This window comes from Candidatus Omnitrophota bacterium (assembly GCA_026387175.1).
Lineage (GTDB): Bacteria > Omnitrophota > Gorgyraeia > 2-01-FULL-45-10 > 2-01-FULL-45-10 > CAIMPC01.
In genome coordinates this window covers 173,015-230,685 of record JAPLME010000006.1, presented here as the reverse complement: position 1 = coordinate 230,685, position 57,671 = coordinate 173,015, and the positions used below count along the sequence as shown (strand labels likewise).

Below are 57,671 nucleotides of genomic sequence, written 5' to 3'. Positions count from 1 at the left end.
CAATATCGTCGTTGTCGGAGGCGTTATGACGCTGAAGAGCGGGTCGTATGTCGGCGGCAGCGCTGTGGTGGTCGGAGAGATATCGAAGGACCCTGCCGCGCAGGTTCTCGGCAAGATCACTCAAGTTTATATGCCGCATTTTATTCCGTCCGTCATCGATTTTTTTAAAGGAGGATGGATGGCCTTCTGGGCGACCATAAGTCTCCTGGCGCTCCTCGGATTTCTAGGGCTTTCGGTCCTTGTGATAGCGCTCGTTCCCGAACATATGAGCGCGATAGTGCTTTCTATCGAGCGTTCGTTCCTGGGCATGTTCTTATGGGGCGTCTTATGGACGATGCTTATCGTCCCCATAGCCGTGCTGCTGGCTATAAGCATAGTGGGCATAGTATTAATACCTCTTGAAGTGCTTCTGGTGGCGCTGGCCCTGTTAATAGGGTACATTGCGTCGGCGATATTTATCGGCAATAAGATATTTTTAACGATAAATAAGCCGGCCATATCTTTTCTTAGCGCAATTCTCGGCATGGTGGTCTTATTTTTAATAGGATTCGTACCGATAGCCGGCGCCATAGTAAAATCGGTATTTCTGATAGCCGGTTTCGGCGCCGTAGTCACATCGAAGCTCGGAACGGTAAGAGATATAACTTGACAAAGAACCGCATGGCGGTATAATCACATTAAAGAAAGGAGCAGGGGATGAATAAAAAGTTTTTGGCGGTATTTTTGGTTGCAATAATAGTACTACCGATCGCTTTATTCGGGTGCAAAGGCAAGGTTGAGAAGCCTGCCGAGGAAGCTAAGTTAGAGACGACCGAGACGACGACACCATTGCCTCCGGAGGGTATGATGAGCGCGCAGCAGGCCGCGCAGAATGTGATAGTAGAGCCGGCACAAAGCCTGGCGTCCGAGCCGATTCCTGCTACGGCAGCTCTTCCCGAGGTTGCGGAGAAATCCGCCGCCACGGTTACAAAGGTAGCGCAGGACAGGAATAAGGATATACAGAAGGCCCTTAAGGCGGCGGGTTTCTATACCGGAATAATCGACGGTAAAATAGGCCCGAGGACCAAAAAGGCCATAATAGATTTCCAGAAGGCCAATGGCTTGAAGGCAGACGGTAAATGCGGCCCGAAGACGCTGGCGGCTCTTGATAAATATTTGGTGAAGCAATAGCGCGATTTTTACGGAGGTAATGACGAAATGAAAGCTCTTAAGGTGGTCGGGTTATGCGGTATGGCGCTTTCTCTGGCGGGTTTATTGATAGGTTGCGGAGTGCCCAGGGATAAATATGAGGCATTACAAAACGAGAAGATAATCCTCGAAGAGAAGGTGGCCGTCATGATGAAGGCTAAAGACGCTCTGAAGAACGAGTATGACGCGCTCTTGAATGAAAAGATGGACCAGGCGACTAAACTCGAAACAGCTATTAACGAAAAGGCCGCGCTCAAGGCCGAATACGATAAGCTTCTCGACGAAAAAATATCCCTTAAGGCATCTTACGATAAGCTTTTGGCTGAGTCCAGGGCCGCGCAGGGAAGTCCGGCTACACAGGAGAGCCCGGCCAAACAGTAAAGGGGCTTTCACGCGGTTACCTTACAGCTATTATATGACCGAATCATCGAGGGGCACGTTTTCGTAAAAAGAGCGTGCCCCTTATATTATAGGGGCTGACAGATGCTGAACGGTAAAAAGATAGTGGTCGTGATGCCCGCTTATAACGCCGAGAAGACACTGAAGCGGACATACGATGAGATCCCGAAAGATATAGTAGACGATATAATGCTCATCGACGATAAGTCCGGCGATAATACGGTGGGCCTCGCGCATTCGCTCGGGATCAAAGTCTTTGTTCACGATAAAAATCTCGGTTACGGCGGCAACCAGAAGACCTGTTACAGCCAGGCCCTTAAGGCCGGAGCCGATGTAGTGGTCATGCTGCATCCGGATTACCAATATCCTCCCAAACTCATAACGCCGATGGCGGCGCTTATAACCAGCGGCATGTTCGATGTTGTGCTGGGCTCAAGGATATTAGGTAATAGGGCCATTAAAGGCGGGATGCCGGTATATAAATATATCGCGAACAGGATCCTGACGTTCCTGGAGAATAACATGATAATGGAGAAACTCTCCGAATATCATACCGGATATCGGGCTTTTTCGCGCGAAGTGCTCGCCGGCCTGCCTTTACTCGAGAATTCAGACGATTTTGTTTTTGATAACCAGATGCTGCTGCAGGCATTCTATTTTGGATACCGCGTGGGAGAGATAACATGCCCCGCGAGCTATACAAAGGAATCCTCATCCATTAATTTTTCGAGAAGCGTAATTTATGGCTTTCAGGTGCTTGGGACGGCATGGAAATATATGGTGGGGAAGTGCGGGCTTAAAACCCCGCGTATATTCAGTAAGCTCGGCAACAAGCTCTCTTATTGAACACCTTGCGCTTGACTTTTAACGGTATATTTGGTATAAGTGCGTATAGAAGGTGTTCTAACCAAAAAGGCCGATGTCAGGGACATCGGCAGTTGGCTTGCGATACGGCTTAATAAACTAGGCCGATATCAGAGATATCGGCACTTAGCCTACAATAGGGCTGAATAAACTAGGAGGATCGGATTATGAAATTGTCTCACCTTAAGGTTTACCTTACTGTCTGCATGCTTGTCTCGATGGTCGTGATTCCCGCGTTTTCTCAAGATGCCGGCAACGCACCGGCGCAAGAGGCCCAAGCGGCGCCTGCGCCGATTACCGATGTCACGCCTCAGACAAAAGAGATAGCTATATATGGAGAGGTCCAGGCCGTTGACGCGTCGGCAAATACGTTGTCGGTCCAGTATTACGATTATGACAGCGATAGTGAAAAGACAGCGGCAATCGCTATTAACCCTGATACAAAATTGGAGAATGCTTCCGCTATCGGAGATATTAAAAAAGGCGATTGGGTCGACGTGACCTATGTCGTAAAAGACGGGAAGAATACGGCAAAGGTAGTGACGGTGGAGAAAGAAGAGACCCCCGCACCCGATGAGGCTTCATCGCAGGCGGCCCTCCCCGCAAATGTACCGCCGGAGCAATAATGCCTAAGAAACGCGAGAAATCGGAAAAGATATCCGGAATCGCAGCCGCGGCAACTCGGCCGGAGAAAACCAGGCCAGCCGATACGTTCGGGCTTGATCAGGGAGCCCTCCCTATGCCGGCGGGGAAGACCGAAGAAACGACAAATCCTCTAAGAATCAGGGAGCGAAAAGAGTTCCGTTTTCCGCACGGCTACGGTGATAACAGGATAGTTATTCTCGTCAGGGACCCATGGTGGATATTTTCTTATTGGGAGATCCGTCGGGATAAAGAGGAAGAAGTGCTGCGCAGGATAGAATCTGCCGGCGACCAGAGGCAAAAGTCGGTCCTGAGAGTTTACGATGTGACCGATATTCATTTCAATGGCAGAAACGCCCATACCTATTTTGATATAGACCTCAACGGTCTGGCCAACAGCTGGTATATCAACGTAGGCAAGCCCGACCGCGCATGGGTCGTAGATATAGGCATCGTTACAAAGAAGGGTGATTTCTATGTGCTCGCCCGCTCCAATGTTATAAAGACGCCCAGGTTCGGTATGTCGGATCAGCTGGATGCCGAATGGATGATGCCGGAAGAGGAATACTGGAAGCTCTTCGCGCTCTCCGGGGGATTCGGCCTTGGTAAAGGATCGATTGAGGTCAGAGAGCAGGTCAGGAGACAACTGGAGGAGCAGATCACCTCAGGCGCTTTGTCCAGCGGAGCCTCGGTCTTCAAGAAACGTTTCGAGAGAAAGTTCTGGCTTGTCGTTAACTGCGAGCTTATTGTATATGGTGCCACAGAACCCGATGCGAAGGTAACTATGCAGGGTAAGCCGATAAAGCTTCGTCCGGACGGCACCTTCTCCGCGAGATTCGCGCTGCCCGATGGCATGCAGACGATCCCTGTGGAGGCGACCTCCAATGATGGGATCGACACCCGCCGTATAACCCCGATAGTCACACGAAAGACAGAATAATATTTTATGGCGAAAGGTTATCTTGCGATAGTATTGCACGCGCACCTTCCTTTTGTACGTCACCCCGAGTTCACCGATTTCCTGGAAGAGGACTGGCTGTTTGAGGCCATTACCGAAACCTATATCCCTCTCATAAAGATGCTGCAGGGCCTGGAAAGGGACGGGATCGGTTACAAGCTCACAATATCGCTCTCTCCTACGCTGATGGCGATGCTGATGGACGGCCATCTGCAGGAGAAGTATCTAAAACACATCGAGAAGCTGATAGAGCTTTCCGAAAAAGAGGTAGAGAGGACCAGGTGGGAGGAGCAGTTTAACAGGCTCGCCCATATGTATCATCAGCTCTTTCTCGACGCGCGTCGTATATTTGTTGATCAGTATGGCCGCAACCTTGTCAATGCCTTCAAGCATTTCCAGGAGACGGGCAATCTGGAAGTCATAACCTGCTGCGCTACGCACGGCTATCTGCCTCTCATGGAAGCAGATAGGGCCGCTTCGGTGAGGGCCCAGGTGAAGACCGCCACGGATATGTATCAGAAGGTGTTTGGCAGAAAGACGGCCGGCATATGGCTTCCCGAGTGTGGATATGTGCCCGGCGATGAAGAGGCGCTGAAGAGGGAGGGTGTAAAATATTTTCTCGTCGATAACCACGGAATATTGTTCGGTACTCCCAGACCGAGGTTTGGAGTATTCAGCGGCTATCTCACAAAGAGCGGCGTGGGTGTGTACGGTAGGGATATCGAATCGTCGAAGTCCGTATGGAGCGCGGTGGAAGGTTATCCGGGCGATTATAATTACAGGGAATTCTACAGGGATATAGGTTTCGATCTCGACTACAATTACATAAGGCCCTATATAAACGCTGACGGAGTCAGGATAAACACCGGCATTAAGTACTACAAGATCACCGGCACCACAAACCATAAGCATCCTTACAATCCCGACGCGGCACGCGATACAGCATCCTCTCACGCCGCCAATTTCATGTTTAACCGCGAGAAACAGATAGAACATCTGGTGCATTCCATGGGCGACAGGAAGCCGATAGTGGTCGCGCCTTATGACGCGGAGCTATACGGCCACTGGTGGTATGAGGGCCCTATGTGGCTCGATTTCCTTATCAGGAAGATACGGTATGACCAGAATACGGTGGCGCTTACCACTCCCGGAGAATATATGAAGATGTATAAGAGTTATCAGGTGCTGCAGCCGGCATTCTCCAGCTGGGGATATAAAGGTTACAGCGAATTTTGGCTTGAGGGTTCCAATGACTGGATATACAGGCATCTTAACAAGATGGTTGAGCGTATGGTCGAAATCGCGAATGCCAACAGGCACGCTAAGGGTCTGGCCGCAAGAGCCCTGAACCAGATGGCTAGAGAGCTTCTCCTGGCGCAGTCGAGCGATTGGGCGTTTATCATAAAGACGGGTTCGCACTCCTCGTATGCCGTTGAGCGCTTCAGGGGCCATGCCGAGAATTTTACCAATCTATATGACGATGTGAAATCAGGCTCCCTCGATGAAGAGTATTTAAAGCGCCTCGAGTGGAAGAATAATATATTTCCGAATGTGGACTATACGGTTTATTGCACTTAGAATATATCAGGGCCGGCAATGAGCATTAATAAGACCTTAGGGGTCGCGTTCCTTTGGCACATGCATCAGCCCTTCTATAAGGACCCCCTTACCGATAAATACCTTATGCCGTGGGTCAGGCTTCACGGCATCAAAGATTACTTTCCGATGGCCCGGCTCGTCGAGAATTTTGACGATATCAAGGTGACATTCAATCTTGTCCCATCGCTTATAGAACAGATAAACGACTATGTGCAAAACGACGTCTCGGACACATATCTCGACCTGACCATAAAGAAGGCGAGCCTCCTCACATTTGAAGACAAAGTATATATCCTGAACAATTTCTTCAAGGTCAACTTCAAACAGTTTATCGAACCAAATCAGAGATACTCCGAACTTTTAATAAAAAAGGGAGTCAAGCCTCTCACCGGAACGATCCTTAAGAGGATGGTAAGGACATTTTCAAAACAAGACTTCCTGGACCTGCAGGTGCTCTTTAATCTGGCATGGTTCCATTCCATATCTATCGATGACGATATGCAGCTTAATGATCTCATTAGGAAAGGCCGGGACTATACCGAGAGCGATAAAGAATATGTAACGGTGAAGCAGAAAGAGATAATGGCCCAGATCCTGCCGCTATATAAAAGATTACAGGACGAAGGCCGCATAGAGATCACGACCACGCCTTTCTATCATCCGATATTGCCGCTCATATGCGATACTTCGGTCGCGAAAGTTTCGCTTCCTCATAACCCTCTTCCGAAGAAGTATTCGCACCCGGAAGACGCCGAATGGCAGGTGGAAGAAGCGATAAAATATCACACGGAACAGTTTGGCGCTCCTCCCCGAGGTATGTGGCCGTCCGAAGGCAGCGTGTCGGACCAGATGCTGAATATCCTTATAAAAAAAGGCATAGACTGGGTGGCTACCGACGAGGATATACTCTTTAAAAGCCTCTCTATGTATGATAAAAAATGTAAGGGATTATCAGGATTTGATCGCCGGATGATATACCGTCCGTATAATTACAAGGTCGGCTCGCGCAATATCGCGATGATCTTCAGGGACAAGAACCTCTCCGATATGATAAGTTTCAACTATAACTCATGGAACCAGGATGAGGCGGCCTGGGACCTGATAAACCACTGCAACAATATAGGCCACGAGATGCGCCGCGATACCGACAGGGGGTTGTTGACCATAGTTATGGACGGTGAGAACGCATGGGAGTATTTTGATGACAATGGCAGGCTGTTCTTTGAGACGCTCTATGCCAACCTTGATAAACAGGAACTGGTCGGGTCTACTACAGTGAGCGGTTTCCTGGATATAGAAAGCCCTAAGAGGTCAATCAATAAGATATTTCCCGGATCGTGGATAAACCATAACTTTGATGTCTGGATAGGGCAGGAACAGGATAATCTGTCGTGGGACTACCTTAATAAAGTGAGAAGGGATCTTATGAAATTCACAAAAGAGGCTGAAAATAACTCCAAATTGGACGGCGCCAGTATAGTGGATGCCTGGCGCGAGCTGTATATAGCCGAAGGAAGCGACTGGAACTGGTGGTACGCCGGTAAGGCCCATGCCGGCAATGACAATCCGTTCGATAAACTGTATAGGACCCATCTGAAGAATATATATAAGCTTCTGAAAAAACCCATCCCGGATTTTTTGAAAATTTCTATTGCATAAGGGCCGCTGAATAGGTATAATAACCTCGACAAATTATATGAAAGGGGGGAACAGATCATGGCAAAAACGACTTTCAAGCTCGGGAAGTCTTCCAATCCGACGATGTCGAAGGAAGATATAAGTTCGCTGATAGCGAAAAAAGCCTATGAGCTTTACGAGAAGAGAGGCCGCAAGAGCGGTCATTCGTTAGAGGACTGGCTGGAGGCAGAGAGAATCATAAAGGGGAAGCTCTCCAGATAATCTGACGGGGATCTTAACAGTTTTACAAAATTTAGTAAGGCCGGACTATAAAAGCCCGGCCTTATTGTTTTATAAATACCAATTTCCTTGTCTTTATGTCGCTATATGATATAATTTGATATAATTATTATATAAAGGGCCCTGATATGCGGTTATTTCTTCTGTCATTTATACCTATATTCGTCGCGATGGACGCTCTCGGTATACTTCCGATGTATATCGGGTTTACCGAGCACCTGAAGAATAAAGACAAGCGGAATATCATCAATCAGTCCATTATAACCGCGTTCGCGATAGGTATAGTATTTCTGTTTTTAGGCAAGTGGATATTCATGATACTCGGGGTCATGGTATTCGATTTTAAGATCGCCGGCGGGCTTGTTCTCCTGGCCATAGCGCTCCGCGACCTACTCCAGCATGAGAAATTTCGCCGGCTGTCAACGGATACCATGGGCGCGGTCCCGATAGGCACCCCTTTAATTACCGGCCCGGCGGTGCTTACCACGATGGTTATCATGCTCGACTCGTACGGTATGCTCTTTACCATTTCATCTTTTGTTGTGAACCTGATCATAGTGTGGATCGTATTTACCTATGCCTCCGCTATATCAAAAGTCCTGGGGAAAGCTGGTTCCAAGGCCGTGTCAAAGATCGCGCATCTTTTACTTGCCGCGATAGCGGTGATGATGATGCGCAAAGGTATCCTGGATGCTATACTGTATTTCTCTTCCCAAAAAACCGGTTAAATAATGAATGACGTTACGCTGACATCGGCATTCATCATAGGCCTGCTGCATGTGCTTGAACCATGCGAAGACAAGGCTGTCGCGAGTATTTATGCGACAATAATAGGCAGGAACACGAGAAAAATAGTATTTCTTGTGATGTTATACGGCTTTGGGATGATGATAGCGGATACGACGCTCGGAGTGATAGCGGGATACGTAGGCTCCCAGTACCTTGCCAGGTTTTCGAAGCAGCTGGAGATAGTGTCTGCTTCATTCACCGTAGCGTTCGGCCTGTTGGTCTTCAGCCATACGCATAAGCTTGAATCGCACTGCTATGCCAAAGGTTTAAACGCCGCTAAAGGTGATCTTTCAATGCTCGTATTCGGGATAATAAGAGGGCTGCCCCCGTGCCCGATAGAGATGGCAATACTCGTTATGGCCGCGTCGACGAAGAGCGCGCTTGCCGGCGGGCTTCTTGTGGCGTCATTCAGTTTTGGGACGATGATATCGCTTCTGCCGTTCGCTTTCGCGATAGGCGGCATATTGACATTCGTAAAACACAAGTTCGGCGAGAAAGTCGAGCATCTCATGCCCAAAGTAAGCGGAATAGTAATATCGCTGATAGGATTGGTAATGCTTGTCCAGGCGATATTCGATAAGGGGACTAAATGATCTGGATAATAAAAGGCGGGCCGGTTATGATACCGATAATATTCGGCTCGATACTCGGCCTTGCGATAATAATATATAAGCTCTGGCAGCTGTTTGCGATCAGGATGGACGCCGGAAAGTTCACGGAGGATGTTATCGCTAAAGTCCGCGCCGGACGTTTCGATGACGCGGCTAGATTCTGTTCGGACAATATACGGTATCCGTTAGCCGTTACCCTGAAGGCCGGCATCGAAAAGAGGGGCCTCGCCTCCCATGAGATCGAGAAAACGCTTGAAAGGGCTGGGAATGCTCAGGTGAACGGCCTCGAAAAATATATAGGCGGGCTGATATCGATAATAGGGATTGAGCCGCTTCTCGGATTTCTGGGCACGATAACGGGCCTCATAAAAGCGTTCGTGAGCTGGGAGAAGGCCGGCTCCAACATAACCGTATCCCAGCTGGCCGCGGGCATATATGAAGCTATGATAACGACGGCGGCCGGGCTCATCATAGCCGTGCCGTTTTACCTCATATGCAATTTCATAATCTCAAGAATAAAATATATCTCATACGAGCTGAGTGATTCCTCGATGCGGCTGGTTGAGGCGATCGCCGAAGCGAAGCGCCCGACATGATCGCGATAAAAGGCAAAAAAGATTATCTTGTAGCGCTCGAGTCCGTCGCGATGACGGACATTGTTATGAATATGTTCATCTTTTTCTTTATCTCCTTCAGCCTGATCTACACGTTCAATCCCGTAAAGATGTCGAAAATAGAGGTGAAACTGCCGAAAGCATCCACCGCAGTAGCGCTGGAGGGATTCGAAAAGGTCATGCTCACTATCACTAAAGATGGTGATTATTTTATAAATGAAGATAAGGTTAAAGATTCCGATATTAAATCGGCTCTTGAGGCAAAATTGAAAGAGAATAACAGCATTGGCGTTGTTTTGAAGGTGGACGGTTCTGCCAGGTTCAATAATGTGGTAAAGGCGCTTGATGTGATAAATGAGCTGAATATACAGAAAGTCAGTGTAGCGGCAGTCAAGAATTAGGTAATATATGATAAATGACCTGAACGAAGCGAAGATACGGGCCGCGGAGATGTTCGTGAATTTTTCAGACCTTCTGAAAAAGGATGTCACGGCATTTGACGGCTCATACATAGGCAGAGTGTGGGACATCAGCTCAAAGATTGGGGAGATCTACCCTAAAGCCGAAGAGCTTATAGTATATAGAGGTACGGTGAACCGGCTCTATGGGTGCATACCATGGGCAAATATAGGATCGGTGGCGAAAGAGATAACGCTCAGCGTAAAAAAAGATGATGTGAAATTCTCGCCGGAGATAAAAGATTACGAGTTCCTGTTAAAGCGCGATATTCTGGACCAGCAAGTGGTCGATACGTTTAACCATAAGGTGCGCCGCGTCAATGATATTCACCTCCTGAAGGTTGAGCATGATCTGGTAATAGCGCATGTCGATATAGGTGTTAGGGGGTTATTTAGAAGGCTGGGTTGGGACAGGCTTATAGATTTTTTTGTGAAACTGGCGAATAAAAACTCCAGATATCTTAAGGAGACAGACTTGATCTCCTGGAAATACGTGCAGCCGGTATCGATAAATCCCGCCAGCATGACCATGAAGCTGTCCGTGTCGGAAAAGCAGATCCTCTCTATACCGGCGGTCGATCTCGGAGATATAATATTCGACCTTAACCCGAACCAGAGGATGGCGCTTTTCAGAATGCTCGATGTCAGGACCAAGGCGAAGATATTTGAAAATCTTGAATTTGAAGAGCAGAATATCATGCTTAAAGAACTCGATAAAAAAGAAGCGGCCCAGATAGTGAGCAATATGTCCACCGATGAGGCTACGGATATGTTGGAGCGGTTGTCTCCCAGGATTGTGAATAATCTATTGCCTCTAGTCGAATCGTCGCGCGCCAAGAAACTCTCGACCCTATTGGGTTATTCCGGCGATTCTGCGGGCGGCCTGATGACGACAGAATTTGTATCTCTTCCGGAGACTACGCCGGTCGAGAGCGCCATTGAACACATAAGGGTGAATACAAAAGATTACGATACGGTGCCGTACATATATATTGTAGACGAGAAGAACCACTTGAAAGGCGTCACAACTATCAGAAGGCTCTTATTTGCCGACCCAAAGGATCAAATCTCGAAAACGGCTTTTCAGCAGACTCTCCATGTATATCTGAATAACAGCGCAAAAGAGATAGCGTATTTTATGGACAAGTACAAGGTATCGGCTATACCTGTGATAGATGAAAATAAGATTATGCACGGCATTATTACGATCGATGATATATTGAGCCAGGTCATATCTATAGCATGGCGAAAACGGCCTGCCAAACCAAAAGGGTTATGAAGTGAACGGTAACGGAAAACTGATCAAGCGAAGTTTTTGGCAAAATATGGCGCTATTCGCCGCCATACTGGGCCCCGGCATAATAACGGGCAGTGTCGATAACGACGCCGGCGGTATAACGACATATTCGGTTGCGGGTGCCATGTATGGGTATAATCTTCTATGGACACTGATACCGTCGTTCATAGCGTTGATGGTCGTGCAGGAGATGAACGCCAGGATGGGTATTGTCACAGGAAAGGGCCTGGCCGACCTGATAAGAGAAAACTTCGGGGTCAAGATCACATTTTTTATATTCGTAGGCCTGATAATTGCCGATATAGGAAATACGGCTACGGAGTTTGCCGGCGTGGCAGGCAGCATGATGGTATTCGGCGTGAGCAAATATATCTCCGTTCCTTTAGTCGCGATAGGAGTGTGGATACTTGTAGTTAAGGGAAATTATAAGATATCCGAAAGAATATTTTTATTCTTCAGTTTCTGCCTCTTATCATATATCATATCCGCCGTTCTTGCTAAGCCGAATTGGGGGCAGATAGCCACAAGCTTTGCGAGGCCCACCGTAAGCTTCAATAAGGAATATTTAAGTCTGGTACTGGGCGTGATAGGCACGACGATAGCTCCATGGATGCAATTTTATATGCAGTCCGCCGTCATGGAGAAAGGCCTCAAGATAGAGGAATACAAATTTGTCGTATGGGATGTCATAATAGGCTGTACCGCCACTGTGGTTGTGGCATTTTTTATAATAGTCGCTTGCGCCGCCACGCTGCATGTGAACGGCGTGGTGATAAATGAGGCAAAGGACGCCGCTATTTCGCTTAAACCTTTTGCCGGGGCGTTCGCTTCGGAGTTATTCGCGTTCGGGCTCTTTGTGGCGTCGGTCTTTTCGGCGACCATCCTTCCGCTCGCTACCGCATTCTATGTCTGCGAAGCATTCGGTTTCGAAGCAGGCATAAATAAGAGCCTGAAGGAAGCACCGCAATTCTATACTCTTTTCGCTTTTATCATAGTGATCTCATGCCTGATCATATTGATGCCCAACGCGCCGCTTATAGCTATCACAATATGGTCGCAGGTATTAAACGCGATGTTATTGCCGGTGGTGCTTATATCCATGATACTCATGGTAAATAATAAGAGGCTGATGGGTGAATACACGAACAATAAGTTTCAAAACGTGATTGGGTGGGGAACTACCGTAATACTTATAACGCTTACCGCTTTGCTTCTGATCCCGATGATAGTATCTCCATTGGTTAAATTATTTAAATAAAAGAAAGGTCATTATGAGGATAAGGCATTATCTCGCGACAGGGTTTCTGATAACATTGCCGGTATTCATCACGCTCTATTTCCTTTTCATAATCTTCCGTTTTATAGACGGAATATTCGGTAAGGTGGTTAATTTTTACATAAAACAGTATCTGGGCTTCGCCATACCCGGAGTAGGTATCATAATAAGCATCCTGATAGTCTTCGCCGTGGGCTTTACCGCGGCCAACTTCTTCGGCAAAAGGATAATACGCGCGCTCGAAAGCTGGTTCTTGAAGTTTCCGTTCATTCGCAACATTTACCCCGCGGCAAAGCAGATAGTAGACTCTTTCATCTCGAAGGACAGTCCGGCGTTTAAAAAAGTGGTATTGGTGCAGTATCCGTCGAAAGGGATCTGGTCGGTAGGTTTTATAACGAATGAGAGTTTTAAGGAGGCCAATGATAAGACCGGGCGCGATCTGCTGCATGTATTTATAGCCACCACGCCGAGTCCGTTGACGGGTTTTCTCATACTGGCGCCCAGAGAAGACGTAACGGAGCTGAATATATCCGTCGAAGACGGCGTGAAACTTATTATTTCAGGAGGGATAGTGAAGCCCGCCATGTAAGGCGCAGGGACACTGATAACTATGAAAGCACTCCTGCAAAGTATAATAATACTTTTTCTGCTTATACTGACCGCTGTTACGTCCGCATTAGAGATTTCTATAATATCTATGAGCCGCCTTAGGCTTAGACGGCTGGCATCGGAAGGCTCAAGACGCGCCGCGATCATTCTGAAGATACTGGAGACCCCGGAACGTTTCTTCAGCACGATTCTGGTGTCAAGCAGTGTCGTTGGTACACTGATAGCGGTGCTTATGACCGCCATAGTGATACGTTTCATGGGTGAGGGCGGATGGGAAATAGTGGTCTCTACGGCCGTAGTCGCGTTTCTTATAATAGTATTCGAAGTTACCGCGAAGACTATAGCGGCTAATTATTCCGAAAGAATGTCGCTATTTTTCGCCCGGCCCATGCGGCTATTGATAAGAATATTCTCACCGCTTGTTATCGGCTTCGAGGTGATCATAAATGCTATATTAAAGGCCATAAGAGCTAAAACGCTTTCTAAGGCGTCCCTGGTTACGGATGAAGAGATAAGGGCTATGATAAAGATAGGCCAGGAAGAGGGAAGCCTGCAAAAAGAGAAGTACAGCATGATCACGAAAGTTTTTGCTCTTCATGAAGCCGTGGTCAAGAATGTGATGACGCCGAAGAAAGATATATTTTCGATCAGCGCAAGCTCTAATATCGATGATATATTGAACAAGGTCCTCGAGTCGGGCTACTCAAGGATACCGGTCTACAGCGGCAGCCCGGATAATATATCCGGCATAATCAATATGAAAGACCTGCTGATGCTCTCGTCTAACAAGGATCTTGTTGTTCTTCAGGATATAGTATATCCCCCCACGATCGTCAACGAATCGAAGAAGGTCGTCGAGCTCTTAAAAGAGTTTCAAAAAGGACATACGCATATAGCCATTGTAGTCGACAGCCAGGACAAGGTCCAAGGCATAGTCACTCTAGAAGATCTCGTAGAGGAGATCATCGGCGAGATAGAAGACGAATATGACGTAAGAGTGAATACTTACAAGACCAAACATATAAAATGAAACCTGCACGCGCTTTCACCGGCATAAAGAAAAATGTAGTTGTCCTCAGCGTAACAAGCCTGCTCACAGATATCTCAAGCGAGATGTTATATCCGATAATCCCGATATTCCTCACTTCAGTTCTAGGCGCGCCGATGTCGATACTGGGCCTGATCGAGGGCGCCGCGGAAGCCGTGGCAAGTGTGTTGAAAGCGTTCTCCGGCTACATTTCGGACCTCTTTGAAAAGAGGAAGCCGTTTGTTATATGGGGATATTCTCTATCGGCGCTGGGGAAATTACTGTTCTTTTTGGCATATTCATGGCCTTTTATCTTTCTGGCGAGAGTAGTGGACCGCATAGGCAAGGGGGTTCGTACTTCGCCGAGAGATGCGATGATAGCGGACTCCTGCGAAGCCAAATACAGAGGCAAGGTCTTCGGGTTTCATCGCGCCATGGATACCATCGGTGCGTGTCTCGGCCCCCTGCTCGCGTTCTGGCTTCTCTATGTTTGCAAAGATGACCTGAGATCGATTTTTCTGATAGCTCTTGTGCCGGCTCTCGCCGGCGTGGGCATATTGATATTCTGGCTTAAGGAGGGCCCTCATTCAGCGCATGGTGAAGGTATCCCTTTGAAGATAAATATCAGGAAATTCTCCCCGACATTCTGGAAATTTATTTTTATATCTACCATATTCGCCATAGGAAATTCGAGCGACGCCTTTCTGATAATGCGCGCCAAAGATATCGGGCTGACCACGGGCGTTATAATTCTCGCGTATGTGGTTTATAATATCTCATACTCGGCGCTCTCGCTTCCCGCGGGGGTCATTTCAGACCGTCTTTCTAGGAAGACGGTGATGGTGGCCGGTTATCTGATATTTGCGTTTGTCTATACAGGGTTCGGCGCATACGTTACCAAGGTTACGATCTGGCCGCTATTCTTTATATATGGTTTCTACATAGCCATGACGGACGGTATCAGTAAGGCTTTCGTAGCAGATGTTGTCGGCAAAGAGGTAATGGGCACCGCAATAGGGCTCTATTACTGCATTACAGGATTTGCCGCGTTCTTCGCCAGCCTCATAGCCGGCCTCCTATGGACACATATCGGTTCATCCGCGCCCTTCATCTACGGCGCCGCCATGGCGGTCATCTCATCAGTTGCATTCCTCATATTACTCTAATTCGAGTCCTGTCGTTTTTCGGCCTTCATAGTCTGTCCCTTGCGGGGTGGGTGCATCGCGGGGACGCAAAATTTCCCCTGCGAGGAAATTTCGCTCGGAAAGATCGCTCGCTCTTTTTGGCATACAGGAATACCAGGGCCAAAAATCCGTGCCCGCTCGCGACTTTCGACGCCCCGCTCAACACCCACCCCGCAAGGGACTACTAAGCTGGCCGAAAAATCTCCTGGGGAGCGAAGGATGTTTTCACCATATTATAATTGGATAATAAATATGGTATAATATATGCTATATGGCCCAAGCGAAGCGATACAGAATAGTTTATGAGGATGACCAGCTAATGGTTATCGATAAGCCTTCCGGAATGCTCGTAATCCCCACCCCAAAGAAAGAGACCAATACGCTTACGGACCTGATAAATCAAGAACTGGATGAGCGCGGTATTAAGGTGAATGCTTATCCGTGCCACAGGCTCGACAGAGAGACCTCCGGGCTCATCATCTACGCGAAAGGCAAGGCCATCCAGCAGGCCGTGATGGAAGAATTCCGCAAAAGATCCGTGAAGAAGGTATATATCGCTTTCGTTAACGGCATAGTGAAAAAAAGGTTTGATACTATAACAAGTTGTATCTATAATAGGAATAAGGGCAGGGCCGAAGACGCTGTAACGAAATATACGGTCCTGGAAAAACGGAACGCTTTCACAGTAATCGAAGCCCAGCCGATTACGGGAAGGACCAACCAGATACGGATACATATGAAGTCGATAGGTCATCCGCTTGTGGGCGAGACGGTGTACGCGTTCAGGAAAGATTACAAATTGCGCTTCAAGAGGGCGGCGCTGCACGCTAAACGCATAGAATTTATTCATCCGGCCAGCGGCAGGAAGATGATTTTCGAATCGCCGCTTGCCGCCGATATGGCGAATTTTCTGAAAAGTTCATCATAATAAGAAGAGGAAGAGTGATATGGGATCCGGTTCGCACCTTACAAAAGCAGGTTACGAAAAATTAAGCAAAGAGCTGGAGCATCTTAAGACGGTAAAGCGCCGGGCGCTTTCAAAAGCCATCGGCGAAGCGAGAGCCCATGGAGATATCAGCGAGAACGCTGAATATGACGCGGCGAAAGAGGCTCAAGGGCTGAATGAGAAAAGGATCGCGGAACTTGAAAACAAGCTGGCGACCTCCCAGATAATCGACGAGGAACAGATGGCGTCCGATCAGATACTGGTAGGAGCTACCGTGAAGCTTGTGGATGTCAAATCGGGCCGTGAGATCACATATACCTTGGTGGCCGAAGAAGAGGCGGACTATTCGCAGGGCAAGATATCGGTATCTTCTCCTGTAGGCAGCGGCCTATTAGACCATAAGGAAGGCGACATAGTAGAGATAAAGGTGCCCGCCGGAACTCTAAAATATAAGGTAGCGAAGATATCGAGATGAGCTTAAGCGCGATAAAGATCCTCGAGAAAGATTTTGAGTTATCCGGGGAAGAGATGAGAGATATGATCAAGGATTTTCATCTCGAAATGGATAAAGGCCTATCAGAGCGCTTCAGTTCCCTGAAGATGATCCCCACTTACGCCGATAAACCCACCGGTAAAGAAAAAGGTAAATACATCGCCCTGGATCTCGGCGGCACGAACTTCAGAATCGTGAGCTTGACGCTTAAAGGCCGCGGTATTTCCTCCGGCCATCATGTAATGAAATTTAAGCTTAGAAATAAAGATATAACCTCCACTGGGAAAAAACTCTTCGGGTTCCTCGCAAGGTCGGTTAAAAAATTTATTGAAGAAAACAGGATCAGCCCGTTACAGCATATAGATCTTGGATTTACATTTTCTTTTCCGGTTAGGCAGACCGGTATAGACAGTGGTACGCTTGTCACATGGACCAAAGGTTTCGGCGCAAGCGGAGTCGAAGGCCGCGATGTCGTGGCGCTGCTTAAAAAGTCTTTTGAGGAAGAGGGCATCGGCAATATATCGGTAAGGGCGCTTACCAACGACACTGTGGGCACGCTTGTGGCCAGGAGCTACAGTGACAGAGATTGCGATGTCGGCGTCATAATAGGAACGGGCACAAATGCCTGCTATGTCGAAGCCCTCCATAAGATAAAGAAGCTGGGAGGCGGATGCCGAAATTCGGGCACCATGATAATCAATATTGAGTGGGGTAATTTTAATAAACTGAAAGCAACGCGCTATGATGAGCAATTAGATAAAGAATCGGATAACCCCCGCGCGCAGATGCTGGAGAAGATGGTCTCCGGGATGTATCTGGGTGAAGTGTGCAGGCTTATAATAAAGGGCCTCATATCTAAAAAGATCTTGTTTGAAGGCGCGGCCCCGGCCGGGTTTAATAAAAAGATGTTACTCAAGGGAGAATTTGTGTCGCAGGTTCTGGCAGACAGAACTTCCGATTTGGCCGATACCAAAGTTCTGCTGCGAAGATTGGGTGTTAAAGATCCGTCCTTCGAAGACTTAAAGGTCGTGAGAAGGGCCTGCGAGCTTATCTCTACAAGGGCCGCGCGTATCAGCGCCGCGGCAATAGTTGCGGTAGTTACTAAGATAGATCCGCATGTGATAAGGAAACATACCATCGCTATAGACGGCAGTGTATATGAAAAGCTTCCCGGATTCTCCGAGAAGATAAAAGAAGTTATCGGGGAGCTGTCCGGACGCTCATCCGGAAAGATAAAGATTACGTTGACTAAAGACGGTTCGGGTTACGGCGCGGCCATTATAGCGGCCATTTCCACCGGCAAGATAGGCGCATCAGATGAAGAATAATATATTGAAGATCGATAGCTTAAACCTGCTGAAGCAGATCGAGCTTGTCCTTGGGGCCGCGAGGATAGGCCTCGATGTGATCGATTCGAAGCTCAATATAGTATATATCGACCCCTACTGGCAGAAGACGTTGGGAGACCCCACCGGCAAAAAATGTTACTCTTACTTCATGGGCCGAAAAAAGAGATGTCCGCTGTGCGGCGTCAGAGAGGCGTTCAAGACAAAGAAGAAGATTGTGACCGAAGAGGCGCTCGTCAAAGAGGGTAACAGGCCGATAGAGGTTGTGACGGTACCGTTCAAGAATGAGAAAGGTGAATGGCTCGTCGCCGAAGTCAACATAGATATTTCGGAGCGTAAGCGCATCGATGAGGCGCTGCGCAGAAGCGAAGAGCGTTACAGGGCTCTTACCGAGATGGCCGAAGACCCCATATACGTGGTAGATAAAGCGGAAATCATCACTTATATAAATACCTTCGGCGCGGCATATTTCAATAAGAAGCCGCGCGAGATGATAGGCAAACACCTTCCCGGCCTATTTCCGCCCAAAACAGCGTCACGCCTGACGAGGGATATAGGAAAAGTTTTCAGAACCGGTAAGTCGGTCTTCGCTTTTGGCGAATTCGAATTTCACGGCAGTAAGTTCTGGCTGGATACCCGCTTCAGCCCTATGACCGATAATAAAGGCAAAGTTTTGCATGTAATGGGTATATCCCGTGACATGACCAGCCATAGACGGGCAGAGGAAGTGCTGGAGAGGGATAAGGAGGAGCTTGAGAACCTGGTCAGGATGAGCAGTCAAAAACTTTTAGTCGCCCAGCAGAGGCTCGACAGGGCCAGCAGACTGGCCGATATAGGTACTATCGCCGCCACTATCGCGCACGAGCTTCGAAGCCCGCTGGCGGCTATAGGCATAGCGGCCTATAATATCAGGATGAAGAGCAGGGATCCTCAGCTTAACAGCAATATCCGCAATATAGAGATAAAGGTGCTGGAATCAGACCAGATAATAAAGAATTTGCTCATTTATTCGAGCATAAAATCACCGATACATGAGAACGTAAAAGTGTGCGACCTGTTGAATGAATGCATTGATTTCGCGCAGTCGATATTTCCCGGTTATGATGTCACCATACGCAAAATATTCAAATGTCCGCATGATCTGATGCTAAAAGCGGATCCCGTACAGATGCAGGAGGTATTCAATAATATATTGAATAACTCATACGAGTCATTTAAAAATAAGACGGGTGGCATAGCGGTATCTGCATCGGCGCATAGAAGCGGTCAGCTTAAGATCGTATTTAAAGATGACGGCCCCGGGATAAGGCCCGAGGTGCTTGGCCATATTTATGAGCCTTTTCATAGCACGAAAGCCAACGGTACAGGCTTGGGCCTGCCTGTCTGTAAACAGATAATAAATCTTCATAACGGTAAAATGGATCTCTCAAGCTCGCCGGGCAAAGGGACAATAGCCACTCTTTACCTTCCGTTTATAAAAAATCATTCTATTGTAGAAAAAAAGCAAAAAAAAGGAGGAATGCGACAAAATGACTAAGAAGAAAATATTGATCGTGGATGATGATAAAGAATACCTGGAAGAGTTAAACGAGATGTTGACTACCGCGGGGTATGATGTAACCGCTATAAGCGATGGCTCTGCCGCGATTAAGGCGGCTCAGGTCACATCGCCGAATCTGGTATTAATGGACTTGCGCATGCCGGTTATGAGCGGATTTGAAGTCGCCGACCGCCTTAAGGCCCTTACTCAGACGAGCAAGATACCCGTAATAGCGATAACAGGGTACTATACGATGAAAGAACATGTATGGCTCATGAAATTCTGCGGCATCAGGAGATGCATAAAGAAGCCGGCTAACCCGCTCGATATAATAGCGGAGATAGAGAGCGTTTTAAAAGAGGAAGAGGCTTAAGGGTAATAAAAATGCCGGACACCAGAAAGCCTCGGCAGCATCATGCCGGAGAAGAGCGACTAGGAAGAAAATCTTATATAAAGGAGAGGCTGGAAGAAGCTGTAATAGAACTCTCTACGGTGATCGAACGTATCGATGAAGGTATAACTTTAAGCGACTCGAAAGGCCATTTTGTTATATTCAATTCAAAGATAGAGGAGATCACAGGGTATAAGATGGAGGAGGCCAATGCCCAAAAAGATTTCTTGAGCCTGCTTCATCCGGGTGCCGACGAGAGACGTAAGGCTTTCGAGAGGCTGGGCGAGGTTGCAAAAAAGGGCAGAATATATGAGGCCGAATCGACCATAACCGCAAAAGACGGGACGGTAAAGACGCTTCTTATCTCTACGTCGCTGATACATCATATGGGCCGGGAGATGTTTCTGAGCGTTTACCGCGATATAAGCAAGTATAAGAAGTTCAACGAGCTTAAGGATGACTTCATCGATATGGTATCGCACGAACTGCGCACGCCGCTTTCCATCATCAGGGAAGGTATAAATATTATCCTGGATGAGATCCCCGGCAAAATAAACGATCAACAGGCCAAGATTTTGATAAGCGCCAAGGATAGCATAGAAAGGCTTAAGAGGATATTAAATAATCTCCTGGATCTCTCTAAAATAGAATCCGATAAGACGGCGATAAAAAAAGAGGTGATGGATATCGCGGCCCTGATGAAAAATGTTTTATTGTCGTTTGGGCCCAGGATGAGAGAAAAGGGCCTTGAGGCGAAGATGGACCTGCCGGAAAGCGAAATAAAGATATATGCGGACAAAGATATGATGACACAGGTCATGACCAACCTTATAGATAACGCGATCAAATTTACCAATAACGGTTTCATAAAAGTATCGGCCAAAGAGCTTAAGGAGGGCTTCGAATGTTCGGTTTCAGACAGCGGCATCGGCATAGCCGACGAGAACCTGCCTAAGATCTTTGGGAAGTTCCAGCAGTTTGGGCATGGCAATATCGTTACCAGGGAAAAAGGCACCGGGCTGGGGCTATTGATAGCGAAAAAATTTGTAGATATGCAGGGCGGTAATATACGGGTCGAGAGCAGGCTGGGCAAAGGGACGGAAGTTATCTTTGCGTTGCCAAAATATGTTAAGGCTAAGCAAGAAAGGGGCTGCCATGGATAAGAAGAAGGCCATACTGGTAGTGGATGATGAGCTTGAATTTTTAAAGATGATAAGGGTCAGGCTGGAAGCGAATAATTACGAGGTCGTCACTGCGGTAAATGGAGAAGAGGCTATGGAGAAGCTCAAACACTATAAGATCGACGCAGTCCTTTTAGATATAATGCTGCCCGATATAAACGGCCTCGATATACTAAAGGATATCAGGAAAAAAGATAAGAACCTGCCGGTATTCATGATTACGGCATTCTCCAGCGCCAAACGCTTTGCCCTTGCCAACAAGCTTAACGCTTCGGGTTTCATCGCTAAGACGGAAGACCTCCAGAAAGAGATCGATAACATAACCAGCGCTATAAGGCTTGCGGATAAGTTCAAGGGATAGGTTTTAACGCGGCATAAGTTTAATGGAGCTGAATGCAGGCGTTTATCGCGTCGTTCATATTTGTGGTCCTGGCGGAGATGGGGGATAAGACCCAGCTTTTGGCGATGGCGTTCGCGGCCAGATACAGCGCTTATAAAGTGCTTATAGCGGTTTTCCTTGCCACTATCCTTAACCATGCGCTTGCGGTTGCGACGGGCCATTTCCTGACCACTATAGTGCCGATGGATATTATCTCTTTTATAGCGGCGCTCTCTTTTATAGCTTTCGGGATATGGACCCTTCACGGCGATAAACTCAATCTTAAGAATAAGAAGGAGTCCCGGTTCGGCCCGGTGGCGACAGTGGGTATCGCGTTCTTCCTCGCCGAGATGGGAGACAAGACACAGCTTGCCACCATAAGCCTGGCTGTGGAATACCGGAATATGTTTAACGTCCTTATGGGGACTACTCTCGGTATGGTCGTAGCGGATGCCATAGGGATCATCGTCGGTATAGTGATGCGTAAGCATATACCGGAAAAGTCCGTTAAATGGATATCGGCTTCCATATTTATCCTATTCGGGCTTAACGGTATTTACAGGGTTTTAGCCAGATAAAAAATGCGAGGTTATAATTATGGCAAAGAGAGTGATATTGATAGTTGATGATGAGGCCGAGTTCGTCGAGCTGATGCAGATGAGGCTCGAAGCGAACGGTTACGAGGTGATAACCGCCAATAACGGAAAGGCTGCTATCGAGCGGGTGGAAAAGGATAAGCCCGATGCCATCCTATTGGATATAATGATGCCGGAGATCGACGGCCTCAGCGTCCTGAAAGAGGTGCGCTCAAAGGACGCGAAACTGCCGGTATTCATTATCACGGCTTTTTCTAATGAAGAAAAAGTGAAGACTGCAAGTAAGCTCAATGCCTCGGGGTTTATCGTCAAAACCCAGGACCTTGGCAGAGAAGTAAAGAATATAACCGCAGCTATAGAAATATATGAAAAATTCAAAGGGAAACACCGCTAAAATAATTTTTTCCAGGAAGAAGATAGCATTGGCGGTATTTTTGATAATAACGCCTGTCTTTTCCTGTGCCGCTGAACAGGCATCTATCGATAGATTGGTGCAAAAGATCACTCCTCCGCTTGTCGTGATGGAAGAAAAAGCGGCGGAAAAGGACCGTTGGTACCTGGACGCTTTCTATGAACCAAGCGATATACTTCAGGGGACGAGAACCGGCCACTGGAACGAGCTCATTCAGACCTTCGGATACACGCATAAAAATATCACAGGGTACGCGTCGTTCTCGGAGCTGGAACGATTTGACGTAAAAGACCAGACAGCGAATGTAGGGGCATATCTGAATTTCACGGACCAATACGTGCATATTGAGATGGGTTATGGATGGGATTGCCACTTTATATACCAATGGCAGACCATCGCGGAATACGGCCATAAGATTTATAAGGACCTGTTCGCCCAGATAAGTTATACCTACCGCGCTTACAGGGGCGACGATACCCACCTGGTGGTTCCCGGCCTTATATACTATTTCGGAGACAGCTACATCAGCGCAAATTACGGCGCCAGCTATATGGAGGCCCATGATACGGCTAATATCGGGGTATTCAAGGGAGATTTCGCCATTACGGAATTTTTGCGCTGGAACTGCGGAGCGGCTGTAGGCGGGAGGCTCTACGATATAAATGGTCTCGATGCCGGCGATGAATTCGGTTATATATTATTTACCGGCGTAAATATAAAGTTATACAAAGGGATAAATTTAAGATTCGGCTACTCTTACGGTACCGAAGAACCCAAGTTCATAAAGCGGAGCGTGAATTTCGCCGCATCGGCCAAATTCTAAATGTTTAACTACCATGCCGATATAGTCTGGGTGATCAATAAGGTATTATTCGGCGCTCTCATATTAACGAGCGCCGTTATATTTTTTTGCGCGGTCATTAAAAATTATATCTGGGAAAAACGCCGCCAGGGGTTGTTAAAGATAAAGAATGATATCTACGAAATGGTCCTATCCGGGAAATCCTTTACCGAGGGTGTACGTCACCCGCTTTTTACCGGCATCACTCCGCAGCAATTTATAGATATAGAGACGAATAGGAGCATCGATGCGGCATTCTTCAATGACTCCGAACAGCAGCTGTTAAAAGGCTGTTTCCGGGAACCCGAAAAGATCGCCGAATTAAATAAGATCGTCGAAAGGTCAAATGATAAATGGCACAGGATAGAGGCCATGCTGTGTCTCGGTTATTCGGAGGCAGAAACGGCAATAGACGTTCTTAGTGAGTCGCTCTCAAGTCGTGATGAGGATATAGCGTATTTCGCTATGATCTCTTTGGCGCAGATAAAGACGATGAGGTCTGCGAAAGCCCTTTTGGGATTTTTGCGGAAGAAGCCTTCCAATGGTTACAAGATAGCCTCGATACTCGGCAATTTTCCAAAAGAGATAGCGGATGAGGCTGTTAAATTAACCGATGATAAAGATCCGAGGATCCGGATATGCGGGGTCACTATTCTTTCGAAACTCGCTTCCCGCCAGCATATTGCAAAACTGGAAAAGCTTACCGGGGATGAGGTTGCCGAGGTGCGCGCCGGCGCCTGTGATTGCCTGGGCAGGATAGGAGGAGAGGGCGTGAAGGTCGCGCTCAGAAAGCGGCTGAAAGACGACAGCTGGCTCGTAAAACGACACGCTATATTCGGTTTGGCGAAAGCCATCGGTGACGATGCCGTGCCGGAAGTGATAAAGCTGATAAACGACGCGTCATGGTCGGTCCTCGACGCGGTAAAGGATGTAATGGCGGAACATATAAAAGCCTCTCTTCCTGATATAGAGAAATTCATAGCCGGCGGGGAATACATACCAAAAAAATATTCTATCATGGCTCTTGAAAGCGCGTCTAAAAATGCCGATCCGTCTGTAAGGGCAAAGGTGGCGAAAATTTTGGCAAAAATAGACAACGGACTATAGCATATGACGCTTGGTCCAAAAATTATATATATTGTTTTCATAGCCTCGCTTAGCTACTTCCTGCTCCTCACAGTTTATTATCTCTTTCTCACTCTGATAGGATCCCTGGAAGGGATGAGGAGGGAATCCCAGGGCGAAGGCGAAGATTATCCGCTGTTTTACCTGTCCACCCTGAGATTGCCGGTATCTATCATCGTGCCTGCCCGTAACGAGGAAGAGTGGATAATCGATTCATTAAAATCACTCATAAGCCTGAACTATCCCGAACTCGAGATAATAGTCGTGAATGATGGTTCGACGGACAGGACTCTGGAGAGACTTAATGAATTACTTAAGCTTAGCCCTATCGACACCATGTATATAAGGCACTACAAAGACGGGAATGTTCGTAGAATATTAAAGAGTGAAATGTATCCGAACATTACCGTTATAGACAAGGATCCCGGCAATAAGAAAGCGGGCGCCGCGAACGCCGGGCTGAATATGGCAAAATATGACTATGTGTGCGTCGTCGACGCCGATACGATACTCGAGCGGAACGCGCTTCTTAAGGTGATGGCGCAGGTCGATAAGGAGCCGGGCAAGATCATAGGCATTGGAAGTTATTTCGGCCTGGTGAACGGTTTTAAGATAAAAGACGGCATGATCATGGATCGCAGTTTCTCTTATAACCCGATAATAACCTATCAGAACATAGAGTATATCCGCTCATTTATAGGTAACCGCCTGGCATGGAGTAAATATAACGCGATGCCGATAGTGTCCGGAGGCTTCGGCGTGTGGCGCAAGGATATAGTATATGAGCTGGGCGGGTATTCCGCGGAATTTACATGCGAAGACATAGAGTTTACGTTCCGTGCTCACGAATATGCGGTAAAAAATAAGGAAAAGGGATATAAGATAGTCATGCTGCCGTATATCTCGGGCTGGACCGAAGGGCCCAGCAATATACGCTCGCTTATTATACAGCGTAACCGTTGGCAAAGGGTGACCAACGAGACGATCTGGAAATACAGGCATATGGTATGTAATCCTAAATACGGCCTCTTCGCGTTTATTACACTGCCTTATTTTGTGCTCTATGAGGTCCTCGGCGTATTTATCGAAATATTGAGCTTCGCATTCGTGGCATTCGGAGCCCTGGCGGGTGTGCTGCAATTCAATGTCTTCCTCGCGTACTTTTCACTTATGCTTCTCTCTCAGGCATTCATGTCGCTCTTATGCATATTGGCTTTCGTGGAGAGCCAGAGGCTCTTTAAGATAAGGTATATTATGTACCTCGTGGCGCTGTCATTTGTAGAGTTCTTCTGGTACAGGTGGATCATCAGCATATCGAAGCTTCTCGGAACATGGGATTTCTTTCGCAGGAAGCGGTCGGCCGATCAATATGTGAGGGCCAAGCGAGCCTGAAGGGTTTCAATTGTTAAAACGGAAACAAGCGGATATAATATAATAGAACATAAAACGGGAGGATGTAAAATGAATAACGTTAATCCCGGATCGAAGAAGATTCTGGTCGTAGATGACGAAGGGGATCTCCTGAAGCTGGTAAAGACGAGGCTTGAGGCAAGCGGGTATGAGGTCATAACGCTTAACAGCGGAAAGTATGTCATCGAAACCGCGAAATCCGAAATGCCGGATATCATCCTTCTGGACGTTGTGATGCCCGGAAAGAACGGCTGCGACGTGTGCAGGGAGTTGAAGGCCGATGAGGCTATCCGTAGCATACCGGTCATTTTATTTACCGCGCATTATCCGGAAGAAGAGCACCTTAAGCTAAGTTCGGGAGAGATCGGCGCGGAAGACTACATACTGAAACCGTTCGACGCCAAGGTCCTTCTCGCCAAGATCAAGTCTTTGATAAAATAAAAGAGAAAATATGAAGAAAATGTCTTTGCTGTCGCTTAAGGCGGACCACAGAGGTAAGGTGGTGGAGATATCCGGAGGCGGAAACCTGCAAAATAAGCTGATGAATATGGGTGTGTATAAAGGGAGAGAAGTGATTAAGCTTAGCCATATCGGTTTAAGGGGCCCGGTAGTGATAAAGACGGGCAGGAGCATATTGGCTTTAGGCCATAGTATAGCGGCAAAAGTTATAGTCGAGGCCGAATGATAAAAAAGATCTATTTAATAGGCAATCCCAACGTCGGCAAGAGCGTGGTCTTTTCGCGTCTTACAGGAGTCCACGTGATCTCCTCAAATTATCCCGGCACAACCGTGGAAATATCCAAGGGATACATGCATTTGGGAGACGATAAGATCGAGGTTGTGGATTTGCCGGGAACCTACTCGTTAGAGCCGACTTCCAGCGCGGAAGAAGTGGCGGTATCTTTATTGAAAGAGCACCCCAAGAGCGATGTCGTCGTGATCAATATCCTGGATTCTACCAATTTAGAGCGCAATCTACTACTGACCTTGCAATTGATCGTGGAAGGGTTTCCGGTGATCGTCTGCCTGAATATGTGCGACGAAGCCGGCCATCGAGGCGTTCATATCGACACGGAAAAGCTGGAGAAGCTGCTGAAGGTTCCAGTGATCCCGACGTGCGCGGTAACGGGCTCCGGAATAAAATCGTTGATCGAGAAGGTCGCTCATGCCGCGCCCGTTTTAAGGGCCGGGTTCATTAACCAGGAGCGCTGGACGGAGATCGGCAGGATCGTAGAAGAGGTTCAGCGCCTTGAACACAGGCATCACACCTTAAGGGAGGTGCTGGAGGACGCGTCTGTCCGCCCATTAACCGGATTAGTAATGGCGGCAGGAATTGTTTACGCTTCATTCAAAGTAGTGCGTTTTGTGGGTGAGTTGATAATTAACAAGATAACCGATCCGATCTTTTTCAATATTTTTCAGCCTTTCCTGGAAAAGCTGACTCTTCACTGGAAGGGGGAAGGGTTCTGGTTTCATCTATTGATCGGCGATCTAATTAACGGCAAGATCGATTTTAAGCAGTCCCTGGGAGTTTTGACTACCGCGCCTTATATCGAATTTGGAATGGTCCTTCCGTATGTCATATCATTTTATTTTATCCTGAGCCTTCTTGAGGATATAGGGTATTTGCCCAGGCTGGCGATATTATTGGATAATCTTTTGCATCGCCTGGGGCTGCATGGCTTCGCGGTAATTCCCGTGCTTTTGGGTTTTGGCTGCAACGTGCCGGGCATCTTAGCGACGCGCGCTTTAGAATCTAAACGCGAAAGGTTCATCGCAGCGACCATAATTTCTATAGGCGTGCCGTGCGTGCCTTTACAGGCGATGATATTCGGATTGTTAGGCAAGTTTGGAGGGCTTTATGTAACCGGGGTGTATCTGGTGCTATTTTCCCTCGTCCTGATACTGGGAATAATTTTAAATCATGCATTGAAAGGCTATAGCCCGGAATTTCTGCTGGAGATTCCTCCTTACAGGTTTCCGCCGCTGCTCACGCTGATGCAGAAACTTTATTTTCGCGTCAAAGGTTTTTTGATCGAAGCGGTGCCGGTTGTGATGGCGGGAGTTTTATTCATAAACGTGCTTATCTATTTCAAATTATTTGATTTTGTGACCAGGATATCCGCGCCCATAATTCATGGCTTGTTCGGATTGCCGAAGGAAGCGGTTGTTGCTCTAGCCATCGGGTTTATAAGAAAAGATGTCGCGGTCGGAATGCTTATGCCGTTAGGGCTATCCGCAAAACAATTGTTTATCGGCGCGACGCTATTAGCGGTCTCTTTTCCATGTATCGCCACATTCGTGGTCATATGGAAAGAATTGGGATTCAAGGACCTCATCAAATCGACTTTAATTATGATATTTACCAGTATCGTTATCGGGACGCTGCTCAATTTCGCGATACTGCGTTAAGAAATTGCAAAAACGTGGTTAAGTGGATTTAATGTGAATTCAAGGTTTTCATATTTTTTCGGTTTAATTGCTTTATTAACATCTATCTTTATCGCCTCTTATTTTTTTAATACGAAAAAATATACAGACGAAGATCTTAAGGTGCGAATAGGGCAGATGCTTATCATCGGTTTCCGCGGAACCGAGGCGAATGAAAATTCTTATATCGTAAAGGCTATTAAAAACCTGAACCTGGGCGGAGTCATCCTGTTTGATATCGATGGCCCGACGAAAAGCTTCCCCAGGAACATTATTAGCACCTCTCAGGTAAAAGAGCTTATAAACGGTCTCAAGAAATCCTCTTCGACGCCTTTGATGGTTGCCGTCGATGCCGAGGGCGGGCGCGTAAATCGCCTGAAACCAGAATACGGTTTTATCACGGTTCCAAGCGCCCGGGAGCTTGGGGAGAAAAATGATTTGAATGAGACCGTGAAAGCGTCTACGTCGCTTGCCGGAGAGCTTTCGGAGCTTGGGTTCAATGTGAACTTTGCCCCGGTCGTTGATGTTAACGTAAACCCTGAGAATCCCGTCATCGGGGCGCTAGGGCGCTCTTTTTCATTCGATGAAAGAATAGTTTCCGGGCAAGCCAGGGCCTTTATAGAGGGACAGCATAAATACGGGATCATGACCGCGATCAAGCATTTCCCCGGGCATGGAAGCTCAAAAGCCGATAGCCATAAAGGATTGGTGGATGTTTCGGAAACGTATCAGGACAGAGAGCTTATTCCATATAAAGAACTTATTAAAGACGGAGCAGTCGACATGGTTATGACGGCCCATATTATAAATAAGAAGATAGACTCTGAGTATCCGGCGACTCTTTCAGGGCATTATATAACGGAGATACTCAGAAAAAAACTGGGTTTCAAAGGCGTCGTCGTATCGGACGATATGCAGATGGGCGCGATCACGGAGCGCTATGGTTTCAAGGAAGCCGTGATCAGGGCCGTTAACGCGGGGTGCGACCTATTGATCATCTCCAACAATGGAAGCGCATACGACGAGATGGCTCCTTATAGAGCGAGAGATATAATTCTTAAGGCCGTCAAGAGTGGAGAGATACCACGGAAGGGGATCGTAGAATCATCCCGGCGCATTGAAAGACTGAAGGATAAATTCAGAAAGTCTAATTAGGAAACCCAGAGAGATGCATATGGATATTACGATAAAAAATAGAGTTCCACACATTATTTTTCTATATTGGATAATCAAAATAGTATCGACAACATTAGGGGAAACCGGAGCGGATATGTTTTCCATGACCCTTAATTTAGGTTATTGGCATACCATCGCGATATTTATGAGCCTTTTTCTCGCATTGCTTGTGATTAAACTTTCTTTGAAAGGCTACCATCCATTGGTTTACTGGCTGACCTTTACCGCATCGGCCATAGCAGGTACCGCGATATCCGATTTCATAGATCGCACATTAGGGCTTGGTTATGCATCAGGATCCATTGTTTTAGTGGTGATGTTATTGATAATTCTCGCAGTTTGGTACAAAAAAGAAAAGTCGATAAATGTAGAATATATCACTACGCCTACGGCCGAGCTCTTTTATTGGGCGGCTTTTTTAATCGCAAATACATTGGGAACAGCAGCGGGAGATTTTTTTGCCGATAACATGGGACTTGGTTTTATGAATAGCGCGATTTTGATATCCGCGATACTCATCATCGTCGCCCTGTTGCACTACTTTACAAAGATCTCCAACATATTGTTATTCTGGGTGGCATTTGTTCTGACAAGGCCGTTCGGTGCCACATTCGGAGATCTTCTTACGAAGCCTGCCAGCAAGGGCGGAATTAATTTTGGCACAGTGGCTTCTTCGATAGTTATTTGCATAATACTAGTTATTGCGATTCATAGAGAGACTAAACTGGAAAGATTGCGAAATGAAAATGAAACCAGAGCTTGAGCTTATGGGCCTTGCCTTAAAAGAGGCAGGGAAGAATCTTCTCGATATGCGGGGAGGGCCGTTCGGCGCCTGCATCGTTAAGGGCGGTAAAGTCATAGCCGTAAGCCGCAATACCGTATTAAAAAAAGACGCTACATGCCACGCGGAAGTTAACGCCATACGGCTGGCATCGAAAAGATTAAAGACTTTCGACCTTTCCGGATGCTCGATCTATTCGACGACCGAACCCTGTCCGATGTGTTTTAGCGCCATCCATTGGTCCGGGATCGGCGTACTGGTATATGGCAATGCTATTGCCGATGCAAAGAAGATAGGCTTCAACGAGCTTCCCATCTCCAACGCCAGAATGAAGAAGCTGGGGAAGGCAAAGATTAAGATAATCCCGGGTTTTATGCGCGATGAATCAAACCAGCTTTTTAAAAAATGGAGTAAACTTCCCGGCAAGAAGTGGTATTGAAAGACCTTATGATCATAAGACGTTTAAACAAATGCAAAAAATTTATCTCCAGGGACAATGCGATCTTACGCGAGCTGCTGCATCCCGCCAAAGGCGACTTCAGATTTCGTTATAGCCTGGCGCACGCGGTAGTCAAACCCGGAAAAGACACAAGACCGCACGTTCTTAAGACGACGGAAGTGTATTACATATTAAAAGGCTGCGGTCTGATGTACGTGGATAAAGAAGCCTCCAGAGTGAGTAGCGGCTGCGCCGTCTATATTCCGCCGCACTCTACACAGCATATCAGGAATACCGGCAAGTCGGATCTGGTGTTTTTATGCATCGTCGACCCTGCCTGGCGCAAGGAAGACGAAGAGGTAACGAAATAGCTTATAGCGCTATACTAAAAAGGCAAGTGGATGAAATGGCAGTCATGACCGCACAAAAGGGAATGCAGATCAAGCAGTATGAAGTTGCGCCGCTAAAGGCGCCCTTAAGCCAGCCTTTTCGCACGGCGTTTGGCCAGCATGATACCTTGGATAATCTGCTTTTTAAGATCAAGCTCAATAATGGTGTCACAGGTTTTGGCGAAGCGGCGGTGGCAACGCACATCACCGGTGAAACATTATCGCAAACGGAAGAGAACCTTAAGAAGTGCGGGCAAAGTTTGCTGGGGTATAACGTTGCTGAGTATTTAAGTATTTCGGCCGCGCTGCACCGGCAGCTGCCGGATAATAAAGCCGCGCTTGCCGCTATCGAGATGGCGGTTTTTGACGCGTTGGCGCGCTCTCTGAATATACCTTTATGGCGATTGTATGGAGACAGGCCGGTGAAGCTGCGTACCGATATCACGATCGTGATCGATAGAGTAGAGAGCGCCGAGAAGAAGACGAGAGAATTCTACCTTCGTGGTTTCAGGGCGTTCAAGATCAAGATCGGCAGTGATATGGATCTTGACCTAGCACGGGTGATAGTGGTTGCCAGGATTGCGAAAAAAGCAAAATTGTATTTAGACGCTAACCAGGGTTATAGCGCGCGACAAACCTTAAAGTTCCTTAAAAAACTTGAAAGATACAATATCATTCCCGATCTCATCGAACAACCGGTTCCCAAAGATGATAGGGAGGGGCTTAAAAAAGTAACCCGCCTTTCCAAGACAAAGGTTTGTGCCGATGAAAGCGTAAGTAATATGGCGGATGCCGTTTGGGCGGTCAAAGAGAAGGCCTGCGATGTTATCAATATCAAGTTGATGAAATGCGGGCTGGTGCAGGCAAGAGAGATCGCGTTTTTGGCCAGAGCCAATCATATCGGCCTTATGATCGGCGGTATGATGGAGAGCGCCCTTGCCATGACCTGTTCGGCGCATATCGCTTCCGGCCTGGGGTTTATCGATTATGTAGATCTGGATACGCCGTTCTTTTTGAAGGATAAGCATAAGCATAAATTCCTTTCAAGGAGCGGCGAGTATGATCTCAGTAGGGTAAAAAGCGGGATAGGTATAATACCTTAAAAAATGGTTACGAATTCTTACGCAGTCATCGCTATCCTGGTTCTCATCGAATTTTGCGTTCTGTGTATTTCCAGTATGCGGAGATTCAAGAAATATTTCCATTTCATCCCGCCGGTTTTCTGGATCTATGCGATACCTATGCTTTTCTCGTCGCTTGGCCTCATTACTACGGAAAATCCATTTTATAATATCATCGCGGCTAATGTGCTTCCGGGGAGCCTTATTCTCCTTCTGCTTGGCACCGACCTTAAGGCGATCTCGCGGCTCGGCAAAAAGGCTCTGTTCATGATGTTAATCGGCAGCGTCTCCATAATGGTCGCGATCCCTTCGGTCTTTTATCTCTTTAAAGGCATAGTCGGTAACAAGATGTGGAGCGGTTTTGGCGCGCTTTCCGCCTCGTGGGTCGGAGGCAGCGCTAATATGATAGCGGTCAAGGAGGCGTTAGGGGCTCCTGAGCAGGTGTTCGCTCCGATGCTTGTCGTGGATACGGTCGTGCCTTATGTCTGGATGGCGTTTTTGATCGCGGCGGTCGGGATGCAGAATATTTTCGATAAAAAGTTCAAGGTTGATAATAATGTTATGGAGGAGCTGAAGCAGCATTTGAGCCTCCAAGAGGAGCTTAAAAAAAGTTTTTCGGTAAAAGGGACCGCATGGATAATTTTTACCGTTGTGGCTGGGGTTATTCTCTCCAGGATATGCGCTTATTATATGCCTGCCGTCAGGAATATGATCTCGGTATATACCTGGACGATCATCTTTGCTTCGATCCTGGGTGTTTTGTTATCGCTTACTCCGGCAAGAAAACTTGAGCGATCAAACTCAACAGCGGTCGGGTACTGGCTTTTATATTTCGTGCTTACTACTATCGGCGCTAAGGCTTGCATCCGCGATCTAAATGCTGCTTTAGTGCTTATTGGAGCGGGTTTTTGCGTGATCATTTTGCACGGTTTGATCCTCGTCGCGGCCGCGAAGATTGTGCGCGCGCCGATGTTCCTGGTAGTCACTGCCAGCCAGGCGAATATCGGAGGCCCGGCTTCCGCGCCGATCGTGGCGGCGGTATATCAGCCGGCATTGGCATGTGTGGGGATCTTAATGGCGGTCCTGGGGAATATACTTGGAACATACACAGGCATCATCACCGGTTATATCTGTAAATTTATCGCAAAAGCATAATGCGAAAAGTTTATAAAGTTTATAACCTGGTTAGATTTGTCGGGTTAGAATTGAGAGAATTATGAAGAAGATTTTTATTAAAACCTTTGGATGCCAAATGAACACCCGGGATTCGGAGTTTGTGGCGGGGATCCTGGTTGATAAAGGATTCAGGCTGTCCGATTCAATGGATACTGCCGAAGTTATCATATTCAACTCCTGCTCCGTGAGGAAGCACGCCGAAGAGAGGCTGTTCAACAATATAGACTGTCTTAAAAAGCTTAAGAAGAAGAATACTGAGCTTGTGATCGCCCTTATGGGCTGCACGGCCCAGGCTTACGGGCCGAAGGCCATAGACAGGTCCCCGTTAATAGATATCGTCTGCGGAACCGGCAACGAGACGGACCTGCCGAGATTGATAAAGGACGTATTGAAGAAGAGATGCCGTATAATAGCCGCCGACAAGGTCAATGAAAAGAAACCCGAGGCTTTCCCGAAATACCGCGAGAATAAATTTAAGGCGCTTGTTTCGATAGGCGAGGGATGCAATAATTTCTGCTCATATTGTATTGTGCCGTATGTGCGCGGCAGGGAACGTTCGCGCGATGCCAAAGACATCATTCGGGAAGTGAAGGACCTTGCCGCTCGCGGGTTTAAGGAAGTGCTGCTCCTGGGCCAGAACGTCAATTCTTACAGGGCGGCGTGCGGTAAAGATTTTATAAATATACTGAAGGATATAAACAAGATAAAAGACATAGAACGCATCCGGTTCATGACGAGCCATCCCAGGGACGCACATACGGAGCTATTCAGGGCCATGCGCGATCTCGACAAAGTCTGCGAGCATCTTCATCTGCCGCTACAGTCGGGCTCGGACCGTATCCTGAAGCTTATGAATAGAAAATATAATTCAAAAAAGTATTTGAAATTAGCCGAAGATTATAAGAGAATGGTTCCCGGCGGCAGTATCACTACCGATGTGATAGTCGGCTTTCCGTCCGAGAGCTCCGGCGATTTCAAGAAGACGTGCGATATACTGAAAGAGATAAATTTCGACAGCGCTTATACGTTTAAATATTCGCCGCGCGCCGGGACAAAGTCGTCGAAGCTCCCGGACGATGTGCCTCCGGAGGTGAAAGCCTCGCGCCTGGAATTCATCAGCAGGCTTCAGTGCGGTATTTCCGGGGAGCGAAACAGATATCTTGTGGATAAGACAGTCGAGGTGCTGATAGAGGGAACCAATAAAAAGGATAAGGCCTTTTTGATCGGCAGGACCAGGACGAATAAGCCGGCCGTCTTTAAGGGAAGCGTGTCTCTGACGGGAAAATTAGCGGAGATTGAGGTCGAATCCGTAACGCCTTACGCTCTAAGGGGGAGGATAGCCGGATGAGGAAGGTATCATTATCGGTTCTTGTATCGGTTTTTATTACGGCGCAGCCGCTATTTGCGGCATCGTCGGCAAGCTTCTCCGTTGTCGAGAAATATTTTCTCGAAGGTAAATATAACTCGGTCATATCGGAATCGGAAGAGCTTATAAACTCCGGATCGGGCCGGAAGGACGAGCTATATTACCTGAAAGGCCTGAGTGAGCTTAAGGCCAATAAATTCAGCGACGCCAGGGCGAGCTTCAACTATATAATATCTCACTATTCATGGTCAAAGAAGGTATTTGACGCGCGCCTCGGTGTAGGTGATTCGTACTTTCTCGAAGGCAATAATACCAAGGCGCTCAATGTTTACAATGAGATAGCTGATAACTATCCTTCAGATAAGAATATAGCGATAGTGTACAGCCGCTTGAGTTCGTGTTATGCCAAAATGGGCCTGCGCGACAAGGCGGATTCTTATCATGCCATGGTCAGGACGAAAGCGCCGCTTAGCTTCGAAGCTAAGTCAGCGCCGGCTGTAAGTTCTCCCCTTCAAAATATAACGGCCTGCCCGACTGCACAAGAACCAATGTTAGGCAGACGGGCCAGAAAAGCCCCTTCACCGTATAGCGGCCCGGGCATACACTCCGTGCAGGTAGGGTCTTTCAAGAATAAGAGGAACGCGGATAAGCTGGTCAAGAGGCTCTCCGCCCGCGGCTATGAAAGTTACGTGACAATACCTGTCTTCTCAAGCGACAAATTCTATAGAGTTAAAGTAGGGAAATTCGCCTCGAAAGATGAAGCTTCCAGGATGGCCTCTAAGCTGGAGTCGGATGGTTACCGTACCAGCCTCTGCACTGATGACACGTGCGATTAATGAATAAGCCCCGCAGGAAATGCGTATTGTTCATAGTCGGTCCCACTGCTATAGGTAAGACCCGCCTTGCGGTGGTTCTCGCAAAAAAAATCCACGGAGAGATAATCTCCTGTGACTCGATGCAGGTTTACAGGGGTATGCGTATATTAAGCCAGTCGCCGTCGAAGAAAGAGAGGGCGCTGGTGAAACATCATCTGGTAGGTATCCTCGATCCAAAAAAAGAATACAGCGCGGCCGTATTTATAAAAAGGGCCATGCCGTTAATCGAAGCCATTATAAATAGAAAAAGGATCCCGATAGTCGCCGGAGGAAGCGGTCTTTACGTGAAGGCCCTGGTGGACGGCCTCTTCTTGAGTCCGGAGGCCGATATGAAATTCAGAAAAAGAATGCAGGCCTTCGTCTCCCGCCATGGATCCAAAAAACTGCATGAGCGGCTTGCGAAGATAGATTCGATATCCTCCGGGAAGATTCATCCTAATGACGTCCGGCGCATAATAAGGGCGCTTGAGATATTTGAGTCGACCGGCCGGACGATGACGGAGCTGAAGTCGACGACCAGAGGATTAAAGGACCTTTATGATATACGGATATTCGGCCTCATCGCCCCAAGAGAAAAAATATATTCCCGTATAGATTCCCGTGTCGATGAGATGTTTGCCTTCGGAGCCGTGGTTGAAGCAAAGAGGCTGGCCAGGAAGAGAATGTCGAAGACGGCCAGGGAAGTTCTGGGATTTAAGGAGATAGCGGATTATCTGGACGGCGAGTATGACCTGGAATACGCAAAGGGTCTGGTCAAGATGAATACCCGGCGTTTCGCCAAGCGCCAGCTCACCTGGTTTCGTCCGGACAAGAGAATAAAATGGTACGACATCACCCGGAATACCGGGGCAAAGATAGTAAATAAGATAATGAAAGAGGTGCGATGATATGGAGCGCGCGGTCCTGGTGACGGTCGATTTCGGTAAGCGGGATGTATGGAGCGCGGAGGAGCGCTCGGCTGAGCTCGCCGAACTGGCAGCTTCGGCGCTCGCCAAGGTTGTGCGTCGGGAGATAGTCCACAGGCACGAGCCGAGCCCCGCGTCCTTTATAGGCAGCGGCAAGGCCGAAGAGCTGGCCGGGATATGTCTCTCCGAGGACATAGATGTCGTGATATTCAATAATGACCTCACCGCTTCACAGCAGAAGAACCTCGAGGAGGTAATAGGCGTAAAGACGATCGACAGGACGCAGCTTATCCTGGATATATTCGCGCGCCGCGCGCATTCCAATGAAGGCAAGCTGCAGGTGGAGCTCGCGCAGCTTAAATATATGCTGCCGCGTCTTATGGGTAAGGGAATCGAGATGTCGAGGCTCGGAGGAGGGATAGGTACGAGCGGGCCGGGCGAACAGAAGCTCGAAGTGGATCGCCGCAAAATAAAAGCCAGGGTCTCTAAACTTACAAAGGACCTGGAGGGCCTCGGGAAGAGGCGAGATATGATGCGGACGAAGCGCTCGCGGCATTCGCTGCTTACTGTCGCCATAGTGGGTTATACCAATGTCGGGAAGTCGACCCTTCTTAATGCGCTGACAGGTTCCGATGTTGTCGTCCGGGATAAATTATTTGCCACACTGGACCCGACCGTAAGAAAATTTATCATGCCTAATAACCAGAAGGTGCTCTTTATCGATACGGTCGGTTTCATAAAAGAACTCCCGCACCATCTTATCGAGGCCTTCAAGGCTACGCTCGAAGAGGTGACCGAAGCGGACCTTATATTGCATATTGTCGATTCGAGCCATCCAAAGGCCCTGGAACAGGCCGAGGCAGTCTATGATGTATTGAAAGAGATAAAAGCGATCGATAAACCTATGATCACCGTTCTTAATAAGATAGACAAGGTAGCGGATAATGCGGTGATCGAACGCCTCAAAAAGCATTTTGATGCTCCAGTCTTGATATCGGCGTTGAAAAAGGAAGGATTTGATGGTTTCATCTCGAAAATTCTTCAGCATATGAAGGGCCTGACCGCCCTTATCAATATCAAGATCTCCGCCGGCGATGCCAAGACGCTCAACCTGATTCACGAAAACGGTTTCATCAGGAAACAAGAGTATGTGGGCGATGAGCTCCTGATAGAGGCCGAGGTCCCCCTGCGCCTGAAAGAGCTCCTGGGTAAAGAATTTCCGGAAAATCCCCTTGACATTTAGCACTCATTGGTGTAGAGTGCTAATGCTTATGAGGTGCATAACATGATCAGGGAATTGAATAAGAGGCAGCAGGAAGTTCTGGAGATGATAGTGCGCCGCTACGTCGAGACGGCGGAGCCGGTGGGGTCGCGCTATATCTCGCGGAAGCTTGACCTCTCGAGCGCCACCATACGCAATGTGATGGCGGACCTTGAGGACCTGGGTTACATAATGCAGCCGCATACCTCCGCCGGCCGCTCGCCGACCGATAGAGGCTATCGTTACTATATCGAATTGCTGATGCATGTAAAGAATGTCAACATGCTGGAGGCGAAGCGCTCCATGAAAGATCAGTATGGCACAGCGGCCCGCTCGATCGAAGATGTCCTGGAACGCACGTCTTACATGATATCCAATGTCACGAATTATGTCGGGTTAACGCTTTCTTCGCAGTATGATAAACTGTATCTCGACGGCACAAGCCATATAATAGAGCAGCCGGAGTTCCAGGACCTGCGAAAGCTATACGCTTTACTCAAATACCTCGAACATAAAAGTGAGCTGTTGGATCTATTGAAGCATGATTTTGAAACGGACGGCGTCACTATACATATAGGTAAAGAGAATTTTTCGAATTCCTTAAGCGACTGCAGTATCGTGACGAAGAGCTATAAAGTGAAAGGTAAAGCATCCGGAAGGCTGGGAGTCATCGGTCCCAAGAGAATGGTATACGAAAAGGTGATCCCGATGGTCGAGTTCCTGGCGGATGCGGTGACGGACATATTCAATGAGATGGAGATATAGAGACTGTGCCGAATAATAAAAACGGTTGTAAGGGTAAAGATGATAAAAACACGCAGCCATCTCCGCAAGGAGACGAGCTTGTTACTATTACCAGGAAAGAATATGAGGCGCTAAAGGCGAAGTCCGGGGAGTGCGATGCCTTTAACGATAAATATATAAGGGCCCATGCCGAATTTGAGAATGTGCGGAAGCGCCTGGAAAAGGACAAGATCGATTTCGTCAAATATGCGAACGAAGGTTTTATCCTAGATCTCTTGCCGATAATAGATAATCTGGAGATAGCGGAAAAACATATAAAGGAAGCAAAGGATTTTAAGGCGGTGCAGGACGGTGTCGATATGATACAGTTGCAGATACAGGGTTTTCTGAAAGATATAGGGTTGGAGCGGATAAAGACCGTGGGGGAGAAGTTCGACCCTCATGTGCACGAACCCATCGAAACCGTCGAAGCTCCCGATAAGGAGGACGGTATTATAGTTGACGAATTAAAGCCGGGCTATAGGCTTAACGGTAAGCTTCTGCGTCCGGCTTCTGTAAAGATCGTAAAAAATAAATAATATAGAAAAAATAACGGAGGTAAATATGTCAAAAGTTATAGGAATAGATCTCGGGACTTCAAACTCAGCGGCGGCATATATGGAGGCGGGCCGCCCGGTGATAATACCTTCGGCTGAAGGCGCCGGAGTGGCAAGCGGTAAGGCGTTTCCGTCGTTCGTGGCCTTTACTAAAGACGGCCAGAAGCTGGTCGGCGAGCCGGCGAAGAGACAGGCTTCGATCAATCCTGAAGGCACGATATTCGCGGCCAAGCGTAAAATGGGAACAGACTTCAAGTATAAGGTGTATGGGAAAGAATATACCCCTCAGCAAATTTCGTCTTTCCTGCTCCAGAAGATAAAACAGGACGCCGAGGCATATCTTGGCGATACCGTGAATGAGGTAGTTATCACGTGCCCCGCGTATTTCAATGACAACCAGCGCCAGGCTACTAAAGACGCCGGAGAGATTGCGGGATTAAAAGTATTAAGAATAATTAACGAGCCGACGGCCGCATGTCTGGCATACGGGCTGGATAAGGCGGGGAAAGAGCAGAAGATAATGGTCTTCGATCTCGGCGGCGGCACGCTCGATGTTACGATCCTTGAAATGGGATGGGATACCGAGCATGAAGCGGCTACATTTGAAGTAATGTCGACATCCGGCGACACGCAGCTCGGCGGCACAGACATGGATAATACGCTTGTGGATTATATCGTAAAAGAGTTCAAGAGAGATACGGGCATAGACCTGAAGAACGATAAGATGGCGGTCCAGCGCGTCAGGGAAGCCGCTGAAAAGGCCAAGGTCGAGCTGTCAAGCACCTTGTCGACGGATCTCAATCTGCCGTTTATAACGGCGGACCAGACGGGCCCGAAGCATCTCACGATGACATTGAACAGGGCCAAGGTTGAAGAGCTCGTGCAGCCCATCATAGACCGCTGTAAGCATCCGATCGAGCAGGCATTGTCGGACGCCAAAGTCACCGCCAAAGATATAAGCAAGGTCATTCTCGTCGGCGGCCCCACCAGGATGCCGATAGTCCAGAAGTTCGTAGAAGATTATGTAGGCAAGAAGATCGAGCGCGGGGTCGACCCGATGGAATGCGTGGCATTGGGCGCAGCGATCCAGGCATCCATTATGAAGGGCGAAACGAAAGATGTGCTGCTGCTGGACGTCACGCCGCTTTCGCTCGGGATCGAGACGCTCGGCGGGGTTAATACGAAGCTGATCGAGCGCAATACGACCGTTCCGACCAGAAAGAGCCAGATATTCTCCACGGCCGCGGATAACCAGACGGCGGTTACCATACGCGTCATTCAGGGTGAGCGCCAGCTGGCGGAAGGCGAAGGTAATGTGGAACTCGGCAGGTTCGACCTTGTAGGCATACCTCCGGCGCCGCGCGGAGTTCCCCAGATAGAAGTCGGGTTTGACATAGATGCCAACGGTATCGTGCACGTCTCGGCCAAGGACCTTGGCACAGGCAAGGAACAGTCGATAAAGATCACCGCTCCCAAGAAGCTCTCCAAGGAAGAGATCGACAAGATGATCAAGGATGCGGAGAAGTATGCCGCCGAAGACTCGAAGAAGAAAGAGGAGGTCGAACAGGTGAACCAGGCGGATGCTCTGGTCTATTCGACCGAGAAGTCACTGAAGGAATTCGGAGATAAAGTAAGCCAATCGGATAGGGCGGATATAGAATCACGCCTGAATGAATTGAAGCAGGCGATAAAAGAGAAGAATCTGCCCAGCATTAAGCGCGGTACGGAAGAGCTGACAAAGGCGGCCCATAAGTTAGCCGAGGAAGTATATAAGAAGACCTCCGGCCCTCGTCCGGGTCCCGGAGCCGGAGCTGCCGGCCCTGAGCAGTCCTCGCAGGAAGGCCCTGGCCCCGGCGAAAACGCTTCCGGTCCCAAACAGGGTGAAGATATAATCGACGCCGAATATACAGCCGAGGATGAGAAAGATAAAAAGAAAAAATAATGGAGAAACGCGACTACTATGAAATCCTCGGCCTGGGCAAAACAGCCACTACCGATGAGATAAAAAAAGCTTACAGGAATCTCGCTCTTAAATATCACCCCGACAGGGTGACTCCCGACAAGAAGAAGGAAGCCGAGGAGAAATTTAAGGAGATGTCGGAGGCCTATGAGGTCCTCGTAGACAAAGAGAAGCGTGCCAATTACGACCAGTATGGCCATGCCGGAGTCGACAGCTCTTTTAAACAGGGCGGTTTCCAATGGCAGGACTTCCATCACTACGATGATCTTAAGGATATTTTCGGCGGCGCCGATGTAAGCGATCTTCTCAAGGGGTTCGGTTTCGGCGGCGACATCTTCGGCTCTTCCCGCAGAGGCGGGTCTAGGCGCGGGTCGGATCTCGAATATCAGCTTGAGATATCTTTTGACGAAGCGGCTTTCGGCGGTGAGGAGACTATTACCATCCCTCGTCAGGAGACCTGCGAGGAATGCCGCGGCACGGGCGCCAAACCCGGCTCCAAGAAAGAGCGGTGCCCTGACTGCGACGGACAGGGGCAGGTCAGGGCTTCAAATGGATTCTTTAGTGTTGTGCAGACATGCCGGAAATGCGGAGGCGAAGGATCCATAATAAGAACGCCATGTCCGGCCTGTAACGGCAGAGGCCGCATAAAAACGAAACGCAATATAAAGGTTAAGATCCCTGCCGGTGTGGATTCCGGATCAAGGCTGAGGATACACGGAGAGGGCGAGGCGGGAGAGAGGGGTGGTCAGCGCGGTGACCTGTATATATTGATCTATGTAAAACATCATGAAATATTTGAGCGCCACGACGCCGATATATATTGCGAAGTTCCTATAGCCTATGTTACAGCGGTATTCGGAGGCGAGATAGAGGTCCCTACTATCGAAGGCAAGATAATGATGAAGATTCCCCCAGCCACCCAGAGCGGCAAACAATTCCGGCTGAGAAATAAAGGAATCGCCCATCTGCACGATTACGGCAGGGGTGATCAGATAGTGAAGGTCCAGATAGATGTCCCTACAAATCTTAATCCGGACGAGAAGAAAGCGCTTAAAGAGTTTGCCAGGGTTTCGGAAGACGGCAAGGGGCCGCTGGCCAGAACGTTCGTAGAGAAGATGAAGAGGATCTTTAAATGATAGAAGGAGAAGTAAATGCCGACTTATGATTATCAATGTGATAAATGCGGTGGCCATTTCGAAAAGTTCGAGAAGATGACGGATCGTCCGGTCGGAAAATGCCCTAAGTGCGGCGGCAAGACTCAGCGCCTGATCGCGGGTGGCAGCGGCGTGATATTTAAGGGAACGGGTTTTTACGAGACCGATTATAAGAAGAAATCGAAGTCTGACAGGCCTTGCCCGGGATCCGGAGGCGGCTCCTGCAAGGGATGCCCTTCAAGCGGTAGTTAATGTATGGCTAATATCAAGCCCTTTAAAGGCGTAGTATACAATGAGAAGAAGGTAGGCAGTCTATCCAAGGTCGTTGCTCCCCCTTATGATATTATCCCCAAAAAAATGCAAGACGAGCTTTACCGCGCGAACCCTTACAATATTGTAAAGCTCGAACTCGGAAAGATAAAAAGTTCGGACTCTTCTACTGATAACCGCTATACTCGCGCTAAGAAATTTTTTGATCTGTGGCTAAAAGGCAAGCAGATGGTGCAGGACGAGAAAGATTCCATCTATATATATTCGCAGAAATACAGGGAAGGCTCTAAGACGATAGATAGAATAGGTTTCATGGCCCTTATGTCGCTGGACGAGGGAAAGAATAAGGTCCTGCCGCATGAGAATACGCTTCATGCGCCAAAGGTGGACAGGCTCGATCTGATGAGAAGTATAAAAGCTAACCTAAGCCCGATATTTATCCTCTATGAGGATACTCCGCACAGCATACTTAAGATATTAAAGAAGACCTCCTCGGAGAAGCGGCCGTTTATCGACATATCCTTCGAAGGCATACGAAACCGGGCCTGGAGGCTCGATGATAAGGCGGATATAAAAAAGATACAGGCTATCATGCGAAGCGCCCCCACATTTATTGCCGATGGCCACCACAGGTTTGAAGTGACGCGTATGTATTCCAAGGAGCTCGGGCGCTCCCGAGCGCCGAAAATCGCCAGAGAAGCCGCCGGATATGTGATGGTATATTTTGTCGATGCTAAGGAAGATATGCTGACCGTTCTTCCGGCCCACAGGCTCCCTAAGGATATAGGCGGCCTTCGGAAAGAAGAGATAATAGCGCGCTTGCAGAAGTTCTTTGCGATCGAGAAGGCGGGGAGCTTGAACGCGATGATGGTGAAGTTGGGCAAGTTGCGGAGCGCTCACGTTTTCGGCATGTATATGGGCCGGGGCCAATTCTATATTCTGAAGCTGAAGAGCATGAGCCATGTCGATAATGTGGTTAAAGATAAACCGAAAGAGTGGAAGCAGTTGGACGTCTCCATACTCCACATGTTCATATTCCAGCACGTGCTTGGTATCCGTGATGAAGATGATAATATCGAATTTATAAAGGATCCCTGCGAGACGGCAAAATCCGTCGACAAGGGTAAGTTCAAAATAGCGTTCTTCCTGAATCCTACAAAAGTCGCTGAGGTCAAGCGCATAGCGTCGCTCGGCGAGAAGATGCCCAGAAAGGCGACGTATTTTTATCCGAAGCCGGTCTCTGGCATAGTCATAAATAAGCATTAACTCCTAATCCATGTGCGGTATCTGCGGCTATATACATTTCGATAGTACGAAGCGGCCATCGGAGGGTATCCTGCGGTCGATGATGGATACGATAGCCCCTCGCGGCCCCGACGATGCCGGTGTTTTCATTGGCGGGCCCGCCGCGCTCGGCCACAGGCGATTATCCATAATAGACCTGAAGACCGGTCACCAGCCGATGTTCAGCAATGACGGCTCGAAGGCAATAGTCTATAACGGCGAAGTCTATAATTTTATCGAGCTGAAGACGGCCCTGCTGGGCAAGGGTCACGTTTTTAATACAAATTCCGATACCGAAGTCGTCCTTCATGCTTATGAAGAATACGGCGAAGATTGCGTAAAACATTTTAACGGAATGTTTGCCCTCGCCATATGGGACTCAGGGAAGAAGACCTTATTCCTAGCAAGAGACCGTTTCGGTAAAAAACCCCTCTATTACGCTTCTTTCGATAACCAATTCATATTTGGTTCAGAATTGAAAGCCCTCCTGAAGCATCCTGCCGTTAAGAAAGAGATAGACCTGAATGCCCTCGGCAAATACCTTGCATATGAATATGTCCCGAGCCCGTATTCCATATTCAAGAATATCTACAAGCTGGAGGCCGGCTCGCGCATTTCTGTAAAGGGCGCTGCGGTCCATAAGGACCGCTACTGGGATCTCAGCTTCAATACTCAAAAAAAATTCGATCACAGAGAAGTCCGCCTACGCGTTCTGGAGCTTTTAAAAGAATCCGTGCGGAAGCGCCTCATAAGCGATGTACCGCTCGGGGTCTTCCTGTCGGGCGGAATCGACTCCTCGGCCGTCGTTTGCATGATGGCCGAGCTTATGGAGCCCAAGGATATAAAGACTTTTTCCATCGGTTTTAAAGAAAAATCCTTCGATGAATCGAGCGATGCCAGGAGAGTAGCGGAATATTTCGGAACCGACCATCATGAAGAGATACTGAGCCCCGAGGTAATGCTTGACGTTTTTCCCAGGATACTGGATCTTTTGGACGAACCCTTCGCGGATTCATCGATAATACCCACTTATCTTGTATCGAAATTCACCAGGCAGCACGTCAAAGTCGCTCTCGGCGGCGACGGCGGAGATGAATTATTCCTGGGGTATCCGTCGTTCATGGCGCATAAGCTGGACAGCTATTTCGGTTTTGTCCCCGCCTCCTTAAAGAAGTTGCCCTTGAAGCTGCTGCTAAAATGTATGAAGCCGTCAAACGATTATATGAGCCTCTATTTTAAGGCAATGCGTTTCTCTCGCGGCCTCGATTTTCCCGAGGCGACCCGCCATCAGGCCTGGATAGGATCGTTCACGCCCGATGAGCAAGATGCCCTATTGATCCCCAGCGGGGATTCATCCCGCAGGCCGGATGTATATGATATAACAGAGAAATATTTTAAGAATGCAAAGGCGCTCGATCCCCTGGACAGGGCGATATATATATATGTGAAGACTTATATGACAGATGATATTCTGACAAAAGTTGACAGGGCCAGCATGGCCAATTCTCTCGAGGTCAGAGCGCCGTTCCTGGATACAGAATTTACGGAGTATGTCACCGGCATACCGGCGTCATTTAAGCTTAAGAATTTTACCACCAAATGGATATTGAAAGAGGCGTTAAAGGGTAAGCTTCCGGAACAGAATATAAGTAAATCGAAGCAGGGGTTTGCGGTCCCGGTCGCCAAATGGCTCAAGGAAGACCTTAAAGGGCTCCTGCTGGACGCTTTTGAAAAGACGAAGATCGAGCGGCAGGGTATATTCAATTATTCCTACGTGGACGGCCTTATAAAAGAGTTCCTGGCGAACAAAAATGATACCAGAAAAGAAATTTGGGCGCTTTTTATGTTTGAAATGTGGTATGATAAGTGGATGAAATAATAAGTTAAGGAATCGAGCAATGCATAATGAGATCCTGGAAGAGATTAAAGCTGCTTTGATGAAAGGCGACCGTAACGGTGTTGTGAAGGCTACATCCCAGGCATTTGAGCAGGGTATAGCCGTAAAAGAGATAATCAATTCGGCCCTGGTAGCAGGGATGGATGTGATCGGCGCGAAATTCAAGGCCAATGAGATATTTATTCCCGAGGTACTGATATCGGCCAGGGCGATGCATGCCGGCATGGCGGTCCTGGAGCCGCATTTCGTGAAGAACGGCATAAAGCCGATCGGCAAAGTATTGATAGGCACAGTAAAGGGAGATCTCCACGATATAGGGAAGAATATAGTGAGCATGATGCTGAAGGGCGCATGTTTCGAAATAGACGATCTGGGTATAGACGTAAGCCCGCAGAAATTCATAGACGCCGCCAGGAGTAAAGAGATAGACATAATCGCCATGTCGTCGCTTCTCACCACATCTATGAATGCTATGCGCGATACGATCAACGGGCTTAATACGGCAGGCCTGCGCGATAAGGTGAAGATTCTGGTAGGCGGCGCACCTATAACCCAGGAATTCGCCAGTTCCATCGGCGCCGACGGTTATGCCAGGGATGCCGCGACCGCTGTGGATAAAGCCAAAGAATTATTGAAGAGATAATATGCACTTATTCCCGAGAAAACCTAAATACACGATAGTGAAAGTCGCGAAGAAGAGGGGCGACATTCCCGAAGACCTCTGGGCCAGATGCTCGGATTGCAACGAGCTTATATATAAGAAAAAGCTGGACGAGAATATGAAAGTCTGCCATAAGTGCAATTACCATTTTACCCTCGGAGCGCATGAAAGGGTGAAGCTTCTTATAGATGAAGGTACCTTTATGGAGATGGATGCGAGCCTAGAATCGCTCGATCCGCTCTCATTCGAGGGCCCAAAGACGTATAAGGAGAAATTGAAACAAGATCAGGGCCTCACCGGACTCAAGGACGCGGTGATAACCGGCGGGGGCAAATTAGGCGGCCGCGATATAATCCTGGGAGTCACCGATTCAAGGTTCATAATGGGCTCCATGGGGTCTGTAGTGGGCGAGAGGCTTACGAGGGCTATCGAGAAAGCCACCGCGGATAAATGCCCGCTTATCATAGTCTCGGGATCGGGAGGCGGCGCCCGTATGTATGAAGGGATGTTCTCTCTGATGCAGATGGCGAAGACTTCAGCGGCGCTAAACCGTTTCGACCGCGCCGGCGGATTCTTCATCTCCGTATTGACCAATCCCACGATGGCCGGTATCATGGCGAGCTTTGCCTCTTTAGGCGATTTCATCATTGCGGAACCGAAGGCTTTAATAGGTTTCACCGGCCCCCGCGTGATAGAACAGACCATAAGGCAGAAGCTTCCCCCGGGCTTCCAGAAGTCGGAATTTTTATTAAGGCACGGCCTTATAGATATGATAATCCATAGAAAAAATATGAAAGAGTCGCTTTCCAAACTGCTGAGCTATTTCTGATTTTGATTACGTATCATAAAAATGTGTGTTAAAATAATAACCCTATGGCACAAGTCAGCCTTAATAAGGTATCAAAGTGTTACCCTGGAAACATATGGGCTATTAAAGACATAAACCTGGGTATCGAAAATAAAGAGTTCGTCGTCTTCGTCGGCCCATCCGGGTGCGGCAAATCCACAACTTTAAGAATAATAGCGGGTCTGGAAACAGCCACTGGAGGAAATGTCTATATTGGCAACCAGCTGGTCAACGATATCCCGCCTAAAGACAGGAATATCGCCATGGTATTCCAGAATTATGCCCTCTATCCCCACATGGATGTTTACGATAACATGGCCTTCGGATTGAAACTCAGAAAGTATCCTGCCGTTGAGATCGAGGCCAGAGTCAAAGAAGCGGCCACGATGCTTGGCATCGAACAGCTTCTGCGCAGAAAGCCCCGCGAGCTCTCCGGCGGACAGCGCCAGCGCGTCGCGGTGGGGCGGGCCATAGTGAGAAAACCGCTCGTATTCCTGTTCGATGAGCCGCTCTCCAACCTTGACGCCAAGATGAGGGTCCAGATGAGGACCGAGATAAAGAAGCTGCATATCAGGCTGCAGACCACTATGATATATGTCACGCATGACCAGACGGAGGCGATGACGATGGGCGACAGGATCGTCGTTATGAAAGACGGCGATATACAGCAGATAGCCGATCCTATAACTCTTTACGACAAGCCTGTAAATAAGTTTGTGGCGGGTTTCATAGGCACGCCTCCGATGAATTTCGTCAGAGGCACAATAATAAAGAAGGACGGCAGGCTCTATTTTAACGAAGGAAAGTTTCTGGTCAAGATAGTGGACGCTATGTTCAAGGGACTTGAACCGTATATTGAAAGAGAGCTGATATTCGGAATAAGGCCGGAAGACATATATGATAAATTGTTTGTCTCCGAGGCCCCTCAGGAAAATACGATAAAAGCGACATGCGAGATCATAGAGCCTATGGGTTCGGAGGCCTATCTTTATCTCAATACCGGCAAGAACCAGCTGATCGCCAAGGTCGGCGGTCATGACAAGCCGGCCATAAACTCTGATATGGATGTGGTCTTTGACATGTCGAAGGTTCATTTTTTCGACAAGGAAACAGATAAGACCATAATCTAATCTAAACCGAATGGCATGATGATATCTTCCCGCGCCAGATCGATCTTTTCCGCCTTATCCGTAATCTCATTTTTTATATCAGTTTATTTCTGCTGGATATTATCTTCAAGGCCGCTGGATATCTCTCCGCTTCATATAACCCTGACCGCTACCGCCATCTCCAGTTTCAATATCGCCATATTGTGCGCCTGGATAGGATTCGGAATGACGGGCGGGGTTTCTCTGACCATATCTTCCTGCCTATTTGTCTTATTGCTGGCTTTTCGGATGCGCTATCATGGTTACAATGCTTACGCCTTGACGTTCTTCGCGACCGCCTGGATAGGTTATCTCTTCGCAAGCTCCAGAAACAGGCTGGACCAGTTATATGTTTTGAGATCGGAAAGCTCCAGAGAAGAGATGAATATCCTGGCAAACGAAGTGAAAGAAAAAAATAAAGGGATAAAGGTAATAGAGGAGAAGCTTATCAGGTATTCCGCCCTGAAAAATGTCACCGAGAGCCTGAGCGCGGTGCTCTCTTTGGACAGCATAATCGGAATGATAATAGAGAAGACATTGAAGACTCTGGGGAAGAGCGGGAGGGTGCTCTTATTTCTGGTGAACCAGGAGAGACAGGAGCTGATGCTTTCAGCGTCCAGCGGCAAGAATTATCCGGTCGTAAAAGCGAAGAAAGGGGATGCCTTCGATCATTGGATCTTAAGATACAGGAAGCCCCTCATAATAGAGGATGTTACTAAGGACTTTCGTTTTCCCGCCGAAGGCATTGATGGGGCCCGCGGTGTTTTCCGTTCTCTGATAGCGGCCCCGCTCGTAAGCGAGAATAAGGTGATAGGCGTTCTCAGGATGGATAATCCGCATGAGTTCGCGTATATTCAGGACGACCTGAGGCTTATCGATATCATAGCGAATCTCGGAGCGGTGGCCATACAAAATTCCATATTATATTCGAGAACCCAGGAACTTGCGATAAAGGACAGCCTTACGGGCCTGAAGGTGCGTCGTTTCTTTATCGACAGTTTACACAGGGAAGTGAGAAGGGCGTCCAGAAAGAGAGAGCAGCTTTCCCTGCTTATCCTGGATATAGACCACTTTAAGGATTACAACGACAAATATGGGCATTCCTCCGGAGACCTTGTCCTGAAGTTTATAGCTAATACTATAAGCGATCTGCTGGATGATCCGGATGTCGCGGGCCGTTACGGCGGTGAGGAGATAGCTGTGCTCCTGTGGAGGAAAGGTAAAAAAGAAGCGCACTTGAAGGCCGAAAAGATCCGGCAGCAGGTAAAGGATAGGTCTCTTACATTAAGGGAGCATGAAGCAAATGTCACGGTTTCCATAGGTGTGTCGACATATCCGGAAGATGCTGTTACCGAAGAAGAGCTTATAAGGATAGCGGACGCCAGGCTTTATAAAGCGAAGGCGGATGGGAGGGATAAGGTTTGTTCCGGTTAAAGTCTCCGCATACCGTTTTCATTATATATTCTCTGATATCGGCCTCCTGGCTGATAGCGTATCCTGCTCTGGTATTTATATGTAAAGTGCCCCCGGCGGGTGCTTTGGCCCCTGTCGTACTGTTTAATCTGCTCATGGCCTCTTACCTCTGGTACAAAAACATAGCTAAAGATGAAAGGCTTTTGCGGCATCAGGCGCTTAATAAAATCGACGACGACAAACGCAGGCTTTCCGAGGAACGCGACCATGCGGTGAGGTTCGAGAGCGGCATCAAAGCTAAAGAGGCCGAGATAGTCAACCTTTATGAGATAACTAAGAAGATGTCCGAGAACCTGAAGTTTGAGGATATGTTTCATGTCTTCAGCCTGTTTCTAAAAGGTAACTTCATGTTCAGAAAATGCGATCTCTTGCTGCTCGATCGCGTAGATGAGAACCTTCGTATCGGCAGGGCCTACAGCGTATGGCATGAAGAACCTGCCGGCGGCGTTCAAGTCCCCGCTATAAAAGGCGAAAAATTGATAGAATTATTTACGGGCGGATTCAAGGATGTGTGGCTCACAAGAAAAGAAAATATTTCCGCCCTTGAGGAGCTAGGAGTGAAAGACGGCGCCGTAGAAACGTTCGTCGTGCTGCCTCTCTTGAGCGAGCGCAAGATGGTGGGTATGCTTGCGGTGGAAAATCTTCCGAAGGAAGACCTGGAGCGGTTCGTTATACTTGCGATGCAATTCGCGCTGGAGATCAAGAAAGTGCTGCTATATGAGACTGTCGAAAAACTGGCCGTCACCGATTCCCTTACGGGCCTTTACGTCAGGCGGTATTTCTATGAAAGGCTCGACGAAGAGCTGCAGCGCTCAAAGAAATATAGTTTTGAGTTCGCGTTCATAATGGTGGATATAGATGATTTTAAAAAGTGCAACGATACCTACGGGCATATGGTGGGCGATGTGGTCATAAAAGATATAGCCCGTATAATAAAAGAGAGCGTCAGGGAAATAGATATAGTGGGGCGTTACGGAGGAGAGGAGTTCGTGATAGCCCTGCCCGAAACCGGGATCAACAGCGCTCGCCAGGTGGCCGAGAGGTTGCGAAAAAAAGTGGAAGACAGGGTTTTTAAAGCGTACGATGAAAAGCTAAAACTGACGATAAGCGTGGGCCTTGCCATATACCCCGCTGACGCCTCCGAGCTGAACGATATAATAGATAAGGCGGACCAGGCGCTTTACAAAGCAAAAAATTCAGGTAAAAATGTTGTGTGTGAATATAAAAGATAGTATAATGACTGATTATGAAATTATTTAGATATACCGCCTGTATCTCAATCTCTCTCGCCTGCTTTATATTATTCGCTAAAAGCTCATATGCCGAAGGCCTTCCGACTAAAGAACCGATCGTTGTAAACGGCGACCATGTGGAGTATCTGCAGAACGAGAAGAAGGTCGTAGGCAACGGCAACATCTCTATAACCTATAAAGATATAGTCCTTACCTGCGATAAGGTAGCGGTAAATCTGGAAACCCATGATGCCGAAGCGGAGGGGAATGTCAATATAACCCAGAAGGGCGCTTATTTCATCGGCGATAAGATCGATTACAATTTCGAGAAACGTTCGGCAGTTATCGATTACGGTTATGTCAACGCCAGGCCTTTCTACGGCAGGGCGGAAAATCTGACCAAAGAGGCAGGGAAGGACGAATTCGGCTTAAATAACGGAAGCATAACGACCTGCGACCTCGACAGGCCGCACTACCGTATTAAGGCAGAGAGGATCAAAATATATCTAGGGGATAAGGTCGTCGCGAATAACGTGGTATTCCTGATCGGAGATACTCCGGTATTTTGCCTGCCGTATTACGTTCAGCCGTTGGACGAGCATACCAGGAAGAGCCATATCACCGTGATCCCCGGCCGGAGCAAGGACTGGGGGTATTATGCTTTAACGGCCTACAGATATTATCTCGACGATAAGTTCCGCGGCGATGTCCTGCTGGACTACAGGTCCAAACTGGGATTGGCCGCCGGCGTTAATCACTACATGGATACCGATGTCGGTAAGGGGGCGTTCAAAGCCTATTATACCCAGGAAAATAATAATCTCGCGTTCGAGAAGACGGGCGAGGTCGATACGCGGTACCGTTATCAATACAGGCACAGGTGGGATATCAAGGATGCCGATACCACCGCTATTATGGAATTTCATTACCTCAGCGATCCCAATGTCATCAGGGACTATTTCTATACCGAGTATGAAGAGCTTGGCGCCACTCCCGATTCCTATCTATCGCTGATTACGACAAAACAGGATTACACCACCGAGTTTTTAATAAGGAAACGCTTCAATAATTTCTATACCGTGGTCGAGCGCCTGCCGGAATATAATATCAATGTATTGAACTACAAGATAGGCAATACGTCTTTTTACTATTCAGGTAACGCGAGCGGAGTGTATTTAAACGAGACTTTCGCGAAGTCGACCACTACGCCGAAAGACATAAATGCCGTAAGATTCGACACATATAACCAGATCGCTTATGCCGCAAGATTCTTTAAGTCTGTAAGCATATCGCCGTTCGCGGGGATACGTGAGACATATTATTCCAGAAACGCCTGGGGAGATACCAACGAAGTCAGGACGCTCTTCAGGGAAGGCGTCGATGCCTCGACGAAGTTTTATAAGTTATATGACGTCAATACCAATTATATGGGCCTTGACATAAATAAATTGAGGCATGTTATCACGCCGTCTGCCAGTTATGTCCATGTGCATCAGCCCACGATAGCTCCGGAAAACCTGACCCAATATGACGGGATCGACGCGCTTGATACCGAGAACCATGTGGTATTATCGCTCGAGAATAAGCTGCAGACCAAGAGAAAGAGCGGAGACCAGATGGCATCGGTGGACCTTCTGAGATTTATAGTCAGCACCGATTATCTTTTCAGGCTGGAAAAGAGATCGGTCGAACTTAAGAATAACAAATTCAACGGCGTAGATTTTAAATTGGAACTGATCCCTTACAGCTGGCTGTATCTCAATTCCGACTGGCATGTCAATACCAAGACATGTCTGGTCGAGACCGCTAACGTTGACTTCGTTTTGAACGGCGGAGATAAGTGGGCGCTCTCCGCAGGGCAGAGGTATTATGACCTGCCCAGCGGCAAGAGTTACCAGGTCACGATGGACGGAAGATATAAGATAAATGAAAAGTGGAAGCTTCGGATGTACGAAAGATTCGACCTGGCCTCAAATAAATTCGAACAGCAGCAGTACACTATCTCAAGGGACCTGCACTGTTGGATACTCGAATTTACCTATGATATCAGGGATCAGAATAATCATACCTTCTGGATAACGATGACGCTGAAGGCCTTCCCGACCTATCCTATAGGGTTTAAGCAGACCTATTCACAGCCGCGCTTTGGCTCCGCGGGCGCCCCGTAATCCAATTAATAGTTGAGACATATAATACTATTATGATATAATTTCAGTAATATATGAATATCTCCATAATAGGATCAGGATATGTAGGGCTAGTTACAGGCGCATGTTTCGCTGAACTCGGTAATAATGTCATATGCGTAGACAATGACCAGGCCAAGATAAAAAAGCTTAAGGCCGGCGTGATGCCCATCTATGAGCCCGGCCTCTCCGAACTCGTTAAACGCAATGTCAAGCAGCTCCGGTTATCCTTCACTACCGATATAAGATCCGCGGTAAAGGCCTCAGAGGTAATATTCATAGCGGTTGGCACTCCCCCTAAAGATAACGGAGAGGCGGACCTTACAGCCGTCGAGCATGTCTCTAAAGAAATAGCCCTCTCGATGCAATCTTATAAACTTGTCGTGGAGAAGTCAACCGTCCCGGTAAATACCGGCGAATGGGTAGAGCGCACGATCAGGGTATTTAATAAACGCGGCATAAAGTTCGATGTCGCGTCCAATCCCGAATTCCTGAGAGAGGGAACCGCGATAAAAGATTTCATGAATCCCGACCGTATAGTCCTGGGTGTAAAATCCAGGAAGGCCGCGGATATATTGAGCTCGCTTTATAAGCCCCTGAAAGCGCCGATAGTCGTTACCGATATAAAGTCGGCGGAAATAATAAAGCATGCCGCCAATTCGTTCCTCGCGATGAAGATATCCTTTATAAACGCTATAGCCAACGTCTGCGATATGCTTAACGCCGATGTCGTCGAGGTGGCAAAGGGCATCGGCCTCGACAAGAGGATAGGAGAGAAATTCCTGAACGCCGGCCTCGGTTTCGGCGGGTTCTGTTTTCCTAAGGACCTTTCCGCCTTCATCAGGATATCGGAAAAAGCCGGCTACGACTTTGGTTTACTGAAAGAGGTTGAGAAGATAAATGAGGGCCAAAGATCGGCGCTGATGAAGAAGATAGAGAATATTATATGGAACCTTCCCGGCAAGACGGTGAGCGTGCTCGGCCTGTCGTTCAAACCTGATACTGACGACCTGCGTTATGCGCCGGCCATCTATATCATCGAGATGCTGCTCAGGCAAAGCGTAAAAGTGAAGGTGTACGACCCGATCTCGATGATAAAGGCCAGGCTGATATTGGGAAGCCGCGTAAAATTCTGCAGAGACGCCTACGACGCCGCGAAAGGCAGCGATTGCCTGGTGATAGCGACCGAGTGGAGCGAGTTTAAGGAGCTCGACCTGAAGAAGGTGAAGAGGCTGATGAGACAGAGCGTCATAGTCGACGGCAGAAATATCTATGAGCCGGCCGAGGTCCGTAAGCTTGGCTTTACGTATGCCGGGATGGGGAGAAGGTAGTATGATAGACGGCGTGAAAGTCAAAAAACTCAAAGTTATACCGGACGACCGCGGACGGCTGATGGAAATATTGAGATGCGATGATCCGATCTTCGAGAAGTTCGGGCAGGTCTATATGACTACCGCGTTCCCCGGAGTGGTGAAGGCGTGGCACTTCCATAAGAAGCAGGACGATAATTTCACGTGTATTTCAGGCAAGATGCGCCTCGCGCTCTATGACGCCAGAAAAGGTTCCCCGACATTCGGCGAAGTAAATGATTTTGAGATCAGCCTCGAAAATCCGATGCTCGTCCATATACCCAAGGAAGTTTATCATGGATTTAAATGCATAAGCGATATCGAGGCTGTTGTTATAAACAATGTTACGATACCATATAACCATAAAGAAGCCGATGAATACAGGATGGACGCTTATGATAATGATATACCTTATGACTGGAGGAAATAGACAATGGGATTGAAAGGTGTGATACTGGCCGGCGGGCTTGGCAGCAGGCTTGCCCCATTGACAAAAATTACGAACAAACATTTATTGCCGATCTATTGCAAGCCGATGATATATTATCCGATCCAGACGCTGGTGGATGCCGGCATAACGGATATACTGATCGTCACCGGGGGCACGCACGCGGGAGAGTTCCTTCGCCTTCTCGGTAACGGAGCGAAGTTCGGGCTTACGCATATTAATTATACATATCAGGAAGGTGAGGGAGGGATCGCGCAGGCCCTCGGGCTGGCAAAACATTTTGCCGATAATGACAAGATAGTTGTTATTCTTGGAGACAATATCATAGAAAAGGGCATAAGGAAGCAGGTAGATGAATTCAGGAAACAGCCGAGGGGCGCGAGGATACTCTTAAAGAAGGTCAGCGATCCCCATAGGTTCGGCGTGGTAGGTTTTAAGGGCGGTAAGATAACGTCGATCGTGGAGAAGCCGAGGAAACCGAAATCGAACTACGCGGTCACGGGCATCTATATGTACGACGAGCGGGTCTTCGATATAGTAAAGACACTTAAGCCGTCCCGCAGGGGCGAGCTTGAGATAACGGATGTCAATAATGCTTACCTTAAGAGAGGCGAACTCGAACACAGCATCCTTGACGGCTGGTGGACGGATGCGGGAACCTTCGATTCGCTGTTAAGGGCCAATAACCTCGTGGCGAAGGCGTCCGCGAAGAAATGCGTTTTATAATATGAAGAGGTTGCTTGTAACAGGGGGCGCGGGATTCATAGGCTCCAATTTTATCAGGTATATGATCAGTAAGTATCCGGATTACCGGATCGTGAACCTGGACAAGCTTACATACTGCGGCAACCTCGAGAACCTGAAAGATATAGAAAAGCACAAGAATTATAAGTTTATAAAAGGCGATATCACCGATAAGGCGCTCGTCGAGAAACTTGCCGGAGAGTCCGACATTATCATCAACTTTGCCGCCGAGAGCCATGTCGACAGGTCCATCATGGATCCTGGTGTATTCGTCACAACCAATGTCTTCGGAACTTATACGCTCCTGGAGGCCGCGAAGAAGGCAGGCGTAGAGCTATTTTGTCAAATATCAACGGATGAAGTCTACGGCAGCGTCGAGAGCGGATCGTCCGGAGAAGATGATCCGTTGGAACCCAATAGCCCGTACTCCGCCACCAAGGCCGCCGCCGACCTCTTAGCGAGGTCTTATTTCGTTACGTTTAAACTGCCTGTGATAATAACCCGAAGCTCAAATAATTTCGGGCCATACCAGTATCCCGAGAAGGTCATCCCGTTATTCATTACGAATCTGACGGCCGGGAAGAAAGTCCCGCTTTATGCCGACGGGATGAATAAGAGAGATTGGCTCTACGTTGTCGATAACTGCGAAGCGATCGACTTGGTGCTGCATAAAGGTAAGATAGGCGAAATTTACAATATAGGTATCGGCGGCGAAACTACCAATCTGGAGCTTACACGGATGCTGCTGGATGTCCTGGGTAGAGATGAAAGCTATATAGAGTTTGTGAAGGACAGGCCGGGCCATGATAAGCGATACGCTCTCGATGTGTCCAAGCTTAAGGCGCTTGGCTGGAAACCGCGTCATGAATTTAAGACTGCGCTCGAATTAACCGTCGGGTGGTATAAAGATAACGAGGCCTGGTGGCACAGGCTGGCTAAATGTCGAAAAGATATAAAGTATTAATCACGGGCTCAAGCGGCATGCTTGGGATCGATCTTTGCCAGGAACTTAATTCGGGCTATGATGTTATCGGACTGGACCTGTCTCGGCGTCTGAAGCCCAAAACCCAAAATAGTAGGGCAGGTTTTAACCTGCTCTATGTTAAAGGAGATATTACAGACAGGAAAGGCGTCGCCGCCATAATCCAAAAGGTCTCGCCGGATTTTGTGATACACTGTGCCGCCTGGACGGATGTTGACGGTTGCGAGCTCGATAGCAAAAAGGCTTATAAAGTCAATTCGGAAGGCGCCAGAAATGTCGCGCTCGGCTGCAAGGCCTCAGGGGCGGCCCTCATCTATATCAGCACCGATTTCGTCTTCAATGGAAAAAAGAGAAGGCCGTATAAGGAGACGGACAGGACGGACCCTTTGAGCGTCTACGGTGATTCGAAGCTTAAGGGCGAGAGCTTTGTAAAGAAGGCTCTTAACAATCACTATATACTGCGAACGAGCTGGCTTTACGGTGCTTGCGGCAAGAATTTCGTAGATACGATTATCGCCAAGGGAAAGACCGAAAAGTGTTTAAGGGTCGTTCGGGACCAAGTTGGTTCCCCGACGAGTACGAAGAGTCTGGCGAGGGCGATTCATCATCTCCTGGATAAATTGACAATGGGCGATAAATTATCGATGGCATGCCGCGGCGCATACCATCTTTCCAATTCCGGCAG

General features: G+C 48.0%; 61 protein-coding genes (2 of these 61 running past the window's edge). All 61 read left to right on the top strand.

Features of this window, described 5'->3' with window-relative positions; genetic code table 11:
• On the top strand, nucleotides 1-649 hold the 3' portion of the coding sequence (locus NTY76_03010; protein ID MCX5678060.1) for a hypothetical protein. Its footprint begins 188 nt before the window's first position; the window shows 649 of its 837 coding nt (coding positions 189-837); its start codon lies beyond the left edge, outside the window; its stop codon occupies nucleotides 647-649.
• 47 nt (nucleotides 650-696) lie between these two features.
• Nucleotides 697-1,170 (top strand): peptidoglycan-binding domain-containing protein, encoded by a 474-nt coding sequence (locus tag NTY76_03005; GenBank protein ID MCX5678059.1) that lies wholly within the window; start codon nucleotides 697-699, stop codon nucleotides 1,168-1,170.
• A gap of 27 nt (nucleotides 1,171-1,197) precedes the next feature.
• A complete protein-coding gene (locus tag NTY76_03000; GenBank protein MCX5678058.1) occupies nucleotides 1,198-1,569 on the top strand; it encodes a hypothetical protein in 372 nt (123 codons plus the stop codon).
• 102 nt (nucleotides 1,570-1,671) lie between these two features.
• Nucleotides 1,672-2,433: a glycosyltransferase family 2 protein gene (locus NTY76_02995; protein MCX5678057.1), complete on the top strand. Its 762-nt coding sequence runs from the start codon at nucleotides 1,672-1,674 to the stop codon at nucleotides 2,431-2,433.
• 185 nt (nucleotides 2,434-2,618) lie between these two features.
• A complete protein-coding gene (locus tag NTY76_02990; GenBank protein MCX5678056.1) occupies nucleotides 2,619-3,077 on the top strand; it encodes a DUF5666 domain-containing protein in 459 nt (152 codons plus the stop codon).
• Nucleotides 3,077-4,033, top strand: coding sequence for a DUF4912 domain-containing protein (locus NTY76_02985; protein MCX5678055.1), 957 nt, complete (start codon nucleotides 3,077-3,079; stop codon nucleotides 4,031-4,033). Before NTY76_02990 ends, NTY76_02985 begins: the two co-directional genes overlap by 1 nt.
• A gap of 6 nt (nucleotides 4,034-4,039) precedes the next feature.
• Nucleotides 4,040-5,629, top strand: coding sequence for a DUF1957 domain-containing protein (locus NTY76_02980; GenBank protein ID MCX5678054.1), 1,590 nt, complete (start codon nucleotides 4,040-4,042; stop codon nucleotides 5,627-5,629).
• Nucleotides 5,630-5,647: 18 nt separating this feature from the next.
• Nucleotides 5,648-7,309, top strand: a complete 1,662-nt coding sequence (locus tag NTY76_02975; GenBank protein MCX5678053.1) for a glycoside hydrolase family 57 protein — start codon at nucleotides 5,648-5,650, stop codon at nucleotides 7,307-7,309.
• A 57-nt stretch (nucleotides 7,310-7,366) separates the two neighbouring features.
• Nucleotides 7,367-7,549 carry a DUF2934 domain-containing protein gene (locus NTY76_02970; GenBank protein MCX5678052.1) on the top strand — a complete coding sequence of 61 codons (183 nt, stop codon included), beginning with the start codon at nucleotides 7,367-7,369 and terminating at the stop codon, nucleotides 7,547-7,549.
• A gap of 146 nt (nucleotides 7,550-7,695) precedes the next feature.
• The gene (locus NTY76_02965) at nucleotides 7,696-8,295 is read left to right on the top strand and encodes a MarC family protein (protein ID MCX5678051.1); all 600 of its coding nucleotides are present in this window, start codon (nucleotides 7,696-7,698) and stop codon (nucleotides 8,293-8,295) included.
• A gap of 3 nt (nucleotides 8,296-8,298) precedes the next feature.
• Entirely contained in the window at nucleotides 8,299-8,949 is a 651-nt protein-coding gene (locus NTY76_02960) for a sulfite exporter TauE/SafE family protein (protein MCX5678050.1), read from the top strand.
• Nucleotides 8,946-9,563, top strand: a complete 618-nt coding sequence (locus NTY76_02955) for a MotA/TolQ/ExbB proton channel family protein (protein MCX5678049.1) — start codon at nucleotides 8,946-8,948, stop codon at nucleotides 9,561-9,563. Before NTY76_02960 ends, NTY76_02955 begins: the two co-directional genes overlap by 4 nt.
• Nucleotides 9,560-9,982, top strand: a complete 423-nt coding sequence (locus tag NTY76_02950) for a biopolymer transporter ExbD (protein MCX5678048.1) — start codon at nucleotides 9,560-9,562, stop codon at nucleotides 9,980-9,982. Before NTY76_02955 ends, NTY76_02950 begins: the two co-directional genes overlap by 4 nt.
• A gap of 7 nt (nucleotides 9,983-9,989) precedes the next feature.
• Nucleotides 9,990-11,318, top strand: a complete 1,329-nt coding sequence (locus NTY76_02945; protein ID MCX5678047.1) for a CBS domain-containing protein — start codon at nucleotides 9,990-9,992, stop codon at nucleotides 11,316-11,318.
• Between the two features lie 46 nt (nucleotides 11,319-11,364).
• A complete protein-coding gene (locus tag NTY76_02940; protein ID MCX5678046.1) occupies nucleotides 11,365-12,594 on the top strand; it encodes an Nramp family divalent metal transporter in 1,230 nt (409 codons plus the stop codon).
• Nucleotides 12,595-12,607: 13 nt separating this feature from the next.
• The gene (locus tag NTY76_02935; protein MCX5678045.1) at nucleotides 12,608-13,201 is read left to right on the top strand and encodes a DUF502 domain-containing protein; all 594 of its coding nucleotides are present in this window, start codon (nucleotides 12,608-12,610) and stop codon (nucleotides 13,199-13,201) included.
• 21 nt (nucleotides 13,202-13,222) lie between these two features.
• Nucleotides 13,223-14,251, top strand: a complete 1,029-nt coding sequence (locus NTY76_02930; protein MCX5678044.1) for a hemolysin family protein — start codon at nucleotides 13,223-13,225, stop codon at nucleotides 14,249-14,251.
• Complete coding sequence (locus NTY76_02925) at nucleotides 14,248-15,414, top strand: MFS transporter (protein ID MCX5678043.1); 1,167 nt, start codon at nucleotides 14,248-14,250, stop codon at nucleotides 15,412-15,414. Before NTY76_02930 ends, NTY76_02925 begins: the two co-directional genes overlap by 4 nt.
• Nucleotides 15,415-15,703: 289 nt before the next feature.
• A complete protein-coding gene (locus tag NTY76_02920) occupies nucleotides 15,704-16,360 on the top strand; it encodes an RluA family pseudouridine synthase (GenBank protein ID MCX5678042.1) in 657 nt (218 codons plus the stop codon).
• 19 nt (nucleotides 16,361-16,379) lie between these two features.
• The gene (gene greA / locus NTY76_02915; protein MCX5678041.1) at nucleotides 16,380-16,853 is read left to right on the top strand and encodes a transcription elongation factor GreA; all 474 of its coding nucleotides are present in this window, start codon (nucleotides 16,380-16,382) and stop codon (nucleotides 16,851-16,853) included.
• Nucleotides 16,850-18,199, top strand: a complete 1,350-nt coding sequence (locus tag NTY76_02910) for a hypothetical protein (GenBank protein ID MCX5678040.1) — start codon at nucleotides 16,850-16,852, stop codon at nucleotides 18,197-18,199. Before greA ends, NTY76_02910 begins: the two co-directional genes overlap by 4 nt.
• Nucleotides 18,189-19,754 carry a PAS domain-containing protein gene (locus NTY76_02905; GenBank protein ID MCX5678039.1) on the top strand — a complete coding sequence of 522 codons (1,566 nt, stop codon included), beginning with the start codon at nucleotides 18,189-18,191 and terminating at the stop codon, nucleotides 19,752-19,754. Before NTY76_02910 ends, NTY76_02905 begins: the two co-directional genes overlap by 11 nt.
• Nucleotides 19,747-20,130, top strand: a complete 384-nt coding sequence (locus NTY76_02900; GenBank protein ID MCX5678038.1) for a response regulator — start codon at nucleotides 19,747-19,749, stop codon at nucleotides 20,128-20,130. Before NTY76_02905 ends, NTY76_02900 begins: the two co-directional genes overlap by 8 nt.
• A gap of 11 nt (nucleotides 20,131-20,141) precedes the next feature.
• Nucleotides 20,142-21,311, top strand: coding sequence for a PAS domain-containing sensor histidine kinase (locus tag NTY76_02895; protein MCX5678037.1), 1,170 nt, complete (start codon nucleotides 20,142-20,144; stop codon nucleotides 21,309-21,311).
• Entirely contained in the window at nucleotides 21,304-21,690 is a 387-nt protein-coding gene (locus tag NTY76_02890) for a response regulator (protein MCX5678036.1), read from the top strand. Before NTY76_02895 ends, NTY76_02890 begins: the two co-directional genes overlap by 8 nt.
• A 32-nt stretch (nucleotides 21,691-21,722) precedes the next feature.
• Entirely contained in the window at nucleotides 21,723-22,286 is a 564-nt protein-coding gene (locus tag NTY76_02885) for a TMEM165/GDT1 family protein (protein ID MCX5678035.1), read from the top strand.
• 19 nt (nucleotides 22,287-22,305) lie between these two features.
• Nucleotides 22,306-22,698, top strand: a complete 393-nt coding sequence (locus NTY76_02880) for a response regulator (GenBank protein MCX5678034.1) — start codon at nucleotides 22,306-22,308, stop codon at nucleotides 22,696-22,698.
• The gene (locus tag NTY76_02875; protein MCX5678033.1) at nucleotides 22,670-23,539 is read left to right on the top strand and encodes a YaiO family outer membrane beta-barrel protein; all 870 of its coding nucleotides are present in this window, start codon (nucleotides 22,670-22,672) and stop codon (nucleotides 23,537-23,539) included. The genes NTY76_02880 and NTY76_02875 overlap by 29 nt, the downstream gene beginning before the upstream one ends.
• The gene (locus tag NTY76_02870) at nucleotides 23,540-24,664 is read left to right on the top strand and encodes a HEAT repeat domain-containing protein (protein ID MCX5678032.1); all 1,125 of its coding nucleotides are present in this window, start codon (nucleotides 23,540-23,542) and stop codon (nucleotides 24,662-24,664) included.
• A 114-nt stretch (nucleotides 24,665-24,778) separates the two neighbouring features.
• The gene (locus NTY76_02865; GenBank protein ID MCX5678031.1) at nucleotides 24,779-26,074 is read left to right on the top strand and encodes a glycosyltransferase family 2 protein; all 1,296 of its coding nucleotides are present in this window, start codon (nucleotides 24,779-24,781) and stop codon (nucleotides 26,072-26,074) included.
• A 69-nt stretch (nucleotides 26,075-26,143) separates the two neighbouring features.
• Nucleotides 26,144-26,533: a response regulator gene (locus tag NTY76_02860; protein ID MCX5678030.1), complete on the top strand. Its 390-nt coding sequence runs from the start codon at nucleotides 26,144-26,146 to the stop codon at nucleotides 26,531-26,533.
• A 10-nt stretch (nucleotides 26,534-26,543) separates the two neighbouring features.
• On the top strand, nucleotides 26,544-26,777 hold the full coding sequence (locus NTY76_02855) for a FeoA family protein (protein MCX5678029.1): 234 nt from the start codon (nucleotides 26,544-26,546) through the stop codon (nucleotides 26,775-26,777).
• Entirely contained in the window at nucleotides 26,774-28,504 is a 1,731-nt protein-coding gene (locus tag NTY76_02850; GenBank protein MCX5678028.1) for a ferrous iron transporter B, read from the top strand. Before NTY76_02855 ends, NTY76_02850 begins: the two co-directional genes overlap by 4 nt.
• 141 nt (nucleotides 28,505-28,645) lie before the next feature.
• Nucleotides 28,646-29,677, top strand: coding sequence for a beta-N-acetylhexosaminidase (gene nagZ, locus NTY76_02845; protein ID MCX5678027.1), 1,032 nt, complete (start codon nucleotides 28,646-28,648; stop codon nucleotides 29,675-29,677).
• 19 nt (nucleotides 29,678-29,696) lie between these two features.
• Nucleotides 29,697-30,461, top strand: coding sequence for a hypothetical protein (locus tag NTY76_02840; GenBank protein MCX5678026.1), 765 nt, complete (start codon nucleotides 29,697-29,699; stop codon nucleotides 30,459-30,461).
• Nucleotides 30,439-30,918, top strand: coding sequence for a nucleoside deaminase (locus NTY76_02835; protein ID MCX5678025.1), 480 nt, complete (start codon nucleotides 30,439-30,441; stop codon nucleotides 30,916-30,918). The genes NTY76_02840 and NTY76_02835 overlap by 23 nt, the downstream gene beginning before the upstream one ends.
• 8 nt (nucleotides 30,919-30,926) lie before the next feature.
• The gene (locus tag NTY76_02830; protein ID MCX5678024.1) at nucleotides 30,927-31,289 is read left to right on the top strand and encodes a cupin domain-containing protein; all 363 of its coding nucleotides are present in this window, start codon (nucleotides 30,927-30,929) and stop codon (nucleotides 31,287-31,289) included.
• 35 nt (nucleotides 31,290-31,324) lie between these two features.
• A complete protein-coding gene (locus NTY76_02825) occupies nucleotides 31,325-32,410 on the top strand; it encodes a dipeptide epimerase (GenBank protein MCX5678023.1) in 1,086 nt (361 codons plus the stop codon).
• Nucleotides 32,411-32,413: 3 nt separating this feature from the next.
• Nucleotides 32,414-33,583: a DUF819 family protein gene (locus tag NTY76_02820; GenBank protein MCX5678022.1), complete on the top strand. Its 1,170-nt coding sequence runs from the start codon at nucleotides 32,414-32,416 to the stop codon at nucleotides 33,581-33,583.
• Nucleotides 33,584-33,644: 61 nt separating this feature from the next.
• Nucleotides 33,645-34,952: a tRNA (N6-isopentenyl adenosine(37)-C2)-methylthiotransferase MiaB gene (miaB, locus tag NTY76_02815; protein ID MCX5678021.1), complete on the top strand. Its 1,308-nt coding sequence runs from the start codon at nucleotides 33,645-33,647 to the stop codon at nucleotides 34,950-34,952.
• Nucleotides 34,949-35,806 (top strand): SPOR domain-containing protein, encoded by an 858-nt coding sequence (locus NTY76_02810; GenBank protein ID MCX5678020.1) that lies wholly within the window; start codon nucleotides 34,949-34,951, stop codon nucleotides 35,804-35,806. Before miaB ends, NTY76_02810 begins: the two co-directional genes overlap by 4 nt.
• A gap of 26 nt (nucleotides 35,807-35,832) precedes the next feature.
• Nucleotides 35,833-36,732, top strand: a complete 900-nt coding sequence (gene miaA, locus NTY76_02805) for a tRNA (adenosine(37)-N6)-dimethylallyltransferase MiaA (GenBank protein MCX5678019.1) — start codon at nucleotides 35,833-35,835, stop codon at nucleotides 36,730-36,732.
• Between the two features lies 1 nt (nucleotide 36,733).
• Nucleotides 36,734-37,993 carry a GTPase HflX gene (hflX, locus tag NTY76_02800; protein MCX5678018.1) on the top strand — a complete coding sequence of 420 codons (1,260 nt, stop codon included), beginning with the start codon at nucleotides 36,734-36,736 and terminating at the stop codon, nucleotides 37,991-37,993.
• Nucleotides 37,994-38,035: 42 nt separating this feature from the next.
• On the top strand, nucleotides 38,036-38,776 hold the full coding sequence (locus NTY76_02795; protein MCX5678017.1) for an HTH domain-containing protein: 741 nt from the start codon (nucleotides 38,036-38,038) through the stop codon (nucleotides 38,774-38,776).
• A 5-nt stretch (nucleotides 38,777-38,781) separates the two neighbouring features.
• On the top strand, nucleotides 38,782-39,333 hold the full coding sequence (locus NTY76_02790; protein ID MCX5678016.1) for a nucleotide exchange factor GrpE: 552 nt from the start codon (nucleotides 38,782-38,784) through the stop codon (nucleotides 39,331-39,333).
• 25 nt (nucleotides 39,334-39,358) lie between these two features.
• On the top strand, nucleotides 39,359-41,293 hold the full coding sequence (gene dnaK, locus NTY76_02785; protein ID MCX5678015.1) for a molecular chaperone DnaK: 1,935 nt from the start codon (nucleotides 39,359-39,361) through the stop codon (nucleotides 41,291-41,293).
• Nucleotides 41,293-42,447, top strand: a complete 1,155-nt coding sequence (gene dnaJ, locus NTY76_02780) for a molecular chaperone DnaJ (GenBank protein MCX5678014.1) — start codon at nucleotides 41,293-41,295, stop codon at nucleotides 42,445-42,447. The genes dnaK and dnaJ overlap by 1 nt, the downstream gene beginning before the upstream one ends.
• Before the next feature lie 15 nt (nucleotides 42,448-42,462).
• A complete protein-coding gene (locus NTY76_02775; GenBank protein ID MCX5678013.1) occupies nucleotides 42,463-42,717 on the top strand; it encodes a zinc ribbon domain-containing protein in 255 nt (84 codons plus the stop codon).
• Nucleotides 42,718-42,720: 3 nt separating this feature from the next.
• A complete protein-coding gene (locus NTY76_02770; protein MCX5678012.1) occupies nucleotides 42,721-44,001 on the top strand; it encodes a DUF1015 domain-containing protein in 1,281 nt (426 codons plus the stop codon).
• Nucleotides 44,002-44,011: 10 nt separating this feature from the next.
• Complete coding sequence (asnB, locus tag NTY76_02765; protein ID MCX5678011.1) at nucleotides 44,012-45,898, top strand: asparagine synthase (glutamine-hydrolyzing); 1,887 nt, start codon at nucleotides 44,012-44,014, stop codon at nucleotides 45,896-45,898.
• A gap of 19 nt (nucleotides 45,899-45,917) precedes the next feature.
• A complete protein-coding gene (locus tag NTY76_02760; protein MCX5678010.1) occupies nucleotides 45,918-46,559 on the top strand; it encodes a corrinoid protein in 642 nt (213 codons plus the stop codon).
• Nucleotide 46,560: 1 nt separating this feature from the next.
• Nucleotides 46,561-47,406 carry an acetyl-CoA carboxylase, carboxyltransferase subunit beta gene (accD, locus tag NTY76_02755; protein ID MCX5678009.1) on the top strand — a complete coding sequence of 282 codons (846 nt, stop codon included), beginning with the start codon at nucleotides 46,561-46,563 and terminating at the stop codon, nucleotides 47,404-47,406.
• 44 nt (nucleotides 47,407-47,450) lie between these two features.
• Nucleotides 47,451-48,554, top strand: a complete 1,104-nt coding sequence (gene ugpC / locus NTY76_02750) for a sn-glycerol-3-phosphate ABC transporter ATP-binding protein UgpC (GenBank protein MCX5678008.1) — start codon at nucleotides 47,451-47,453, stop codon at nucleotides 48,552-48,554.
• Between the two features lie 15 nt (nucleotides 48,555-48,569).
• Nucleotides 48,570-50,006 (top strand): sensor domain-containing diguanylate cyclase, encoded by a 1,437-nt coding sequence (locus NTY76_02745; GenBank protein ID MCX5678007.1) that lies wholly within the window; start codon nucleotides 48,570-48,572, stop codon nucleotides 50,004-50,006.
• Complete coding sequence (locus NTY76_02740; GenBank protein MCX5678006.1) at nucleotides 49,994-51,277, top strand: sensor domain-containing diguanylate cyclase; 1,284 nt, start codon at nucleotides 49,994-49,996, stop codon at nucleotides 51,275-51,277. The genes NTY76_02745 and NTY76_02740 overlap by 13 nt, the downstream gene beginning before the upstream one ends.
• Nucleotides 51,278-51,291: 14 nt before the next feature.
• Nucleotides 51,292-53,445 (top strand): hypothetical protein, encoded by a 2,154-nt coding sequence (locus NTY76_02735; protein MCX5678005.1) that lies wholly within the window; start codon nucleotides 51,292-51,294, stop codon nucleotides 53,443-53,445.
• A 53-nt stretch (nucleotides 53,446-53,498) separates the two neighbouring features.
• Nucleotides 53,499-54,794 (top strand): UDP-glucose/GDP-mannose dehydrogenase family protein, encoded by a 1,296-nt coding sequence (locus tag NTY76_02730; GenBank protein MCX5678004.1) that lies wholly within the window; start codon nucleotides 53,499-53,501, stop codon nucleotides 54,792-54,794.
• A gap of 1 nt (nucleotide 54,795) precedes the next feature.
• Nucleotides 54,796-55,242: a dTDP-4-dehydrorhamnose 3,5-epimerase family protein gene (locus NTY76_02725; protein MCX5678003.1), complete on the top strand. Its 447-nt coding sequence runs from the start codon at nucleotides 54,796-54,798 to the stop codon at nucleotides 55,240-55,242.
• A gap of 9 nt (nucleotides 55,243-55,251) precedes the next feature.
• Nucleotides 55,252-55,986 (top strand): sugar phosphate nucleotidyltransferase, encoded by a 735-nt coding sequence (locus NTY76_02720; protein ID MCX5678002.1) that lies wholly within the window; start codon nucleotides 55,252-55,254, stop codon nucleotides 55,984-55,986.
• A gap of 1 nt (nucleotide 55,987) precedes the next feature.
• Complete coding sequence (rfbB, locus tag NTY76_02715) at nucleotides 55,988-56,968, top strand: dTDP-glucose 4,6-dehydratase (protein ID MCX5678001.1); 981 nt, start codon at nucleotides 55,988-55,990, stop codon at nucleotides 56,966-56,968.
• On the top strand, nucleotides 56,944-57,671 hold the 5' portion of the coding sequence (gene rfbD / locus NTY76_02710; GenBank protein ID MCX5678000.1) for a dTDP-4-dehydrorhamnose reductase. The gene runs 235 nt beyond the window's last position; only the first 728 of its 963 coding nucleotides appear in the window; the start codon lies at nucleotides 56,944-56,946; the stop codon falls past the right edge of the window. The genes rfbB and rfbD overlap by 25 nt, the downstream gene beginning before the upstream one ends.

Coding starts and splice junctions, on each gene's coding strand:
- NTY76_02995 (MCX5678057.1), top strand. CDS start 1,672: ATGCTGAACGGTAAAAAGATAGTGGTCGTGATGCCCGCTTATAACGCC.
- NTY76_02960 (MCX5678050.1), top strand. CDS start 8,299: ATGAATGACGTTACGCTGACATCGGCATTCATCATAGGCCTGCTGCAT.
- NTY76_02925 (MCX5678043.1), top strand. CDS start 14,248: ATGAAACCTGCACGCGCTTTCACCGGCATAAAGAAAAATGTAGTTGTC.
- NTY76_02840 (MCX5678026.1), top strand. CDS start 29,697: ATGGATATTACGATAAAAAATAGAGTTCCACACATTATTTTTCTATAT.
- miaB (MCX5678021.1), top strand. CDS start 33,645: ATGAAGAAGATTTTTATTAAAACCTTTGGATGCCAAATGAACACCCGG.
- greA (MCX5678041.1), top strand. CDS start 16,380: ATGGGATCCGGTTCGCACCTTACAAAAGCAGGTTACGAAAAATTAAGC.
- NTY76_02875 (MCX5678033.1), top strand. CDS start 22,670: ATGAAAAATTCAAAGGGAAACACCGCTAAAATAATTTTTTCCAGGAAG.
- NTY76_02775 (MCX5678013.1), top strand. CDS start 42,463: ATGCCGACTTATGATTATCAATGTGATAAATGCGGTGGCCATTTCGAA.
- NTY76_02730 (MCX5678004.1), top strand. CDS start 53,499: ATGAATATCTCCATAATAGGATCAGGATATGTAGGGCTAGTTACAGGC.
- NTY76_02795 (MCX5678017.1), top strand. CDS start 38,036: ATGATCAGGGAATTGAATAAGAGGCAGCAGGAAGTTCTGGAGATGATA.
- NTY76_02850 (MCX5678028.1), top strand. CDS start 26,774: ATGATAAAAAAGATCTATTTAATAGGCAATCCCAACGTCGGCAAGAGC.
- NTY76_02885 (MCX5678035.1), top strand. CDS start 21,723: ATGCAGGCGTTTATCGCGTCGTTCATATTTGTGGTCCTGGCGGAGATG.
- NTY76_02735 (MCX5678005.1), top strand. CDS start 51,292: ATGAAATTATTTAGATATACCGCCTGTATCTCAATCTCTCTCGCCTGC.
- NTY76_02970 (MCX5678052.1), top strand. CDS start 7,367: ATGGCAAAAACGACTTTCAAGCTCGGGAAGTCTTCCAATCCGACGATG.
- NTY76_03000 (MCX5678058.1), top strand. CDS start 1,198: ATGAAAGCTCTTAAGGTGGTCGGGTTATGCGGTATGGCGCTTTCTCTG.
- NTY76_02760 (MCX5678010.1), top strand. CDS start 45,918: ATGCATAATGAGATCCTGGAAGAGATTAAAGCTGCTTTGATGAAAGGC.
- NTY76_02920 (MCX5678042.1), top strand. CDS start 15,704: ATGGCCCAAGCGAAGCGATACAGAATAGTTTATGAGGATGACCAGCTA.
- NTY76_02935 (MCX5678045.1), top strand. CDS start 12,608: ATGAGGATAAGGCATTATCTCGCGACAGGGTTTCTGATAACATTGCCG.
- dnaJ (MCX5678014.1), top strand. CDS start 41,293: ATGGAGAAACGCGACTACTATGAAATCCTCGGCCTGGGCAAAACAGCC.
- ugpC (MCX5678008.1), top strand. CDS start 47,451: ATGGCACAAGTCAGCCTTAATAAGGTATCAAAGTGTTACCCTGGAAAC.
- NTY76_02725 (MCX5678003.1), top strand. CDS start 54,796: ATGATAGACGGCGTGAAAGTCAAAAAACTCAAAGTTATACCGGACGAC.
- NTY76_02900 (MCX5678038.1), top strand. CDS start 19,747: ATGACTAAGAAGAAAATATTGATCGTGGATGATGATAAAGAATACCTG.
- NTY76_02745 (MCX5678007.1), top strand. CDS start 48,570: ATGATGATATCTTCCCGCGCCAGATCGATCTTTTCCGCCTTATCCGTA.
- NTY76_02865 (MCX5678031.1), top strand. CDS start 24,779: ATGAGGAGGGAATCCCAGGGCGAAGGCGAAGATTATCCGCTGTTTTAC.
- NTY76_02860 (MCX5678030.1), top strand. CDS start 26,144: ATGAATAACGTTAATCCCGGATCGAAGAAGATTCTGGTCGTAGATGAC.
- NTY76_02905 (MCX5678039.1), top strand. CDS start 18,189: ATGAAGAATAATATATTGAAGATCGATAGCTTAAACCTGCTGAAGCAG.
- NTY76_02830 (MCX5678024.1), top strand. CDS start 30,927: ATGATCATAAGACGTTTAAACAAATGCAAAAAATTTATCTCCAGGGAC.
- hflX (MCX5678018.1), top strand. CDS start 36,734: ATGGAGCGCGCGGTCCTGGTGACGGTCGATTTCGGTAAGCGGGATGTA.
- NTY76_02955 (MCX5678049.1), top strand. CDS start 8,946: ATGATCTGGATAATAAAAGGCGGGCCGGTTATGATACCGATAATATTC.
- accD (MCX5678009.1), top strand. CDS start 46,561: ATGCACTTATTCCCGAGAAAACCTAAATACACGATAGTGAAAGTCGCG.
- NTY76_02820 (MCX5678022.1), top strand. CDS start 32,414: ATGGTTACGAATTCTTACGCAGTCATCGCTATCCTGGTTCTCATCGAA.
- NTY76_02975 (MCX5678053.1), top strand. CDS start 5,648: ATGAGCATTAATAAGACCTTAGGGGTCGCGTTCCTTTGGCACATGCAT.
- NTY76_02895 (MCX5678037.1), top strand. CDS start 20,142: ATGCCGGACACCAGAAAGCCTCGGCAGCATCATGCCGGAGAAGAGCGA.
- NTY76_02945 (MCX5678047.1), top strand. CDS start 9,990: ATGATAAATGACCTGAACGAAGCGAAGATACGGGCCGCGGAGATGTTC.
- NTY76_02880 (MCX5678034.1), top strand. CDS start 22,306: ATGGCAAAGAGAGTGATATTGATAGTTGATGATGAGGCCGAGTTCGTC.
- NTY76_02870 (MCX5678032.1), top strand. CDS start 23,540: ATGTTTAACTACCATGCCGATATAGTCTGGGTGATCAATAAGGTATTA.
- NTY76_02835 (MCX5678025.1), top strand. CDS start 30,439: ATGAAAATGAAACCAGAGCTTGAGCTTATGGGCCTTGCCTTAAAAGAG.
- NTY76_02980 (MCX5678054.1), top strand. CDS start 4,040: ATGGCGAAAGGTTATCTTGCGATAGTATTGCACGCGCACCTTCCTTTT.
- NTY76_02890 (MCX5678036.1), top strand. CDS start 21,304: ATGGATAAGAAGAAGGCCATACTGGTAGTGGATGATGAGCTTGAATTT.
- NTY76_02930 (MCX5678044.1), top strand. CDS start 13,223: ATGAAAGCACTCCTGCAAAGTATAATAATACTTTTTCTGCTTATACTG.
- NTY76_02965 (MCX5678051.1), top strand. CDS start 7,696: ATGCGGTTATTTCTTCTGTCATTTATACCTATATTCGTCGCGATGGAC.
- asnB (MCX5678011.1), top strand. CDS start 44,012: ATGTGCGGTATCTGCGGCTATATACATTTCGATAGTACGAAGCGGCCA.
- NTY76_02910 (MCX5678040.1), top strand. CDS start 16,850: ATGAGCTTAAGCGCGATAAAGATCCTCGAGAAAGATTTTGAGTTATCC.
- NTY76_02810 (MCX5678020.1), top strand. CDS start 34,949: ATGAGGAAGGTATCATTATCGGTTCTTGTATCGGTTTTTATTACGGCG.
- NTY76_02940 (MCX5678046.1), top strand. CDS start 11,365: ATGGCGCTATTCGCCGCCATACTGGGCCCCGGCATAATAACGGGCAGT.
- NTY76_03005 (MCX5678059.1), top strand. CDS start 697: ATGAATAAAAAGTTTTTGGCGGTATTTTTGGTTGCAATAATAGTACTA.
- NTY76_02770 (MCX5678012.1), top strand. CDS start 42,721: ATGGCTAATATCAAGCCCTTTAAAGGCGTAGTATACAATGAGAAGAAG.
- dnaK (MCX5678015.1), top strand. CDS start 39,359: ATGTCAAAAGTTATAGGAATAGATCTCGGGACTTCAAACTCAGCGGCG.
- NTY76_02985 (MCX5678055.1), top strand. CDS start 3,077: ATGCCTAAGAAACGCGAGAAATCGGAAAAGATATCCGGAATCGCAGCC.
- NTY76_02950 (MCX5678048.1), top strand. CDS start 9,560: ATGATCGCGATAAAAGGCAAAAAAGATTATCTTGTAGCGCTCGAGTCC.
- NTY76_02825 (MCX5678023.1), top strand. CDS start 31,325: ATGGCAGTCATGACCGCACAAAAGGGAATGCAGATCAAGCAGTATGAA.
- NTY76_02990 (MCX5678056.1), top strand. CDS start 2,619: ATGAAATTGTCTCACCTTAAGGTTTACCTTACTGTCTGCATGCTTGTC.
- rfbB (MCX5678001.1), top strand. CDS start 55,988: ATGAAGAGGTTGCTTGTAACAGGGGGCGCGGGATTCATAGGCTCCAAT.
- NTY76_02855 (MCX5678029.1), top strand. CDS start 26,544: ATGAAGAAAATGTCTTTGCTGTCGCTTAAGGCGGACCACAGAGGTAAG.